Raw genomic sequence first — 57,671 nt, 5'->3', positions numbered from 1 at the left:
GGCCGCTTTGGAATCAGCAGTTGGGGATGGTGATGCATTGGTTGTATCGGGGGACGTTTAAGGCAATTTAGAATCAAGCTGTATGATCCAATTGAAGTAATTGATAAGAAGTTCTTAGTTGCATTCGTGGGATAGTTTCCTGTTTCATCTTAATTGGTGGTTATCATATAATTAAGGTAGGAACACAACACATTCTAACGATTAATTAGTTTAGGGGGCGAATGAATGAGAGTAGGCACCAATGCTATCTCCATAGGTAGCAATTATCACTTATGGACGCGTACAACCGGCACCGGCCCAACAAAACTCCTCTGCCTCCACGGCGGCCCAGGCGGCACCCACGAAATATTCGAAAACTTCGCCGCCAAGCTAGCGCCGTACCACGTCCAAGTCACGATGTACGATCAGTTGGGTTCGTATTTTTCGGAATCCCCAGATTGGTCGGATCCGGCGAATCGTACCAAGTATTTAAACGTGGCCTATTACGTCGATGAAGTCGAACAAGTCCGCCAAGCGCTCGGTCTCGAGGACTTTTACTTACTAGGTCAGTCCTGGGGCGGGTTACTGGCAATGGAATACGCACTCAAATACGGTGACCACCTCAAAGGCCTCGTCGTCTCCAGCATGATTGATAACACGGCTGAATACACCGCCAATCTTGAAGCCATTCGGTCGCAGATGTTTTCCAAACGTGCGCTCATCTACATGCATGACGTGGAACAGCGGCGGGCGTATCACGAGCCGCGCTATCAAAAGTTATTAGCGGAATTTTGTGACCATCATTTACACCATGCGCGCGCTGCCCAACCCCAACATTTAGTGTCGGTTATGGCGCCGACGATTTATCATCATTTTTGCGGCGATAATGAGTTTGTGAGCGGCGGTACGCTGACCGGTTGGGATATTCGTGATCGTCTGGGCGACATTACTATTCCCACTTATTTGATGGTGGGGGAACACGATACGATGCCGTTAGCGGCCATCAAACGAATGGTGAAGACCATGCCGCAAGCGTGGTATCACGTGACGCCACATGCGGGCCATGGCCAAATGCTGGATAATCCGGCTGACTATTTTGAACATCTCGGTGCGTTTTTGACGCGCTAAATAAAAAACTGCGCCACCTCAATTTAGAGGTGACGCAGTTTTTGTAAATTAGCTTAAAACTTCATTTTTTTCAACGAAGCGAAACCGGATAAATTTCCCGATTTCGGTTACGATTAACACAACAATCCCACATAGGATTGGGATGCCCCAACCGTACCAGAAGTTAACGTTGGTCGTATTGAAGACGGATTGCATGAACGGCAAGTAGATGATACCTAATTGTAAGGCAATCAAGATACCAATGATGTAAAACGCCATCTTGTTTTGGAAGAAGTACTTGGAAATGACTGGGTGATCATTACGCAAGTTAAACAGATAAAAGATCTTCCCAAAAATAATAATGTTTAACGACATCGTACTGCCGACCACGTTTGGTAAACCCAGGTTCGTCAAGTAGTCGTAAGCGAAAATCCCCAGACCAGAAATGAGCAGTGACACGTAAATGATTTCAAACGAGTCGAGCTTACTTAACAGGCCGGCTTTCACATTTCGCGGCCCCCGGGACATAATGCCTGCTTCGGGTGGCTCGAAAATGAAGGCGAACTGGATGGTTAACGCGGAAACCATGTTAATCCAGAGCAACTGGGTCGGGTAGAGTGGCAAGTCGTGGCCCATTAAAATACTAATAATGACGACTAACCCTTCCGCAAAACTCGTTGGTAACAAGAAGCGAATCGTTTTACGAATGTTATCAAAGACGTGGCGGCCTTCGCGCACCGCGGCGACGATATCGGCGAAGTCATCATCGGCTAACACCATATCGGCGGATTCTTTGGCAACTTCGGTCCCTTTGATCCCCATGGCGACCCCGATATCAGCTTGCTTTAAGGCGGGGGCATCGTTGACCCCGTCACCAGTCATGGAAACGACGTGGTTATTAGCTTGTTGGGCGCGCACAATTCGTAACTTGTTCTCCGGTGTTGCGCGGGCGAAGACGTTATAGTCATCGATATGCGCTTTTAATTGGTCATCGTCCAACGCGTCGATTTCAGGACCCGTAATGGCCTTAACTTGCGGTGCCAAGTTCAACTTGTTGGCAATCGCCATCGCAGTATCCGGATGGTCACCAGTAATCATTTTAACTTGGACGCCGGCTTGGCGTAATTCCGCAATTGCCGTGGCCGCTTCTTCCCGGGGTGGGTCGATGATACCGACGAAACCGGCTAAATGTAAGTCGTGAATCTTGGCGGCGTCAATTTCAGTGACGTCATCATCAACGACTTGGGCGGCCAACGCTACGACGCGTAAGCCATCAGCCGTTAAGTCGTCCATGGCATCGTCCCAATATTTAGTGGCATTAGCTTCGGTCGTCAACTGCAAAATAGTAGCGGGGGAACCTTTGACCATCAAGACCCGTTGACCGTCTAAATCAGCTAATCGCGCTGAAAAACGAAACGCCGAGTCGAATGGTAAGGAGTCTACTTCTGCCACTTCGGGGTCGTGACCGGTCATCTTGCGATAAAGCGTGGTTAACGCGCCATCGGTTGGTTCCCCAGTCAGTTCCCAGCGATTGTTTTCAAAATGCAATTCGGCATCGGTCGTTTGACCGGCAATCTTAACGAGCCACGCCATATGGTCATCTTGTTGCCAGTCGACCGTTTGACCGTTGAGCTTCAAGGCCCCGTCAAAATTAATTCCACCATTATCATCATAGCCGACGCCGGTAACATCATAACGGGCGTCCGGCGTAACGACTTTGGTTACGGTCATTTCATTTTTCGTCAAAGTCCCAGTTTTATCGGTATTGACGATATCGACGGCCCCTAAAGTTTCCACGGCTGGCAAGGACTTCACGATGACGTTTTTCTTGGTCATCTGGCGCGTCCCCATCGCTAACACAACGGAGGTGCTGGCCGGTAACCCTTCCGGCATCGACCCGACGACCATCGTAATGACGGCAATCAGCAAGGTTGGCAAGCTGTACGTGTTCATGAACATCCCTAAGATGAATAAGAGCACGGCCGAGACGACGATGGCAATCGATAACCCAAACCCTAAGGAGTTCAAGTTTTGCATCAAGGGGGTTGGTTTGGATTTCACTTCACCCACGGATTGTTGAATGTGGCCAATCTCAGTCGCTTCGGCGGTCGCCGTCACGATTCCGAGACCGGAACCACTAGTGACGGCGGTCGAAGCGTAGACCATGTTGCGACGATCGGCTAAAGCGAGGTCACTAGCGGGCATCGGTTCTTCCTGTTTTTCAACCGCATTAGTTTCACCCGTTAAAACGGATTCTTGCACATTCAAGTTATCCGCGGAAATTAAGCGCATGTCCGCGGGAACCGCATCCCCGGCTTCCAAGTTTACTAAGTCACCAACGACTAAATCGCGGGCATCAATTTCTAACTTTTTCCCATCACGAATGACAAAGTTTTTTGAAATCAACATTTCACGGATCCGTTCCAAAGCGTTACCCGCTTGGCGCTCTTGCACATAACCAATAATGGCGTTGGCAATAATTACTAAGCCAATAACGATTGAATCGGAATAGCGGTGCATCACAAAGGTCATGACCGCCGCGGCCGCTAAAATGTAAATAATACTGTTATTAAACTGCTTGATGAACTGCACGAAGCGGGAGGTCCGTTTCGTCTCCAGCTCGTTGCGGCCGTCGTGTTGTAGACGGCGCTCAGCTTCAGCGGCACTCAAACCAGTCGTACTATCAGTCTGGTATTGGGTGGCTAAAGTTGGTTCATCAAGCTGCCACAAATGGTCCTCGGTATCGGGAGGCAATTTGTCAGTATCAGTTTCAGGTGTATCAGTCAAATTCTGGGAATTGTTGTCTATCATTAAATCCACTCCTGTATATAATTGTTTTTATCTGTTAGGTTCAGTAAAATCTCGACGTTTATTGCGAGTTAAGCAGGCCAATTTCGCCACATCCTTTCATGAGTTTATGTATTTGTTAATTATTATTATAAACGAATATTATTATGTACAGTTATAAAAATGTTTGACATTCTGATGACCAAATATTACTTTAGTTGCATTAGCATATCAGATTTGACGACAAAAGTCGCCAGTTACGTTTAAATATTAAAACATTATTTGACACTAATTATTAAGATAAGAAGGCATAAAATGACACCCATTAGTTATCGGTATTCAACGTCGGCTGATTTACCGGCATTATTGGCGATTGATCAGACGATTTGGAATGTAACCAATAGTCCGGGTCCCAGTCGAGTAACCACTTTAGCCGACTATCAACAAGCCAATCCGGTTGGCAGTCAGTTAGTGGCAGTGCGCGGTACCCAAGTTTTGGGAATGATTAGCTGGAATCCGCAACCGCCCTTTGAATCCATGCGTTACACATGGAATATCGGCATTGGCGTAGCGTTGACTGCGCAGCATCAAGGTGTGGGCAGCGGCTTAATGCAAGCATTAAAGTTGGCTGCCAAACAGCAGGGGATTCACCGCATTGAATTGCGCGTCTTGGCGACGAATACGACGGCCCGGCAGTTTTATGCGCAACAAGGTTTTGAGGTCGAGGGGGTCGCTCGCGATGCTTTTTATCTCAACGGTCGTTTCATTGATGATTATAGCTTGGCATATCTGATTTGAAAAGGTGGGGGTTCGATGACAACTGACTTGGAATTATTACATTATGATGCCAACCCGCAAGCGGTCTTGAGTCCGCGGGTAGACGGCGAATTTGCAGTTCCTAGTAAGGTATTATACTTATTAACGGATGATCCACATTTCCAACAATTTGTTCAACGCTATCATGGTGTCGAACTCGGCAACTTTGGCACGATTACCAAAGTCAGTCGGGTCTATCAGATTGACTATCATGGTGCTACGTTAGGCGTGGCCCAAGCTCCCTTAGGTGCACCAGCCGCGGTGATGTTATTAGAAGTGCTGATCCAATTTGGCGGACACGAGATTATGAGCATGGGTAGTTGTGGGGCGCTGACGGCCTTACCGGAAGGCCAGTTGCTATTACCAGTTGCGGCGCTACGCGATGAGGGAACTTCCTTTCATTATTTACCAGCCGCGGACTGGGTGACGCTCAATGCCAAGATGCAGGCGCAACTGGCGACGACGTTAACCGCCGCTGATTTGAAGTTTGAAGTCGTTAAAACTTGGACGACTGACGCGATGTTTCGTGAAACGGCCACTAAAATTGCCGCGGTCAAGCACCGTGGCTGCCAAGTCGTTGAAATGGAATGTGCGGCGTTAGCGGCTTGTGCCGAGTTTCGGCAAGTGGCATTCGGGCAACTCCTATTTACCGCGGACTCATTAGCTGAATTAAGTGCTTACGATCCGCGACATTGGGGGGCCGATGCGATTGAAACGGCGATTGAATTAACCGCCCAAAGTTTAATTTTATAAGTATTAGTCCAATTAATGGTCATAACGAGGTCATTGATTGGACTTATTTTAGTTTCCAAACTAAGCTCCCCGGGCCCTTAGTCCGGGGTCATCAGCCGTATACTAGCGTTAAACTGATATCTTCAGACAGGTGGGGGTGCGAGTATGCGGTGGCTGCGATGGAAATATTGGCCAAAAATTATCATGATAGTAGCACTGATCGGGCTAGCGGGGGTGTCGACTTGGCCGGCGTTTAGTGGTGGCTTTTTTGGCATGAATAATGACGGCGATATTCACTTGGCCCGACTAGCGTCAGTATATACTGCGTTGCGGGCGGGACACCTACCAAGCTTGGTGAACTTTATCGGGCTCGGTCACCGGGGCTTAGCGGTTAACGCGATGTATCCGTGGGTAACGCTACTGATTTTTGTCGTCCCCCATTTGTGGTGGTCGAATGCGTTAGGCGCCTTGGCAATTGGCTTTTTCCTATTGAACTTGATCACGATTATGAATAGCTATTGGTTGGCGAAAGCATTAACGAAGCAACGTTGGCTGCGCTGGTTTGGCGTCATGTTGTATCAATTCAATGCCTATCATTTTGTGGTGATGTATGGTCGGGTCGCTTTAGGTGAAGCGCTTGGCTACGCATTCTTACCGTTAGTCATGTTAGGGCTGTGGCAAATCTGGCAGCGACAATGGCGTGGCACGGGCTGGTTAGCACTAGGTATGGGGTTAACCGCCAATTCACATGTGTTGTCGCTGGTCATGTTCACGGGCGCGGTCGTCGGCTTGGAGCTAGTGCGGCTCGGGTTACGTCACGTGACCCGCGCTGAAGTCTTGGCCGTTTTAGCGGCGGGTGGCGGTGCAATTTTGATGAGCCTTTATTCATTGTTGAATGTGTTCGAGTGGGTGACGCATAATCAGATGGTGACACCGACACCGAGTCTAATTCCACTGAGCCCGGTCGTGGCATGGCAACAACTGATTCAAAATGACTTCAGTGAGTCGGCTAACGGTGCGGGAATCGGCCTGGTTGCTAGTGTTATCTTGTTGAGCCTAGTGCTACGCGTGTTTGATGCGACAACTGGCACGTGGCGCTATTGGTTAATCGGCACGCTACTAATTTGGCTAGTCGCTCAAAACTGGTGGCCGTGGGTCAAATTAGCCAATACGCCATTACAGTTAGTTCAATTTACGATGCGTTTTTTGGTGTTAGTTGCATTAGGCTTGATGGTCGCGACTATCTTGTATTTTGAACAAACCCACGCACCTAGTAAATTAATGGTAGTGAGTTTTAGTGGCCTGTTGATGGGGTTAGCTATTGCGGGCACGTGGCAACTGCACAGCCGGGTCGGCACCACTTATGTCCAAGCAATGCGGACCCACACGAGCCCAACCGCCACGGCGCGCTTGTGGCACATGACGAATCAAAACTATCAAGCCAACATTGATACTCGGACCATTCCGGACTATTCGCTGAAAAAATCCGGTCGTTCGCACTTACCTACGATTACAGCCAGTGACAAAATGAATTGGAATATCACCTCGCCGATGAATAGTTTACGCGCGGCGTTTAATACGACCACCGCTAAGCGTTTCACTTATCAACATGCGACTGATCAGCAGGTCACGTTTGTGGCACATTTACGCCGGTCAAAAGTTGAACTGTTGCCAGTAGTCGGCTATGCAAATGTCACTTATCGCGTGACGGTGAATGGCCGGATGCAAGCCGCTAAACGCGCTCAGGGGCAACTACAAACCCGGTTACCAGCAGGGCGTAGTCGGGTTACAATTTCAGTGGCGCAAAGCTCGCGACATGGTTGGTTACTGGCGCTTAGTGGGCTAGCCAGTTTGGCGATTGTCGGTGGGTTATGGCTGAGTTGGTATCGACCACGCCACTAAAAAATGCGTTACTCGTTGAGAGTAGCGCATTTTTTTAAACATGTTTCACGTGAAACATATTAGTTGTTAATCGGATCTTTCATTAATAACCATAAAATTAAGTAGACAATGATCCCTGGAAATGGCGTTAATGATAAGACAACGTACAAAATGCGGGCAACATTTGGATTCCAGTCGAAGTGTTCCGCAATTCCACCGATGACCCCCGCGATGACGGAATCGTTGGAACGATGCCAATCAATCTTCATAATGGTCGACCCCCTTTTTTAGTCACTCTTAATGTAGCAGGTTTTAAGCAAAACTGCTACTAATATGTGAAGGGGTGGTCGGTTAAAATTGTCGTGTAGTAGCCAATCTCGTGTAAGGCGGCCGTTAACCCTTTGGTGTAGCGGGCTTGCAAGGGGGCGTCTTTGATGAATGTGCCATCCGGTTGTAACGTTGCGGGCAGGTTGCCGATGGGTGTCGGCTTAGGCAAGACTAACATGCCTAAGCGTTGCAAAACGGGAACTAAGCTAGCCGCGCCAAATTGACCGCCGCGCATATTGTCGGCGTAAGAAATTAATTTGACCGGCTTACGTTGGCCTTCAAAAGCTAAAAAGTCGAGCGCGTTTTTTAAAACTGCGGGCATGGCATGATTATATTCAGGCGTTAAAATAACATAACCGTCTGCCTGCGCCATATCGGTCAACCATTGTTGTTGTGTCGCTGGTAACTGACGATGGTCATTAGCCATCGGTGGCAAGGCTTCAGCGAAGAAGGGCAATTGATAAGCCGCTAAGTCCAAAAAGGTAAAGTTGAGTTCTGGCTGCACTTGTGGGGCCAGTTGTTTTAGATGATTAAATAAAGCGCGTCCGGCACTTGTAGGACGGCTGCTGCCTAAAATGATAGCGATAGTTTTCATAAGTTTATAACCTCGTTTAAATTATTGATTCACATGAATACAAAATGGTATTATAGGCGCAAGCCGAATAATACGCAAGTATTTATTCATGTGAATTAAAAAGGAGAACCTAACCATGACTGCGACCTTAATTCAACAACTTATGACTGAATTGAATGGCTTTATTACCCAAGATGGCTTAGATGATGACGAAAAGCAGTGGGCGTTACGACAGACTAATGATCCGGCGTTACAAGCACAACTGCGCCAGCTGTCGACAACGGATATTAAAATTGTGGCGCAGTTAGCGCAACAGCCCGCCAGTTTGGCCAAACAATTGCCCGCCGCCACGCAATTATCGCAAGCAACGATTTCGCGTGGCCTGACAAAGTTAGCCAAGCTCGGTTTAGCTGAAAAATTTCGACGACTGCAAAACAACAAAGAAGTTTTAGTGCGACTGACAGCAGCGGGGACCCAAGTGGCCCAGTTACACGTGCAAATGGATGCGGCCATCGCGACACAAGCCCAAAATATCGCGCAGGACTACTCAGAAGCGGAACTGACGCGCTTTGTCGAGCTGATGCATCGGATTCGACAATTGAAAATTTAGCACTCGAATATAAAGAGTGCTAAATATTTGCATTCCGTTTCAAAGCTGGTAAGATATATTTCGAAGGTCAGGAAAGGTCAAACAATTAATTGGTACCACTGACCAAGTAATATTAGCCAAATACGTAGTTTTGAAAGGGGATTGTTAGGATGACTAACGAAATGATGAATCGGAATGACTTTGGGATGTTGGATCCGTTTGAACGGTTGGCGCAAAACTTTTGGGCGCCCTTTGAAGGTGCTAATCAGGCCTTGAAGACGGATATTAGTGAAACTGATACGCAATATCAAGTACATGTCGATGTCCCCGGAATCGATAAGCAAGATGTGAAATTGTCATACCGTGACAACATGTTATCGATTAAAGTTCAAAAGCACAGCTTCGTCGATCATAGCGACCAAGATCAAAATGTTGTGATGAACGAACGCCGTGAAGGCACCTTACAACGTGATTATATGTTGCCAAATGTGTCAGCCGAGGCGATTACGGCGCAACAAGCTGATGGCGTTTTGACCATCACGTTGCCCAAGCAAGCGGCAAGCGAAAATGACGGTAAAATTGAAATTAACTAGTAACTAGGTTAAAGACTAGGATGTTGAGACAATGGCATCCTAGTCTTTTTTTACTAAACTTTTAGTTCGAAGATTTAAACAAACGGTTGCACCACCGGTAAAAAATGGTTATCATTTAATGTAAGCGCATTCAGAGAGAATTACATTTTATACTTAGAAAAGGTGAATGGCATATGACAACAGCATTTCCAAAGGGGTTTCTTTGGGGCGGGGCCACCGCGGCCAACCAAATTGAAGGAGCCTGGAATGAAGACGGTAAGGGACCAAGCACTGCTGACATGGTCACTGGGGGCACATTTGAAACGCCGCGGCATTATACGGCGACGTTACAACCAAACACGTATTATCCGTCACATCAGGCCAGTGATTTTTATCATCATTGGCGTGAAGATCTCAAGCTATTGCACGAAATGGGGTATAACACGTATCGGATGTCGATTGCGTGGAGTCGAATTTTCCCCAATGGGGACGACGACGAACCGAATCAAGCGGGATTAGACTTTTATCGTCAAATTTTTGAACGATGCCAAGCCTATGGAATTGAACCAATTGTGACGATTTCGCACTACGAAACACCTTACCATTTAACGCAAAAGTATCACGGCTGGCTCGACCGGCGCGTCATCGACTTTTACGTAAAATACTGCAAGACGATTTTCTTGGAATATAAGGACTTAGTGCACTATTGGCTGACCTTTAACGAAATTAATATTTTAATTATGATGGGCGGCGGCTATGTTGGCGCCGGACTGCCTTTAAAAGATGGGCAACCGATGTTTGGTGGGCCCGTTACGGATCAAAGCCGGCAAGATTGTTTCCAAGCGTTGCACCATCAATTTGTGGCAAGTGCGCAAGCGGTCCAATTAGCGCATCGCATTAATCCCGATAACTGGGTTGGTTGTATGATTGCGGGTGGCATGAGTTATCCGTTAACGCCTAATCCGGCCGACGTTTTAAAGACGCAACAAGAGATGGCCATGAATAACTGGTTCTGTGGTGACGTGCAAGTTCGCGGTGCTTACCCGTACTTTGCTAAACGTTATTTTGAAGATCACAATATTCATTTGCATACGGAACCAGCCGATGCGGCGACTTTAAAAGCCGGCAAAGTCGACTTTTATTCGTTCAGTTACTATTCGTCGAATGCCCGGACGGTTGATCAGTCGAAAGCCGAATCAGCGGGTAATATGACTATGGGTGTGAAGAACCCGTACTTGAAATATAGTGAATGGGGCTGGAGCACCGATCCAACTGGCTTACGGATTTATTTGAATGATGTTTATGGCCGATATGGCGTGCCGGTGATGGTCGTGGAAAATGGCCTCGGTGCCCGGGATGAGTTGACAGCAGCTGGTCAAATCAATGATGATTATCGGATTGCTTATTTGAAAGAACATATCGAAGCCATGCATGCGGCGATTGATGACGGGGTGGACCTCATTGGCTATACACCCTGGGGCTGTATCGATCTGGTGTCGGCGGGGACTGGCCAAATGGAAAAGCGTTATGGCTTCATCTATGTCGACCGTAACGACCAACAACAAGGCGACTTTCGGCGGATTCCTAAAAAGAGTTTTTACTGGTATCAACAAGTCATTGCGTCGAACGGGGCCAATTTGAGTACGGACATCGCCACTAAAATTTAACAAATCTTAGCAATTAGCCTTGTTCAAATTGAATAAGGCTTTTTATCTGCTTAATAATCATTTCCCGGGAAATAAGGGTTAATATTTCTTTAGTTTGTGTTAAGCTAGTTGACATGACAACTACTTATTTTGAGTAAGTCACATTAGATTTGGAGATGACTTTCGTGGATGACGCAGAACGTGAGCGTGGACCATGGCATCGTAATTTAATCGTTTTATGGTTTTGTACGTTTGTGGCGGGGATGGCATTTAGTGAAATTATGCCGTTTCTGTCCTTATTTGTGAGTTCACTCGGTGATTTTACTAAGCAACAAGTGACGTTTTATAGTGGCCTGGCCTATGCGGCGGATTATGCCATCTCGGCGATTTCAGCGCCGTTATGGGGGATTATCGCGGACAAAAAAGGCCGGAAAATCATGCTACTACGGGCGTCCTTAGGGATGGCCGTCGCCATGGGGCTGATGGGCTTTGTTACTAACGTTTGGCAATTAGTCGCGTTACGGGCCCTTCAAGGGGTCTTCGCGGGCTTTATTTCCAATGCGCAAGCGTTGGTCGCCTCCCAAACACCGCGTAAGTATAGTGGCCACGCGCTCAGTACTTTGATTACGGGGGCGGTCAGCGGCCAATTATTTGGCCCCGTCATTGGTGGCTTTTTAGCCCAAGTGTTCTCGATTCGTAATACGTTCTTTATTACGGCCGGCCTATTGGTAGGGGCGTTTTTATTGAGCTTATTTTTCGTGCAAGAACATTTCAAACCGGTGGAACATCACCGGCAACCAGGGGACAGTCGCAATCCATTAGCGGCGTTCAAGAACCCTAAACTGATTATTATGATGTTATGTTCCACCATGATTGTGCAATTGGGGAATGCGTCGATTGCCCCAATTATTAGTTTATATGTGCGGGAATTAATGCATTATCGCGGGCCAATTACGGTCGTCGCGGGTATTATTGCGGCTTTGCCGGGGATTTCAAATATCTTGGCGGCGCCGCGCTTAGGCCGTTACGGTGACCACCATGGTTCCGGGCGGGTCTTAGTATTCGGCTATGTGTTTGCGGTGATTATGTACTTCCCACAAGGTATCGTGACGAGCGTCGTTTTGCTCGGGATTTTACGGTTCGCTATTGGGATTTCGGATGGGGCGTTGTTCCCAGAAATTCAGACAGTGTTAACCAAAAATACGCCGGTGCACTTAACCTCAACGATTTTTAGCTATAATCAATCATTTCAAGCGATTGGCAATATGCTCGGCGCCCTATTAGGGGGCGTGATTGCCGGGATCTTTGACTATAATTCGGTCTTTATTTTGACCGCAGTCATGTTGTTGATTAACTTGATCTTAATTTTATGGTTAGTACCAGACATTTGGAAAAAACAACCGGCAACGGTCTAATTCACATTAAAAAAAGCGTGTCATTCGGTCATTATGATGATAATGATGAATGACACGCTTTTTGGTTTGCGAACGGCAATCTAATGAGCGACTAAAATTCATCATCCAAAATTTCAGTAGTTATGAAGTCGTTATCAGTCATGATTAATGCATGTTTTCTAATGAAGTCCGGATCAGTAAATGGGTTTTGCGGGACCGGCAAGCTGGTACTAGCTTGATTTGAAAAGACCGCGTATTGGTCAAGGGCGGCGTGGATTCCCACTGGTACTGCTAGCATTGTTATCTGCCCCAGCTGGTATGGTTTGGCGATAGTCATTAGGTACCTCCGGTCTATGTTTAAGGGCAATATTAAATCAATAGTGGAACGTTAGTCGAATAAACGCAGCTGCTAAAATGGTTGCGCATTTTGTCTCATCCGCGTAGACTTAGTTTCATGGATATCGAACTACAACAACAAGCTGCTGATGATCAGCGGCGAATCGCAATTTTTAAAGCGTTAGCTGAAGAGAACCGGCTCCGAATTATTCGGGTGCTGTACCAAGCGCAACGGGAAATGACTTGTAGTGAAGTGGGGGCGCAATTAAATATCAGCAAGTCGACGGTGTCATACCATTTTAAAGCGTTGCGGTTGGTCGGGTTGACCAATACCCGGCAAGTGGCCCAAACGAAGTATTTATCGTTACGGTCGGCAACTTTTGAACAGTATTTGCCCGGTTTTTTAGCGACGTTATAATTTTTTTGATTTTTAGTTTGATGATTATCGAACTAAGTTACTTAGGAAAGAAGTGCACTTATTATGGAAACCACTCATCAACATAGTCGGTATTTGACGTTAGGCATGATGCTGGCAGCGACGAATATGCGGCTGCCAATTACGATGATGCCCGGATTAATTAGTAGTTTAAAAAAGACGCTCGGCTTGCCGAGTTCGATGGCCGGGTTATTGACGACCATCCCATTATTGACCTTTGCAGTAATGTCACCGATCATTGCACGCTGGGGGCGTCGGTTTGGGAACGAATGGACGATTTATGGCATGCTAATTATTTTAGCCCTTGGGAGTTACTTGCGCGTCATTCCCGCGATTCCGTTACTGTTTTTAGGCACCTTGTTAGTCGGAATTGGGGCCGATGGTGGCAATGTCTTGATTCCGGCAATTATTAAGGATAATTTCCCCGATAAGATTGAAGTCGCCACGAGTCAATATACGATTTCGATGCTTCTGATTGGGTCACTCGGCACCGGGATTTCCGGCGTATTGGCTGCCCATTGGTCGTTACCGTTAACGATGGCCGTTTTATCGGTGATTGGCCTGCTCAATCTCGTCGCATGGTTGCCGAATTTAAAATACAATCATCGCGCACCCGCCGTTATTGAAACGCCAACGGCTGCCGAAACTACTACGCATGGGAGTGTTTGGGGCCGCCCATTAGCGTGGGTCGTGACTGCCTTCTTTGGTTTACAGGCGTTAGTTTATTATTCCTTGTTAACGTGGTTACCGACGATTTTTACCGCCCACGGTTTTTCGATCATTGCTGCCGGCAATTTAGTGACCATTATGCAACTCAGTGGCTTACCGATGTCTTACTTAGTGCCAGCGACTTCGGGTAAAAAAGCTGGCGTCAAAGCGATGGTGGCTATTGTGGGTATCGGTTTTATCGGCGGGATTGCGGGCGTCTTGTTACCCGGAACAAACTTCGGGTTTGCGGCAGTCCTCTGTGTCTTATTAGGACTCGGTTCTGGGGCGGCTTTCAGCTTAGCCGTGGTATTTTTCACGCAAAAGACGACTAACGGTTTTGAAACGGCCGATTTATCGGGGATGGCACAGTCGGCGGGCTACTTACTAGCGGCGCTTGGACCAGTTTTGTTCGGGTGGCTAGGTGCTCAAATCGGCTGGTCGTTAGTGCTGTGGTTGGCTATCGTCTTTTCAGCCTTGCTAACGTTAGCAGGTACCGTCATTCAACACCGTGCAACCATTTATGATTAATCTAAAAATCAGTGATGCTAAGCATTGCTGATTTTTTTTGCAAAATTCAAACTTTATGATTGCCTTCTAGTAGGTCGAAGGGCCTAAACTGAATTTCGTTAACTGATAAGACCCATAGGAGGAGCGCATTTAAAATGGCAATCTTACAAATTTTAGCCGTCGTTTTAGTGGCGACGGGCTTATTGACTTTAATTGGGGATCCCACCCAACCAACAACTCGTATTTTCAAACCCCGGCGGACAACCGTCGCAACTAAAAATAAATAAACTAATTATATTGGAGGCTTTTTCATGACAGCTTTAACTGAAACGTATGCATTAAGTAACGGTGTTCAAATTCCCCAAGTGGCGTTTGGCACCTGGCAAATTCCCGCGGGCGATGCCGCTTATAATTCTGTTAAGCACGCCTTAGCAGCCGGTTATCGGCATATCGACACGGCATTGGCTTATCACAATGAACGCAGTGTGGGTCAAGCCATTAAAGATTCTGGGATTGCCCGGGATGAAATCTTTGTCACCACGAAGTTGCCCGCCGAAACGAAGACGTATCAAGGGGCATTAGATGCCTTTGATGAATCATTGACGAACTTAGGCTTAGACTATGTCGACCTCTATTTGATCCATGCGCCATGGCCATGGTCGCAAATGGGCACCAACCACGACGAAGAAAATATTGAAACGTGGCAAGCGATGGAAGCCATTTACAACAGTGGTCGTGCAAAAGCCATTGGGGTCTCAAACTTTGCTGTGCGTGATTTGAAGAATATTTTCAAACAAGCCACGGTTAAGCCAATGGTCAATCAAATTCAATATTATCTCGGCTTTACAGAACCTAAGATTACCAGCTTTTCAGAAGACAACGGCTTATTAGTAGAAGCTTATTCGCCACTCGCGACTGGTGGGGTGCTGAATAGTCCGGAAATTGAAAAATACGCCGATAAATATGGTGTCAGTGTCGCCCAATTAGCGTTACGCTTTGTCTTACAAAACGGAGTCTTACCGTTACCGAAGGCGGTTAATCCGGCGCATATCGACGCCAATGCTCAACTAGACTTCAGTATTAGTGCGGCTGACATGGCGGCCTTAAACGCCTTACCAGATACCGCCAATAGTTATATGCATAACCCGACGCAAGGTTAACGAGCGAAATGTTTGACCTGAACTGGGCTTGAGGGACTAAAATATAATTCGTAAACTGAACTAAAATGATGGAAGCGATTCAGATGGCAGAAATTAATGCTGCTAACGCCGGCACGTTTGCGTTCGACGATAAGTTTAAAGTAAATCGATTAGGTTATGGGACGATGCAATTGACTGGTCCCGGTACTTGGGGGCCTTACCGTGACCCTGAGAGCGGGATTAAGGTAATCAAGCAAGCCTTAGATTATGGCGTGAACTTCTTTGATACGGCGGATTCTTACGGGCCTTGGTTTGCGGACCGCTATTTGGCCGCGGGGCTCAAAGGCGCCGCAAACCGCGACCAAATCTTTATTTCTGATAAGGTCGGTCAAACGCGGCAAGGTCCGAATATTTGGACGCCACATGGTGAAGCTAACTACTTGCGGCAACAAGTCGAAGTTTCGATGATGACCCTAGGAATTGACCACGAAGATTTGGTCTTCTTACACCGTATTGATAGTCATTTTTCGATTGCGGAACAAGTCGGTGAATTGAAGAAGCTTCAAGATGAAGGCAAAATCAAGCATATCGGCTTGAGCCAAGTGACGGTCGCTGAAATCAAGGAAGCCCAAAAAGTTGCCAAAATTGATGCCATCGAAAACTTGTATAATGTGGCGGACCATCGTGACGATGACGTCTTAGATTATGCCGAAACGCAAAATATGGCCTTCTTACCATGGTTCCCATTAGCAACCGGTAAGTTAGCCCAACCAGGTAGTGAATTGAGCACGATGGCCGATAAGTACCAAGTCAGCCCCGCCCAAATCGCCTTGGCGTGGTTATTAAAACGTTCAAAGAATGTCTTACCAATTCCAGGGACTAGTTCAGTTGACCATCTAGCCGACAATGTCGCCGCTGCTAACGTTGAATTATCCGACACTGATTTCAAGACCTTAAGCGATTTAAGTAAATAGATCGTAGCGTGATATTTGAATAACGTACCAAAATGAGGGTCACTGTTGCAATATACGGTGACCCTCATTTAGTGCTTAGTCCAAGGCTAGGTCGTATTAAATCTATCATTTTGTCGGCGATTAAAAGCGTGATAGAATGAATAAATATTGAATTGAAAGAGGCTTGATGAGATGAGTAACCGAATTGCAAGTGACACCCCCGCAATTTATTTGGCGGGACCTTGGTTTACTGAAGGACAACCAGAACGCTTGGCGAAGATTGAACAATTGATGAACGACTTAGGGTTGACGTATTACAGCCCCCGTTTGGATGGCATCGACTTAACGCCTGATGCGACTGATGCTGACCGGAACGCCGTTTTTGCCGACAATGTTGATCATTTAAAACAAGCTAAGTTAGTCGTGGCGGTCGTCGATGGTTTCGATACCGGGACGATTTGGGAAACTGGGACCGCGTACGGTTTAGATATTCCGGTTGCTTACTACTTAGAAACCCTTGGTGACGGCACGTTTAACGTAATGTTAGCCAAGTCGGGTAAAGCCACGATTCAAAATATGACTGATTTAAAAGCCTTTTTACAAGATCCAACTTCTGATGATTTCCAATATCAAGGGGCCATTCGCTAAAGTTGAATGAACCGTCAAAATAAGATAATAAAAAAATCCGCCTGATGAAAATCATCGGCGGATTTTTTTGGCTGGTAAAACGGGCGTCTGGCATCAGTGCTTAAATTTGAAATTATGCACGAGCTTAGGAAAGACGAGCCGGTCGGCGGTCTCGATTAAGATACCATTCATGAAAAATGAATAAATCGTCCCGATATTGACGGCTAAGACTTGGTGCGTGAAGCCCCAAGTAATGCTCATGATGATAATCGGGGGCATGAAGTCGATTAACTGTGAGGCGGTGGCGTTGCCCTTCAAATACATAAACCGCAAAATGTTGGTCGTATCGTCGTTAGGATGCATGAAAATATTCGCCCGTTGATAAATTGAAATGGCGACACAAAAAGTTGAAACGCCTAGTATTGAAATCAACATGCGAATCAACCACGGTAATTTCGGAATCCCGATTAGCGTGAACGCCGCGGTGAAAATGTCTACGAAATAGCTGAAAAATAGCACGAAGATGATTTCGCCGACGAAACGCGGTACGTCGATGCGACGAATCAGGATTTGATTGGTCACAGCATTGATTAGGCCGACGATAAATAGTAATAAACCGACATCCAAGCCCAAGGCCGCGTGCATATTAACCGCGGCGGCCGTCCAGATGCCGCTGCCGACATTGGAAGTAATACATAATGAATTACCGCACGCGTTTAAGACGAGGCTAAAAATCAGTGCGCCGATACGGACGGGTAAAGTGTTAGAACTGGAACTAGCGGGTTGCAAAACGAATCATCAATTCCTCTCTAAAATGTTCTGGTTCATCTTAACGCGGATCGGCGGTGCCTGACAAATCCATAAAAAAAGTCAAAATTGTTTAAGGCTTGCTTAAACAATTTTGACCCGCACGTGAATCGTAGCAATTATGATGCTAAACGGTTACATTAAAGAAGTCTTGTAAGAACTTAGCGACACCATCTTCCGTATTCGGTAAGGTCACGTCAGTCGCAGCCTCTTTGACAATATTAGCGGCATTGCCCATCGCAACGCTGTGGCCGGCGACTTTGAACATTCCTAAGTCGTTGAGGCCGTCGCCAAAGACGATAGTATGGGCTTGGTCAATGCCACTGGCTTGTTGAATCGCCGTGATAGCTGTCGCTTTATCGACGCCTTGGGGAATGATTTCTAAGTTGTTGTCATTAGAACTGGATAAATTTAAAGTGGTTTGTTGCGCTAACGTGTTGCGAATTAAAGCTAAGTTGGCCGCATCGCCGTAAGCAATCGCATTGGTGACATGACCAGCTAGATTGGGTAAAAATTCAGGGCCAATCAATGGCATGGCGTTTAAATCGGGCATGTCAATGACATTCGCCTGCGCTGCGTCATCTTGATAAGGGGCTTGGTCGCCCGTGTAGTATAAGCGACAAGTTTCAAAGAAGAAAACTTTGCAGTTATTGCTAAGGACGGTTTCGTAAATTAAGTCTAATTGGTCGGCAGTTAAGTGGCTCGTGACCAATTTTGAACCTTGTTCAAAGGTGGCCCCGTTGGCTGCGATAATTTTTACCGGTCCCCCAATTTGTTGGGCGGCATACCGGGCTAACGGCAACATCCGCCCACTGGCAATGTAAAATTGATGTCCTTGTGCCATTACAGCTTGTAAAACTTGTTGGGTGGTTGGCGTTAAGGTCGTATGGTTGATCATTAACGTCCCATCGATATCAGAACAAATTAAATAAGGTGTCATCATGAATCACTCCTAATAGCCTTATTATACTAGAAGATTGGTCAGGTAACGGTTTTTTATTAAAATCTTTATCAGGGTAAAAGACCGTCGCTATCAAGGTTTTTATGAAAATAAATAAATTTTTTCAGTTCAAACTAGACAAGCGGTATCCAAGTTGTATAATGTACCTGTAAGCGTTATCAAATCCTAATTTTTGGGGGCGTTATTTATGGTTAAAAGTAAAGCAATTATGATTGGTGCTGGGCTATCAAACATGGCCGCAGCAGTGTATTTGATTCAAGATGGCCATTGGGACGGTAAGGATATTACCTTCTATGGCGTAGATATGCATGGGGCCAACGATGGTGGCTCAACAACCGATTTCACGAACGAATATTGGAACAAGAACCATCCAATGGAAAACACGACCGGGTATGTTGCTCGGGGTGGCCGGATGTTGAACTATCGGACCTATGTCGATTTAATGGAATTACTTGACCGGATCCCATCAACAACGGAACCTGGCATGACCGCGGCTGAAGATACCCGCGACTTCGACTCGAAGCATCGGACCTTTGACAAAGCGCGGTTATTGCAAGGTGGCAAAGGGATTATCAATGCCGGTAAGCTTGGTTTTAATAACAAGGACCGCGCTTTATTAACAAAATTAATTATGATGCCTGACAACGAAGAAGAAAAACTCGACAACGTAACGATTGCCGACTACTTCAAGGATGATCCACACATGTTCCAAACAAACTTCTGGTACATGTGGGAAACCACCTTCGCGTTCCGGGTTCAAAGCTCAGCGCAAGAACTCCGGCGTTACATGCATCAAATGATTTATGAATTCACCCAAATTGAACATTTAGTTGGGGTTAACCGGACCCGCTACAACCAATTTGAAAGTATGATTGAACCATTGATCAAGTACTTACAAGGCCAAAATGTCACTTTCATCGACAACAAGATCGTTGAAGACTGGAAGTTTAAAGACACCGCCATGCAAGACGAAATCACCGTTACTGGTTTAGTCGTTAAAGACGTTGAATCCGGCGAAACTCAAGAAGTTGAAGTCGATGAAGACACTGCTGTAATCTTTACTAACGGGTCAATTACCGACTCCGCAACAATGGGTGATTACAACACGCCAGCACCAGAAAACATGGAATATGGGATCAGTGCGGCGCTTTGGAAGAAAGCCACGGAACGTTTCTACAACTTAGGGACGCCGGACAAATTCTTCAACGATCGGAATGCGAGTGAATGGGTCAGCTTCACGTTGACGACTAAGGACCACTTGTTCTTAAACGAAATCGTGCGGATTACTACCCAAGAACCAGGGAACGCCTTGAACTCCTTCTTATCAACCACGCCAATCACGTCGTTGAATCAAAAGGATGTTAACATGTCGATCGTGGTTCACCATCAACCACATTTCACCACGCAAAATCCTAACGAAACCGTTCTTTGGGGCTACTTCTTATATCCACGGCGTCAAGGTGAGTTCGTTCACAAGCCATACATTAAGATGACTGGTAAGGAAATGGCGCAAGAATTAATTGGGCAATTATCCAAGGTTGATCCTGGTCCTGGTAATATCAAGGATAAGGAAAAGGAAATCTTAGATAGTATTATTAACAATATCCCAGTTTACATGCCATATGCTTCCGCCTTGTTCAACAACCGGGCGAAGACCGACCGGCCAGAAGTCTTACCAAAGCATTCAACTAACTTAGCCTTCACGGGTGAATTTGCAGAACAACCTTACCAAATGATCTTCACGGAACAAAGTGCGGTTCGTTCTGGTGAAATCGCTGCATATCACTTCGCTGGGGTACCAATGGATAACTTGGTTAAGACACCACGTTATGACAAGGATCCAAAGACCTTGTTGAAAGCAACCAAGAAAATGTTTGATTAGTCATTAATTGTGGGCACAAAAAAGAGTTTGGGATAAAATTCCAAACTCTTTTTTGTATCTCCGAATATTTATGGCCGAAATGTGGGACAAAAGCTATTTGGTTGCTTTGAGGTTGCCAGTAGCGGTCCAGCCATTGCCTTCAAGGTAAACGTAGTTGTGAGCGCTCGCCTTAGCGCTGGTCTTGGCATTCCAAGCACGAATCGCGGTGTAATGCCGACCAGTCTTCAACGTCCCAGTCTTAACGGCGGTTGCGGAACCTTGATCAGCGGAAAATGAAAGGTGATAAACGGTTCCTGCCTTTTTAGCAGTGTAGGCTTTCTTGATAGTCGTGGCTTTGCCAGCTGCTAAGAATTTCGTCGGTTTGTTGGCGGTCTTCTTAGTGCCTTTTTTAGTCGTTAATTTTTTAACTGCTTTTTTAGTGGTCCGCTTAGTTGTTTTCTTAGCGGTTGCTTTCTTAGCGGTCGCTTTCTTAGCAGTCGCTTTCTTAGCAGTCGCTTTCTTAGTAGCTGCTTTTTTGGCAGTCGCCTTCGTGACGGTTGCTTTTTTAGCAGTAGCCTTCTTGGCAGTATCGGCACCCTTAGCTAATTTGCTAGCGGGGGCCCAGCCGATGAAGTCGCCCTTAGTATTGGTCAATTCGTAGTAAGTGGTAGTCTTGTGATGACTGGTGAAAGCGACCGAATGGATGGCTTTGTAAGTCGTCTTCGGCACTAACTTAGTCGCACGTGCACTGACGGTGGCAGCGTTGCTATCTGCTCTGAAACTGATATTTTCGGTGGCAGTCTTCTTATCAACGTGCACATCAGTCTTCTTTAATGTTTTAGCTTTGGAGACCGTCCCAGTTAAAGTGGCGGCCTTTTTAGTCGTTGCGGCGTTAGCGAGCAAAGTTGCTGCTGGTGCTAATGGGGTGACCGCCATTGGTAATGCTAAAGCTAAAGTTGCTAAAACAGTATTAAATTTTTTCATATCAATAATCCCCCTTAGGTTGTTAAACCTTTCTTTGATACGAAGATAGTTTAGCACCTTTATTAGTGGTTGACGCAAAAATGGTGCATTTTTTAGCCAAAATAGTGCCGGTTGAATTGATGGCTAATTAACGATTTGATTACGAATTTTACATTTGACATGTTCCTGTTACCGTGGATTAACATGAACTATTAGATTGCTAATTTGTACATAAATATTAGTCAGCCGGTGACAAAAAATGTCGAAAATGCGAACATATGTGCTATGCTAGAAAGGTATTTTTTAAACGAAAGGGGCTGACAATTTGCCAGCAGCAACGACTTTAATTACGCCGGCTGAAAACCGGTTCTTTATTTTAAGTGAACGGGCGCGGCGGGCGACCTCACTGAATCAAATTAGTCGCTTATTACGCGAACACGTGACGATTAAGGCGGATAGCGATTTCTTGTTAGATACGGTGCGGAACTTGATTATGCACGATCATGCCGACTGGTTAACGACTTGCAGTCATGAATGGCAATTGTTAGCCACCTTACCATACGGCATCAATCCTAGTGATAGTCGGCAACAGTGGTCGCATTGTGAGTTATGCCATAAGCCGGTCCGCTATGAATATCACGTCCAAAATAAACATAACCATCAAGAAATCGTCGTGGGTTCCGAATGTGTGAAGAAGTTTATGAACGCGGAAACCCGCTATTTAATGGTGATTACGACCGAAGATAATTTCTATGCGGTGGCGCAATATCAAACGTTGACGGCTAAAGTTCCGACCGTCCCAACGATTATGTTCAAGCAACCATGGTTCCCAGAGCTACCCGGAGCGCAACAGCCACAAGCGCGCCAAGTTCGTCAACAGACGAGTCAGACGGTAACGACGTATTTGAAACGTAAAACGAAACAGTTACCCTTACACGAGTTACAGCCGAGCTTAACGACGTATCAAGCGTTAGTTCAGGTGGAAGCCGATGTGATTGCAGCTAAGCAGGCAGCTGAAATTAAGCAACAAACCGCCGTACAACATCACCGACAACAGACCGCGCAACAAGCTGTGCAATCAGCGGCCGATGAATTACGTACAAGTCCTGCTTATCGGCAGTATTTACGGCGGTTGGCGGATATTATTGTGACCCGGCCCGACCGTGCGGCAGCTAAGTCCGCCTTCAGTGCGTTAAAAGCCCCCCAGACAAGCCGGCCATTAGTGAACGCGTACCAATTTGGCTTAATGGTGACTGAATATACCCAAACCGGCCAAATTCAAGTGCGCCGGTTAGCGATGCTCAATCGTGATTTTGTGGCTGACCTAAATCAAGTCACAAAAGCACTTGACCAACGGCAAACGACCCGTTTTTACGACGATATTTTTAATAGTTGTTGGGGTTGGGACTATCATCAAGCGGCCACCCAGCGCACGGATTGGGAGCGGCTGTTATCCACGCGTTGGGGACATGCCTTGTCATTGGCCTGGTTTGAACAGCTTGCGCAACAAACGACGCCTGATACGATTACTGCCTGGTTACAACAACATGCGACGGCGACGATGCAACAAAAACTGGCCCGGCGATTAAAAGCTCAACCCGCTTTAAAACCTGTGCCCCGGCAACGACTGACCAAACGTGAGTTACGGACGTTCTGTGACCGCGAAGTGGCTGCTAGTGCTGATGCCACCGCATTGACGGCGCGTTTTGAAACGATGTATCAATTACCGGCCACCCAGCAAGCGGTGATGCTCGAAACATTGAACTATTACTACGTCGCGCAACACAGCGCAACGGATCATCAGGCCGCTTTGAAACAATTACAGTGGCTACTAAAATAATAAGAAGAAGGGCTGGCTGGGCGTTCCCAATATCGGTGAATGCTTAATTGTCGTTGTGAGTCCGTAGCAATTCCGGTCGCCACCGCGGCTGTATTACTGCTGACCGGAAGCGGCAACTAATCAGTAGTAACAAAAGGTCCGAGCAAGCTAACTGCGCTGGTTAGCTTGTTCGGACCTTTTTAAGTTAGGGCGGTTACTTATCGCCCATTAATTTTTCAGCGGTGGTGAGGACGTTTTCGCCGTTCATCATGCCGTAATCTTGCATGTTGATTGGTGCCATTGGAATTCCAGCGGCATCGGTCTTCTTTTTAATATCAGCAGCCATATAACCGATTTGGGGGCCGAGCAACAAAACATCGGGATGATTCTCGCTGTTTAATTGATGGTCGATATCGGAAGCGGCGGTGGCGAAGATATGATAATCGACACCATCGGCTTTAGCGGCCGCTTGCATTTTTGAAACTAGTAGCGACGTTGACATCCCTGCGGAGCAGGCTAACATAATTGTTTTTTCAGCCATGATACTTGGATCCTTTCAACTAAACCTAGTTCGTTGCCGTGTCGCCAGCTGCTTCAGCGGCTTCTTTTTCAGCTTCTTGCTTCGTTAGGACGGCATCGTACTTCTTAGCAAATGGGAAGTAAATCCCAACGGACATAATCAACGTAATTGTTTGCCAGATGGCCATCTTCCAACCACCAATTAGGAACCCGGAAATAATCGCCGGTGTCGTCCATGGTGCGGCGAACCCGTTGAGCGGTGGTACAATCCCAAAGTAAATGACCAAGTAAGTTGATAACGCTACGATAACGGGTGTTAAGAAGAATGGAATCGCTAAGAATGGGTTCATAACGATTGGTAACCCGAACAAGAATGGTTCGTTAATGTTAAAGAGCGCTGGAACTAATTCAATCTTCCCAATGGTCTTGAATTGTACTGATTTAGCGGCAAACAACGTAAAGATAACTAACCCGATCGTAATCCCGGAACCAGTTAAGTTAATGAAGTTGTTGTAAAATTCGTTCGTAACAATGTGGGCACCGTTAGCAACCGTCAATTTGCCGGCATGGTACAAAGCGGCGTTATCGAAAGTGTTAGGAATTAACAACCCACTGGTGATGGCTCCCATGATTAACCCACCATGGACCCCAAAGAACCAGAAGAATGGTACTAAGAAGGCGATGACTAAGGCGCCACCTAAAGAATCTGATAACCCTTGTAATGGGGTTTGTAAAACTTTATAGATAAATTGCAAAACATCGGTATTGCCTAAAGCGCTGAAAGCGGCGTAAATGAGCATTGAACCAGTCAAGATAACCCCGGCAGGAATCATCGCGGTAAATTGGTTAGCAACACTTGATGGCACTTGTTCTGGCAAGGTAATCTTCCAGCCGGCGCGAATCATTGAAGAGTAAGCCCAACCAACGAGAATCCCAACTAAGATCGCGGCAACCATCCCTTGACCACCTAGCCAAGTAATGTTGATAACCCCAGTGACTGGTGATTCAACAAAGGCCCGTAAAGCACTTGGTAATTTGTCGATATTTGATGAAACATCGGCACCCGACATGACCACTTTACCAGCGGCGTTCGTAATCCCAGTACCGGCTTTGCCCATCGTTGCCACGAGTGGGTTAGCGATGTTCAAAGTTTGTAAGAGTAAGAAGGTCGCCATGGAAGTTAATCCAGCAGGTAACGCTTCATAGCCTTCATTGCGGACATACACGTAGGCGATCCCAACGGCGGCCCACAATGACATGATCCCAAAAGTAACGGTATAAGCTTGGTTAAAGAATGCCGACCAGCCGGAAGCTTTTACAGCCGCGGCGACTGAGGCAATCGGAATGTTTGATAAGATTAAGAACACTGACCCGATAATGATGAAGGGGAGGGCGTAAACCATCCCATCTTGTAAAGCTTTCACCGGTTTCGTGTTAACGAATTTCATAATCGGTGGTAATACTTTGTTATTAATGAAGTTGCTAAAGGCATTCCCGCTATTAGTATTGTCCATTATAATTCATCTCCATTTTTTGATAAGACTGTTTGTAACCAGTAGAACGACTTCTTAGGCACCCGTTTTAAGTCCTTTAAGTCATGGTTACTGCGATTGACATAAACCATCCCGTAACGTTTTTCGATGTCGGCATGCGAGCTTGGAATATCGATTAATCCCCAGCCAAGGTAACCTAAGACCTTGGCGCCATCGATAAACATGGCATCCTTCATCGCTTTGATATGTTCGGCGTGGTATTGAATCCGTAAATCATCTTCGATTTGGTGTTCGCCGTCCCAGTGTTCGCGAATCCCAATCCCATTTTCAATTGGAAAGACGGGAACTTGGTAACGGTTATATAAGTCGGTAATCAACGTCCGGAAACCGGTGGGGTCAATGGCCCAACCCCATTCGTTGGTTGCCAGGAACCGGTTCGCTTCACCGCCGTAGTTCAAGTAGTAGTTCGGTGCCATTTCGTCTGCTGGGAGCTTGTCCGCATTGATCGTCGTTGTTTGATAATAGCTGAATGATAAGAAGTCGGCGTGCATCCCGGCGAGAATTTCGTCGTCACCGGCTTGGTGGTCGTAATCAATGTCGTGATCCTTAATATAAGTGAGCACTTGATGATCATAGTGACCTTGCACGAAAGCTTCGTTTAAATTTTGGTATAAGAACTGATCAATTTGTTGGGCTGCTAAGACGTCGTTAGGTTTAGACGTTGCTGGGTAAACCGGCGTCGCCGCGACCATGCCACCGAACTTAACATCGGCATACTTGCCATGAACGTAGGCGTCTAATTGGGCGTGCGCTAACATGGTATGGTGGAAAATCGTGTATAAATCATCAACGGTTTTGGCACCTTGGGTATAACCGGAAATATTAAAAACTTCGTCAGTGAAATATAAATTATGTTCGTTAAAGGTAATCCAGTATTTAACGCGATCCGCAAAATGGTCGATGACGATTTTGCCGAAACGAACAAATGCATCAACGGTGTGGCGAGACATGAACCCGTTTTCATTTTTAGCTAACGCTAGCGGCATATCAAAATGATATAAACAAATCATCGGGGTGATGCCGCGTTTTAACATGCCGTCGACTAAACGGTCGTAAAAGGCCAAGCCGGCTTCGTTAATTTCGCCGTCACCATCAGGAATGACCCGCGACCAAGACACTTGAATGCGGTACATATTCATATGCATCGCTTGCATCAAGTCTAAATCTTCGTCATAACGGTGATATTCGTCGATGGCGTCATGCCAATCAGAAGTCTGTTCAGTTGCGGGGCGCACATCGTAGACGGACAACCCCTTCCCATCAATATTCCAAGCCCCTTCAGTTTGCATACTGGAGACGGAATTACCCCAGAAAAAATCTTTTGGCATTTTGCGTGTCACTGTCATATGTTCCTCCTTACAAAAATAATGTATTGGGAAGCGCTTTCCTGTTAACGCTTACTAGTATAAACGCAATCGGTATTAAAAACAATCCTTTTATTATTATTTGTATAGTCTTTTATAAAAATGAGCATATAAAAATGGTGTAAGCGCTGCCGTTATCGACTGTAAAAATCGAACATCCTAATTGGTTGTAAACAAAAACACGCTAATTTTAGTGGATTAGCGTGTTTGTTTCGTGATTGGTCTATATTTTAAACGGATTCCAGAAGCGGCCGCCGTTAACTTTGAACAACGCAATGCCAATAATAATCAGCAGAGCGACTATCGCCAATGCTAAGTAGTCGTTGCGCTGGAATTTTTGGGCCATATACCAAGTGCGCTTTTTACCTTTACCAAAGCGTCGTAATTCCATCGCTTGGCTAATCACTTCGATGCGATCGAGACTAGAAAAGATTAGTGGTAGTAAAATTTGGACACCCCCGCGAATCCGGGTCATGAAGTTGGCCTTTTTGGACATTTCAAAGCCCCGCGCTTGTTGCGCTAAGCTAATGGTGCGGTAATCATTTTGAACATCGGGAATATAACGTAAGGCAATCGCCACCGAGTAGCTGACGCGATATGAAATCCCGATTTTGTTCAAACTGGCGGCAAATTCACTCGGGTTAGTCGTCATTAAGAAAATTAACGCTAGCGGTACCGCAAACGTATACTTTAATAGTAAATTGAATTCGTAAAAGAGTTGTTCCGTCGTCAAATTAAAGTAATGGTTAGCACTGCCGAGCAATAAATGTTCGGTCCCATAAATCGACACGCCATAGTGCGGCGCAAAGACGTAGACCATTACTAAGTTGAGGACGGAAAATCCAATAATCACGTTGACCACGAATTTGACATCGCGGTACTTAATTTTAGAAAAGTGGAAGACAATCAGTGAAAAGATCATGATACCGATCAAATAGCGCGTATCATAAGTCATCATCCCAATAATCGACAGGCCGACGAAGCACAATAGTTTGGTACTCCCACTCAAGCGGTTCAAAAAGGTGTGGCGGTCGTCGTAACCAATTAACAGTTGATTATTCATTAGCGGGCCTCCCGTTCTGCTTGAACGAACTTCGCCACGAATTCGGTCGGATTCAACTGATGTTGTTCTGCTAACGTGTATAGACTCGTTTTAGCTAAGGATGCTTGGTCAATAATCGTTTCGTTCGTTAAAACGTCGGCCGGGGCGGCATCCATGAGGATATTGCCACCGCCGAGGACAATGGTCCGGTCGGTATATTCCAACATTAAGTGCATATCGTGCGTGATGAGCATAATCGTAATGGCCTGGTCGCGGTTAAGCTGCGTTAAAAAGTTCATCATTTCGGTATAATGTTGTAAATCTTGGCCGGCCGTCGGTTCATCTAAAATAATCATTTCCGGGCGCAAGACTAGGATGGCGGCAATCGTCACGCGCTTCTTTTGACCGAAGCTGAGTGCTGAGATGGGCCAGTGCCGAAATTCATACAGGCCACAAACTTTCAATGTCGCTAAGACCCGTTCCTCAATCTCGTCAGCGGCCACGCCACGTAAGGTCAAGCCCGCGGCGACTTCATCATAAATCAAGGTCTTAGACAACATCTGATTTGGGTCTTGCAAAATATAGCCGATGTGGTCAGCCCGTTCTTTGACTGATTGGTCCGCTAATGATTTCCCGTTGAACGTTAAGGCCCCACTTTGCGGGGTCAAAAAGCCAGTAATCAAGTTACTCAAAGTTGATTTGCCCGTCCCATTTTGGCCAACGAGACTAATCATTTCACCGCGATTTAAGGTGACGGATAAGTCTTTAATGATTGGTTTATCCGGACTATAACCGAAATTTAAATCCGTAATTTGCAATAGCGGGTCGGCATGAACGGTGGGCGTGTTAAGCGTCACGCCGGCCGTCCATTGTTGTAAGGTCGTGGTCAGATTAGGTACCGTCAACGCGGCTAAGGAGTCGAGATGGGTACAATCATCTAAGTCGACGCCAGCTAATTTGAGCGCTGACAAGTATAACGGTTCGCGTAAGCCTAATTGGGCCATCAGCGACTGCCGCAAGATGGTTTCTGGCCGGTCGTTAGCCACGATGGCCCCGTCTTGCATGACAATCAAGCGGTCGATGGGTTGTTGTAACACATCTTCAATTCGATGTTCGATAATGACGACGGTCAAGTCTTCGGTATGCGTCAGTTGGTCGATGAGGGCCATCGACGCTTTACCGGAAGCAGGGTCCAGACTAGCTAGCGGTTCATCGAATAATAAAATCTTACTATTATCAATGAGCACACCGGCCATCGAGACGCGTTGCTTTTGCCCACCCGACAATTCTTGGGGGCGGTGTGTGAGTAGTTGATTTAAATCTAATGTTTGGGCCCATTTGGCCGTGGCTTGTTGCATGGCCGGCTGGGTCTGTTGATCATTCTCGAGTGAAAAGGCCATGTCTTCGACGACGGTTAAGCCGACGAACTGACTGTCGGGATCTTGTAAGACGGTCCCAACGTCCATGGATAGTTCAAAAATGGAGCTGTGACTAATATCGTGGCCGTTGATGACGGCTTGCCCGGTCAGTTTACCGGGATACGATTGGGGAATTAAGCCGTTTAAGCAGCGCCCCAAAGTAGACTTACCTGAACCAGATGGCCCGGCAATCAAAACTTTTTCACCGGGGTAGATGTCTAAGTTTAAATGCCGTAACGTTGGTTCAGTTTGACTATTATATTGAAATGAAAAATCTTTAAAGCTAATCAGCGGTGCAGTCATATCTTAACGTTCCTTTTTTAAGCTCCCACGTTGGGTCCGAGTCCGCGCGTATAACACTAATAAAATCGTCCCGATGATGGCGACGGAAGCAGAGTTAACGAGCCAAGTGACGATCCCTTGGAGGAAAACTTTGGTATTTGGTTCGTGATAAATAATGATATCACCCATTGGCGCTAAAAGCACCCAACCGATGAAGTTGACGACGATTTGGTATAAGTTGAACCAGACTAACTTACCGACACCGAGGACGCCGTCTTCAATTTTGAGCCGATTTTTGGCAAACCCAAAGGCAACGCCAATTAAACCATCGACAACGACCCATGTCCACCAAGGTGAACCATAAGTTACGAAGTCATTTAAGGCGTGACCGATGAAGACTGCTAAGCCAGCTGCCACGGGGCCAAAGATGGCGCCTAATAAAGCGAGAAACCCTTCGGCAACGTTGAACTGAGTATTTGGCACCCCCGTAGGAATCGCGACGAACTTCATTAGGACAAAGATAACTGCCGCCCCAATCCCGGTGGCGACAACGGTGCGAATAGACGATGATTGCTTGTTTTGCATGGTAAAAAACACTCCTTAAATAGATAATGGCTAGGGTCAGATGGGCGTTAGCTAACAAAAAAACGCGCCCGAAAGCAATTGCTTTCAAGGACGCGTTTTGCGTGTTACCACCTAGATTTTCCCCGTGAGGACTTCTCGTGATCGTAACGAATCGCTCCGACTAACGCCAATCAATATATGACGTCAGTAGCTTCTTCAAGACCATCTTCAACGGTAATCGTCATCGCTTTGCACCACGCGCGACTCTCTTTGGACGACCGTTCGCCTACTCATCTTGTCACAGCTTTTTCTCATCTGAATTTAACTTATTAAAGCATACGCCTATCATGGTAACGGCGCAAGTAAAACCGAACGTATGTAGCCGGTTACATGGGGATAATTTGCCTCTAACCTGATTTTTGTTGCTTGTGGGCCATGTAGTAAGCGCCCCATTCGGCTAATTGACCTTTAGAAATGGCTTTCGCATAACCTTGTTCGAGTAACGGCTCGAGGAGTTGCGCCAACTGGGCCGCCGTTTGTTGGGCGAGTACTTGGGCCTCCGCTTGATTTGACAGCTTGGAGAAATCAACGTCGATTTCCGGCTTGAATCCAGCGAGGGCTTTCATGGCAGCCGTATAAATCACGGCTTCTTGGTCGAGCTTGATTGAGTGGACTTCCATAAAATATCACCTCAGTTTTCTGAAAAGGTACTGTTATTATAGCGGGTATTGGCGGCGACGGGAAAAAATATGTCTTAATGCGGTTAAAATTACTTTTAATTTAAAAAGTATATACAAATCAATGAGGTTCGTTATAGAATGGGATAAACATCATAAATATATCGTTATTAAAGAAAGAATGTGAACAATTTGGTTTACAAGTACGAAGTGATCGCAGACAGTTTACGTCAAGCTATCAAATCGGGGAAATATGCCCCGGGAGAATTAATGCCCGATCAAAACAAACTCGCAACGACCTTTGATACGACCCGGATTACGATTCACAAAGCGATTCAGTTATTGATTATTGAAGGAATGGTCTATTCTAAACGCGGTGCCGGGACGTTTGTCCGCAAAGACTTTGGTTTGGCCAATCAGCAACAAGAAACGCAAGTTGACCGCCCGCTTGGGACGACCCGGACTAATCAAGGCAAAAAAGTAACGAGTAAAGTCTTAGAATTACAAGCCCGCTTACCCACCGCCGAAGAAGCTGAGCAACTCATGATTGACGCGATGGACCCGGTCTACGTCATTCGCCGAACCCGCTATGTTGAGGGAAAAGTTTGGGCGTATGAGCATACGATTATGCCGACGAGTATCGTGACGTTAACTAAACAAGTGCTTTTAGGGTCAATCTATGGCTATTTAGAAAAAGAACGGGGCATGTCGTTGGCTGGTTCCCATCGGATCATTTCGGCCGCTAAAGCGACTGCCGATGACGTGGAAGCGATGGGCGCGACTTTGAATGATCCCGTATTGGTCATTAATCAGGTAAGTTATATCGATGATGGCACGCCGTTTGAATTATCCGAATCTCATTTTCCGTTTGAAAGTAGTACGGTCGTCGCGGACGTCCAAGTTCATTAAGCAAGTGTTCGTTTACATGTGCAATGTAAACGAACGCTTGCTTGTTTTTTTACGGTCAGCGTCCTTAAAATTAAGTTCGAATAATAAAGGGGACGAGCAGATGACGGATTGGATGACGTTTGGTATTTTTGTGGGATTATTAATGGGGCAACAGTGGCTGGGCCACCATGGTTCCACACCCTGGGTACTCATCGGCCTACCACTAATTACTTTAGTTGGTGGCAGTTGGCTGGCTTGGGTGATCTATGCGAGTTGGTCAGGTTGGCTGATGGCCGTGGGGCTCGTTAATGGGTTAGCATTACTTATCTGGCTAATGGGCCAGATAAGCTGGCAGGCGGGGCCTCACGACCAGGCCTAGTTTGCATTTAATAACTAAGTGGGTCATAATCAAAGTCAAATAGGTAAACGCTTTCTTTACGGTTGCCAAAAGGGGGATTTAGGATGGCTGAGAATTTTTATCAACGACTAATTGATAAGTATGAACCGATGACTGAGGCGGCGTTTTTAACGCTAGTGGCAGTTCGTAAGCCCATTAAGAGTGAGGATATTCCGGCAAAAATTGCTGAATTAACGCACAATAAGCTCCAATTAGGGTTGGGGACGCTATTTACGAATTTGCATGCGATGACCAAGGACTACTTAATGACGGAACGGGTCGACGAAAATGACGTCCACACGTATGAAATCACAGGGAGTGGTGAGTCCGTTTTGGTGGCTGAACGGGATCGGCTGCGGCTATTGAGCGGCATCATTGAAGCGGAACAACTATAACGCGTTGGCCGGTGCGGGAACACCGGTTGATACTTTGGGGAAGTGATCGTATGCGGCGTTGGCATACTTTTATTAAAGGGTCTGAACAAGAATTAACGTGGCTCAATCAACAAGCAGCGCGGGGCTGGTTGTTGACTGGGGTCCGGGGCAGTTGCTATCAATTTAAGGCGACTGACCAAAAATACCGTATTTTTAGTGAATATGTGACGTTGGCCGTTGCGGCTGAAGTACCCGCGGCGAGTGCCCCATTTGAACAATTAGCGACGGCCGAATTAGCTAATCCGGCCATCAAAGTTATTTACACCGGGAGTACCCAACCCGCGCTACAACAAGTGCAGGTGCGGCGCCACGGTGATTTAATGATGGAATTAAATATTGCGACGGCGATGCGCGGTCACTTTTTGAATATGATGAACGTTGTCTTATTCAGTGGCCTGTTGTTAATTGTCGCCGCTACTTTTGTCAGCCAAGATAATTTACCCGAGTGGTTTACCGATACCTATCTAACGCTGTGGCTGATGTGGGGCGCGTATTTTTTGCTGAAGGCTACTAAAATTCATCATGTTGCTGATGATTTACGCGTCAAAACTCAGTATTACGACGATGCTTGGTTACCGACGCAGCACGTGTTTTTTGAACATTTGCCGGCTGATTTGAACTTAGAGGACCCGCAATTGAAGAGCATGGGACGCTGGCAACTAGTCGGGCATGACCAAAAAGGCACGTATTGGTATGACTTACAAACGCTATCTAGTTTGGACGAAATTAAGCAAACGCTACAAAGCGTAGTCGGCCCAGATGTTAAGGTGAATGTCTTGAGTTTCTTAGGCTTAGGGCCCATCGGTTATTTATAAGTTAGTTAATTAAGTTAATTGGGGAAGCGATATTATGATGCGTTATCGGTTTTTAATTAAAGGCTCGGCTCAAGAGCTGGCGTGGTTGAACCGCGAAGCGAGTCGGGGCTGGTTATTGAGTGCGATTAAAGGGAATTGGTATCACTTTAAGAAAGTGGATCAGACGTATCGCCTGTTTAGCGAATACGTTCCGACCGAAGTGGCGACGGCGATGACGGAAGGTCAGCAATTATTTCAAGTCTTGGCAACGGTGCAAGTGCAAAAGCCCGATATCCAAGTGGTTTACACGGGGACTGATGAGCCAGCGCTAATGAAAACGCCGATTACGCCAGGGGATCCGCAAATGCGCTTGCAGGTCGCTTTAAACTTGCGTGATAAAGCCTTAAATACCATCAATGTCATGATTTTTGTCGGCGTCGTGGGGTTAGGCGTGGCTGCGTATGCCATGGTTAATGACGATAGTGGCAATAGTGCGTTAGCATTCTTCTTATACTTGTTATTTATGATTTGGGCTGTATTACGGTTTGTCAAGGTTGCCAAAAATCTCCAGACGCAAATCGTCAAATTACGGCGGGATACCTTGGACTATGACGGGGCGTGGATGCCGACAATGCATGTCTTCTTAACGTCGATGTTAACGGATTTGGACACGGAAACGCCGACGTTAGCCAGTCTAGGTCGGTGGCATCTAGTTGGTCATAGCGACAAAGGCGAGTATTGGTATGATTTGCAAACGCTGGCGTCAGAAGCCGAAATTGCGCAATCGCTTAAGCCATGTATCCCTAAGACGGTGCAGATTAATGTCGTCAGTTGGCTGGGCTTAGCGCCACTCGGGTGGTTTATTTAATCTAAATAAGGGTTATTCTTAACAGCGGCTAGCTGACAATGATTGTCAGCTAGCCGTTTTGTGTATATTAATTAAATAATATTAAGTGACAATAAATAAAAATAGTAGTATTCTTTTAAATGACTAAAGCTGGTATGTGTGTTGTAATTTATGGTATTATTCGGTAAATTAAAATATCAATAAATTATGCTATGAATATTTTGGTATTCGTCACAGTATTTTCATAAAATCAGTTTAAATTATAAGTTAAGTTCAATTGGTACCGGGTACAGCCGCGTTGATTGGACCACAAAAAATTATCGAGGTGATTTTGATGCGACTAAAAGATTTAACAGGCGAGACCTTTAGCCGATTAACCGTAGTAGAACGGGCGGAAAGTGCGCCAAATGGTAACGCACGTTGGTTGTGTCAATGTTCGTGTGGACGACAAGTGGTGGTCGACAGTTACCGGCTCCGTAAAGGTATTACGAAGAGTTGTGGCTGTTTACGCGCTGATGTCAGTCGGAAGAACATTTTTGAAAATCCAAAAACGCGGAAAAATATGGGCCGCAGCGACAACTTGCCCTTATACCAAGGGACATCCGTTGATCGTTTGAAACCGAACAGTCGTAACCGTAGTGGTGTGATTGGCGTTTCATTTGATCGCTGCTCACAAAAATGGGTGGCGCGGTTGATGTATCGTGGCCGATTAGTCTTAAACCAACAATTTGCGGACATGGATGATGCAATTTTAGCTCGGAAGCAAGCGGAACAACGCTATGTGATGCCAGTGCTAGAAGAATATGCCAATCAAAGCGCGGAATAAAACGCGTACATATCATGGTAAATAGAGTGTGCCAAACTGCCTCTTGGTGCACGTTTCGACAAGAAAATGATAAAAAATAAAATTGGTGCCTGATGAAAGTTAACTTTCATCAGGCACCAATTTTCGAATTATGTCTCAATCTGCCTTTTGGGGTAACTATTTCCCGGGAAATATTGCTAGTCCTTTTACTTGAATTTCCCAAGCGAGGTCGCTAAGATAAAGCGACTAATTAACTTAACGGAGGCCATTATTATATGGAAATGAATGTGGAACACAAACGGGTGTTGGTGACGGGATCCACGAAAGGCATTGGGCGTGCGATTGCTGAATCATTTGCCCAAGAAGGCGCTGATGTGGTGATCAATGGTCGACAAGCGGCAACCGTTGACGCAGTCGTGGCTGAAATTGCGGCCGCTTATCCGGATACGACGCCAATCGCGGCGCCATTTGATATTAGTGATGCTGACCAAGCCGAAGTCTTATTTGAGCAAGTGCCAACCGTCGATGTGCTCGTTAATAACATGGGCATCTTTGGTCCAATGGCCTATGCGGATATTGATGACGCGACTTGGGAACACTTCTTTCAAGTGAATGTTTTAGCAGGGAATCGCCTAGCTAAACATTACTTGCCGGCGATGTTGGCGAATGATTTTGGGCGCATTATCTTCATTGCAAGCGAAGAAGCCATCATGCCATCCGGTGAAATGCCCCAATACTCGATGACTAAAACGATGAATTTATCACTCGCGAAAAGCTTATCGAAGCTAACGGTAGGGACGCACGTGACCGTGAATACGGTCATGCCTGGTTCCACGTTGACGGAAGGCGTCAAGGACATGATCACTGAGATGTATGCCGATTCAGATTTGCCACAAGACCAATGGGAACATGATTTTATGGTCAATCACCGCCCGTTATCACAAATTCAACGGTTAATCCGGCCTGAAGAAATCGGCCGGTTGGTGGTTTTTGTCGCCAGTCCGCTGGCTAGTAGTTTTTCAGGTGCGGCCATTCGAGCGGATGGCGGCCTAGTCCCAACGATTTATTAATAGTTAACGTAAAAGGCTGTGATGCTTACCTCGCAGCCTTTTTTTGCGGTGCTTTCTTGAAGTTGGTTATTGCCGCTGCTAGCAAGCGTATTTATTGGGATGATAATGGTGTCAGGCTAATTTAGTTTGATGGTTGGGGTCATTTCTTGGGCCTAACCGCCTTTTTTGTCGGTCGGTTTTTTAAGTTTGTTAATGGGGTACCAAGCCCGGTGTTAAGGCGATGTGAGTTATTTTGATTTAAATTGACTCGCTAGTCATTGACTTTCGAGTCAATGAGTCTTATGATTAGCCCGCAATTAAGAAAAGTTGAGACTAGTCGGCAACTAGGACCATACGAGGGGGAATCATCATGACGACAACGGCACCGTTATTGAAAATTAATCATTTACAAAAAAAGTTTGGCAAATTTGAAGCATTAAAGGATATTGATTTTGCGATTTATCCGGGTGAAGTATTTGGATTTATCGGCCCCAATGGTGCGGGTAAATCGACGACGATTCGAGTTTTACTCGGAATTTTAAAGGCGAGTGGTGGCAGTGCGACGATTTTTGGGCAGGATGTGTGGCAAGACAGTGTCGCCATCCATCAACGCTTGGCGTATGTGCCAGGGGACGTTTATTTGTGGCCAAATTTAAGCGGTGGCGAAATCATTGATCTCTTTTTAAAGATGAACGGTGAACGTCATTCGGCTAAAACTGACGCGCTAATCAAAAAATTTGAACTTGATCCTCGTAAAAAGGCCCGGACTTATTCGAAAGGCAACCGCCAAAAAGTGGCGTTGATTGCGGCTTTTTCAACAGATGCGGATTTTTATATTTTTGATGAACCCACTTCTGGGTTGGACCCATTGAATGAACAAACTTTCCAAGATGAAGTTTTAGTGCTTAAACAACAAGGCAAGAGCGTATTGCTCTCGAGTCATATCTTATCAGAAGTTGAAAAAATGTGTGACCGAATCGGGATTATTCGCGAAGGTACCTTGGTTGAGACGGGGACGTTAGCTGAAATGCGCCATTTGACGCGAACGACGATTGATGTGCAAACGCAGCAAGCTACCCCTGAGCTGGCGACCTTACCTGGAGTACACGGTTTAACCGCCAAGCATGGCGAAAATCACGTTAATTTAGCAGTTGACGCGGACCAATTGACGGCGGTGATGCAATATTTAACGGCTCATCAACTAGTGACGTTGACCAGCACGCCACCAACGTTGGAAGACTTATTCATGCGGTATTATGCGCAACCAAACGATGCGCGGACCGTTGATGGGAAGTGACGACGATGACGCAATTATTTAAACGCACCGGGCTATTAATTGGACTGAATTTAAAACGTGATCGTAAAAAATTACTCATCTGGATTTTAGTTTTAGCCGGCCTTTTTGCGTCGATTGCGGCCAAGTTTGATGGGATTTACGGCACCCAATCGGCCATTGATACAATTGTAAAGACGTTAAAGACCCCCGCAATGGTTTCGCTATTTGGGGCGTTTACCGCGAAAGCGCCGTATAACACGGCCAAAATATTTGCAACTGAAATGGTGGTCTTTATGGCCATCGTGATGGTCATCATGAATATTATGTTGGCCGTGGGAACAACCCGCGGGGACGAAGATGATGGGTTGTTGGAATTGGTTCGGGCACATGCGGTTGGGCGTTTAGCGCCGCTATTAGCTGGAATTGTGGAATTGACCGGGGTTAATTTGGTAATTGGTGTGCTATTTGGCTTGGGCTTGCAAGTGGCTAAAATGCCCGGTGCGGATACGACGGGGAATTGGTTGGTCGCAGTTGGGTTAGCGGCACTGGGCTGGTTTTTTGGCATGCTGACGCTCGCCTTAGCGCAACTTGCGGATAATGCGAGTGGGGCCACAATGCTCAGCTACGCCATTTTTGGCATCATGTATATTGCCCGGATGAGTACCGACGTTAGTAATCCCGATTTGACTTGGTGGGTACCATTCGGCTGGATTGAAAAAATGAGTGTTTATCAACGCAATGACTGGTTGCCGGTCGGGTGTTTCCTCTTACTAGGACTTGTTTTTCTAGGGTTAGCGGCAATCTTGAATAGTCGCCGTGATTTAGGAGCCGGCTGGTTAGCCACGCGACAAGGCCGTCAGCAGGCGTCACCATGGTTGCGGGGGCCGGGCAGCTTATTGTGGCGGCAGTCACGCGGAGTCTTATTAGCTTGGGTCATTGGTAACGTGGCCTTAGGAGCGTCGTACGGCTCAATTTTTAATACGATTGGTGATTTAGCCAAGAGTAACCCCATGATTAAAAAGTTATTGGGCGCTTCAGCTTTAGCGGCGGCTAATCGGGTCATCGTGAAAAACTTTATTGCTATTTTAGCGATTGTGATTGTGGTGGTCGCCTTAATTCCAGCTGTTCAACTCATGCTGAAATTGGTCAGTGATGAAAATAAAGGATATTTGCATCAAGTCTATGCGACTGCTACGTCACGTTGGGCCGTGTGGGCTAGCTATACGGGCTGGGCATTAGTCAGTGGTCTAGGCGTTTTCTTGGCAGGTTTAGTGGGCATGTACGTGACCGGGCGCACGATGATGACCCAGCCAATTCAATGGATCACTTACTGGCACGTTTTCTTGGCCTATGCGCCGGCCATGTTACTAATGATTGCGGTCACGAGTTGGTTGGCTAGTTGGGTACCAAAATGGCGTTATCTGGCGTGGGCCTGGGTCTGTTACGGCTTCTTTTCCTTATATTTGGGCAGTTTGATTGATTTGCCAAAATGGGCTAAGCAATTGACGCCCCTTGGCTGGGTCAATAAAGTACCGATGAAAGCTATCGACTGGCCAACAAACTGGTGGCTGCTCGGCCTAACTGTGCTAGTATTAGCGATAGCAAGTATTGGCTATCGGCGTCGGGATTTGGCGCAATAGCGGAAAGGAGTCGCGATGGCGACCAAAGAAGTACCACGAGACCCACAAAAAGTGGCGCGCATTATGCAGGCGGCTTGTCATGCGTTTGCGACTCACGGCTATGCCGGCACTAAAACCGAGACGATTGCGGCCGCAGCTCAGGTTTCTAAAGGACTGTTGTTTCACTACTATGGCAGTAAGCAGCAACTGTATTTAGCTACCGTGCAACAGGCGATGCAGACGATTATGACGACCGTTAATCCGCAGTTTGAAACACCGCAAGACTTAGTGACGTTAGTGGTTCAAGGGACGCGCTATAAAACGGAATTCGGGCGAACTCATCCGGATGAGATGAGTGTCATGATTGCGGCGTACGGTGAGATCAGTAAGTTGCCGGCGAGTTTGCAAGCTCAACTGAATGCCACCTACGCCAGTGCCATGGCAGTTAGCCGAAAATTAATTAGCGATGTGATTGATCAAATGCCGCTGCGCCCCGAGTTGGACCGTGAACAGATTATTGGTCTAATTATGGGCGTCTACAATCAAATCTTTGCGGAGTTTCAAGCGCATATGCGGCAACATCCGGATATCAAAACGATGGATGATGCGCAATGGATTGTTGAACGGGCCAAGGTTTATATGGGCATATTGGAAAATGGTTTTGTAATACCAAAGGATTAAGCGAAAAACGTGGTGATGCTGATGCATTATCGCGTTTTTTTAACGGCGTGGTGACAAAAAGTGTGGTAAGTTAGACCTATTAAGACGACGTAGGGGGAATCCGCATGGACTTGAACGTAACGGCTGAACAATTAGCCTTGTGGGACCGCTTGACGACTTTTTGTGACCAACAAATTGCGCCAGTGGCGACACAAATTGAACAAACAGGGGTCATCCCGCCAGAATTAGCGGATGCCCTCACGCAACAGCAAATTCCGGCCTTGGGGTTTAAGGAATTACCCGACCGCTATGTGCAACAAATTTTAACGATTATGGCCGTGGCGCAACGCTCAGCTAGTGTCGCAACCAGTTTAGTGGGCTTGTGGCAAGTAAGTGACCAATTACAAACTTATGCGACGGCGCCACAAAAACAACACTATTTATTAGGCGACCAACTGATGGCGTTGGCGGACCAAGACGGAGAAAAACCGGTGATTGCGCGGGCTACAGAACAAGGTTGGCAACTAACTGGTACTAAGACGCGGATAATCAATGGTGGCCAAGCGGTGCAATACTTAGTGCGTGCCCAGACTAGCCCAAAGACGACGAGCTTTTTCATGGTTGATACGAGCATGGCGGGGGTGCAAGTCGGCTCCCGCACGACCACCGTTGGGCTACACGGCCTTTCCGTTGCGGACTTACAATTAACGGACGTGACGGTCACGGCCGCCCAGCGAATTGGTGACGCGGAACAAGGGGCCCCGATTGCTGCCCGGGCCGCGGCAACCGGGCGCTTATTAATGGGAGCCGTGACGGTCGGTATTTTAACGCATGCGCAACAGGCCATTGCACAACTGTCACGACCAGCCACATCAACGTTAGCACAATTAGCCGAGTTAACGGCGTATCGTCGCGCTTTGGCGCTGATGGTCCTGGATGCGGCACAACAAGCCGATGCTCATCAGCCTTGGCAACCAGCCGCGACTTTAGCGAGCTTGTTGGCCAGCCAATATAGTCAGCGCCAATTATTACATGTCCAACGGTTGCTTGGTGAGTTGACCTACATGCCACAGTCACCTTTATTAACTTTACAAAACGATTTACAAACGATACCAATAATTACAAACGATACGGAAACGATACGTGAAGACTATGCGAACTTATTAGTGGTCAAACCCACCGCACCGGTTGCTCAACCAGTACCGATGTCACAACGCATCGCGGTGTCTGACTTGCATCGAGTCGTCAAGCAACGACATTTGACGGAAGAAGTGCCGGTGAATGTCGGCAGTATCGCAACGGCTAAACGGATTATTGCCCTCGGACGCGGGGCCATCGAACCGGCGATTATTTTACAAGCACGGCAGTTAGCAAAGTGGATTGGTGCGGCCATTGCGGTCACCAAACCATTAACTGATTTAGAACAATTTAGCGTGGAACAACAAGTCGGGGAAAATACACTGAGCGTGGCCCCCGAAGTATTGATTAATATTGGGATTGCTGGCGATGACGACTATTTGGCAGGTATCGCTGGCGCCAAATATGTCTTATCGGTAAATCCTGATGAATTAGCGCCAATCTTTAAAGTCTCACAGCAAGCCTTTGTCGGTACAGCTAACGACTTTTTGGACGGCATGGTGGCTGCGCTTAATTAATAATTGGTAGTATAAAAAAACACCACTCGCGAGTGGTGTTTTTTCGTATAGCGTTTGAATTAAGCTTGCGTGACTTTGGCTTTAGGTTCGCGCGGATGCGTTAAGCTGGCTGGTGAGAAGAGTTTTTCAACTAAATCAGCTGGTAATAATTCTTCTTGTAGCAATAACTTTTTAACGGATTCTTTGTCGGCTAAGGCGCGTTTGATCAGCTTAGTTGTCGCCATGTAACCCAAGTAAGGCGTCAAGACGGTGGCAGTGATAGCTGATTTTTCAACGTCCGTGGCACAGTCGTTTTGGTTAACCGTTAAGTCACGGAGGCAGTGCCGGACAAGCGTTTGCATCGCTTGTTGTAAGTAACGTTCACTCGCCAACAAGTCGCGGAACATAATTGGTTCGAAGGCGTTTAATTCCAATTGACCCGCTTCAGCGGCCATCGTGACGGTCGTATCATGACCGATGACTTCAAAAGCCACTTGGTTAACCACTTCGGGAATGACCGGGTTAACTTTACCGGGCATAATGGATGAACCGGCTTGACGTGCTGGTAAGTGCAATTCGGCTAAACCATCTTGGGGCCCACTACCGAGTAAGCGTAAGTCGTTACTGAATTTCGATAAATTAACGGCTAAAGCCTTCATGGCACCGGAAAATTCAACGAATGGATCACAATTTTGAGTGGCGTCGATTAAATCTTCGGCAGCGTGTAAGTCCAACTGGGAGTTGCGGTTCAATACGTCGAGGACGTGTTCTTGGTAATATGGGGTCGCGTTGACCCCCGTCCCGATGGCCGTCCCACCTAAGTTAACGGTTCGCAACGTTTCACCGGCTTGTTTAACTCGCCGTAAATCACGTTGGAACATGTGAGCATAAGCTTCAAAAGTACGGCCATAAGTCGTTGGGACAGCATCTTGTAATTGGGTTCGACCAACTTTTAGAGTGTGTTCATATTCTTCGCCCTTAGCTTGCAAGGTATCGATAACTTGCTCGATAGCACGAGTCAAGGCTGGTAATTGTTCTAAGAGTGCCATTTTACCGGCGGTTGGGAAAGTGTCGTTCGTCGATTGGGATTGGTTGACATCGTCGTTTGGGGAAATCTTTAAATCTGGGTGGTTACGTTCAGCTAAATGGGCCACCACTTCGTTGACGTTCATATTAGCTGAGGTACCAGCGCCACCTTGGATGGCGGGAACAATGAAGCTATCCGCATGTTCGCCATCTAATAAGGCATCACAAGCTTCAATAATGGCTTGACGCTTGTCACCGGCCAAGGTACCCGCGGCATGGTTGACTTCCGCCGCTGCTTTCTTGATTTGAACTAAACTTTGCACGATTAATGGATTGATGCGTTCCGGACTAATGGGGAAGTTACCCACCGCTCGTAACGTATGAATGCCGTATAATGCTTCGTCATCAACTGGTAATTTACCGATACAATCTTCTTCGATCCGCATGACTATTAACCCTCTCATTTTGATTGACGTATAAGTTCGCGCGCAACATGATTTTTAATAAACTGTTCCTATCAGAAACTACTATAAACTGTTCTCGTCAGAATACAACTGAAAACTCGCGAAAATGAAGAAAATTATGTCACGGTGGTCACTTATTTATTTTTATTAATTTCAAGTACATTTTATCACAATTTCGTGACGATAAACCGTCATAAAAAAACAACTTTCAGACGTGCTGAAAGCTGCTTTTTAGCGCTTTTTAAGCTTGTTGAACTTGGGTCCCGTTTTGGCGGGGTGCCAGTAAATGTGCGGGGGTAAACAAGTCGTTAATTAAGGCAGAGGGCAATAATTTTTCTTGTAATAACCGGGCCTTAACGGACTGATGATTAGCTAAAGCCCGCTGAATTAGTTTAGTAGTTGCCATGTAACCTAAATAAGGTGTTAAAACGGTAGCCGTGATAGCGGATTGTTCAACGGCAGTTGCGCAAGTGGCCGTATTAACTGTTAAATCGCGCAGACAGTGACGCACTAAAGTCATTAACGCTTGTTGCAAGTCATGTTCGCTAGCTAAGAGGTCGCGCAACATAATGGGTTCAAAGGCGTTTAGCTCCAGTTGGCCGGCTTCGGCTGCCATCGTGACCGTGGTATCGTGGCCCATAACTTCAAAGGCAACTTGGTTGACCACTTCAGGAATGACCGGATTGACTTTACCAGGCATGATCGATGAACCGGCTTGCCGGGCTGGTAAGTTTAGTTCAGCTAGTCCAGCTTGCGGGCCGCTGGCTAAGAGGCGTAGATCATTACTGAACTTGGATAAGTTGACGGCGAGGGTCTTCATCGCACTGGAAAATTCAACGAAAGCATCACAGTTTTGCGTGGCATCGATTAAATCGGGAGCGGTCTGCAAGGTTAGCCCAGTATTTTGATTTAAGACAGTGAGGATGTGTTGTTGATAATAAGGAGTCGCATTCACCCCGGTACCGATCGCCGTGCCACCTAAGTTAACGCTACGAAGCGCTTTGCCGGCCACTTGTAGCCGGGTTAAGTCACGTTTGAATAAGTGATGGTAAGCGCTGAAGCTGCGACCATAAGTGGTTGGCACCGCATCTTGTAATTGCGTTCGGCCCACTTTGATGGCATCTTGATAAGTCGTCGCTTTGACTTGTAACGTTTGTACCAGTTGCGCTACCGCTCGCAACAGCCCCGGAAGTTGAATTAATAAAGCCATTTTCCCGGCAGTTGGGAAGGTATCGTTAGTCGATTGTGATTGGTTAACATCGTCATTCGGCGATAATGCTAAGTGCGGTGTTTGGCGCATTGCCAAGTTGGCGATGACTTCGTTGACATTCATATTCGCGGAAGTCCCAGCGCCACCTTGAATTGCGGGGACAATAAAGCTGTCAGCGTGTTGACCTAACAGCAGATCGTTGCACGCCGCGACGATGGCCCGTTGTTTTTCGGTAGTCAAAGTCCCCGCCACATGATTGACCTGGGCCGCCGCCTTTTTAATTTGGATGAGACTTTGAATAATGAGTGGATTAAGTCGTTCAGCGCTGATTGGAAAGTTAGTCACTGCGCGTAACGTATGGATACCATATAAAGCGTCATCTTCAACTGATAATTTACCAATACAATCTTCTTCAATTCGCATGCCAAAACCCTCTTATTTAGATTTCATGTTAGAACATCTCACATGAATACCTAAATTTTAGACCATTTAAAGACAAATACAACCGGGTAGCGACTTTTATGAAGATAATTTAGTTAATACCTGACATAGCTTAATTTTAATAACGACCACGGCTTACTAGTAATGATAAAATCGGAAAATAAGTTAATTAATAACTAGACCAATTTTAAAAACCGCGCTAATTTTCGTGAAAACGGTTGGTTAACTGGTTGAGGATTGGAATTTTAAAGAGCATGACTAAGGCGACGGTGTAAATCACGAAAGTAATCACTTCTTGAATGAAACGAGTCGTGAGCAGTGCTGACCAGGGCGTCATGTACATCATATGTAACCACAAGCTGTTCAGGAATAGATTGAAGATAAACAACACAATAAAGTTAACGATGAGAATGCGTGGCAGAGAAGTCCGGTGTTGAAAGGCAATGCCGAATGCCCAGCCCGTTAAGAAGGCCGTTAAAATAAACCCCGGAAAAAACGTGAACTTAGGAAATAACAACATCCCTAAAAAGTAGGCCAAGGCGCTACTACCCGCCGTGACGAGTGGCGAAAAAAGGCGGGCAGTGATGGCAATGATAATAAAGGCAAACGCAATCTTGGTCGTTAGAAATTGGATTGACAAAAGACTGCCTAAAATGATTTGCATTGCGGTTAAGACCCCTAGTAAGGTGATCTTTTGGATGGATTTAGTGGTGGTCATGGTGGTTCCCCCTCGTCTAAGTGATGATTATTTGTATTGTAATGGAAAACGTGAGATCGCGCCATGATTTTTGAATGGTTAGATTACTTATTTTGGTAAACTATGAGTGCTGAGTGGCAATTATTGATGAAAGGCGGTGTGCAGATTGGCCTATTTACATGAAATGATAGAATCATCGAGTCAATTACCGGTAAAGATGTTCGCGTTTAGTTCCAACAATCCTAAACGGGTGATTCCTAAGCACTGGCATTTGAGCTCGGAATTACTATATTGCATATCTGGTTCGCTGATTATATGGGATGAGTCTGATAAATATGTGATGCACAGTGGCGATGTTATCTTAGTTAATCCTAATGAAATTCACTCTACGCAAAGTCCTGACCATAATCACATTTTAGTGATCCAATTTCCGATGGACTTTTTGCAAAAAGTAACAAGTGGTAAATACTATGAGTTGTTTGAATTTGATTTGAATACAGTTAAGTCTAGGAATTCGACCGATGACTTGTTAGTAATCCTGAATCGACTAGTGGCATTAGCGAATCAATATACGATTATTGATAATTTAACGGCAACTGCCAATATTTATGCATTACTAGCGCTATTGTGTCGGAATTACATTAGCCAGTTACCAATCGAAAAACGACATAATAATGCCGATTTAACATTATTGGGTAATATTACTGGCTACATTCAGTTACATTTTCGTGAGCGGTTAACATTGCCGATGGTGGCAGCACAATTTGGTTACTCAGTTAGCTATTTTTCCAAGTTTTTTGCTAAGCGGATGAATTTAACGCTTTCTGAATATTTACAACAATTACGTTTGAATACAGCGAATGAATTACTATTACATTCGGATGATACGTTGACGAATATTGCGTATAATTCAGGCTTTTCAAGTTATCGTAATTTTTACAATGCCTTTCTGGAAAACTATCAAGTGTCGCCGACGAAGTATCGGCAACAATATCAACATGACAAAATTTTACATGTTGAGCCGTAAATTATAGCAAGTATTGAAGCTCCTGATTAGGTATTCTTTAAGAGAAATGAAAGCGATAACAAGAGGGAGTGTCATTCATGAAAAAAATGCAATCATTCTTTGATCGACTATCACCAACACTAAATAAGATTGGTAGTAATCGATACTTACTTACTATTATGGAATCGATGATGGCAACGTTAGGTCCCATCATCTTAGGGTCGTTAGCAGTATTACTATTAGTTTTCCCAGTTAAAGCAGTTCCGAAAGCTTTAACTGCTTGGGGGTTCACGCCAATATTAACTGCGGTTAATACCTTTACGGTCGGCGCACTAGCCTTATACATCGTATTTTTGATGGCGCGTAATCTCGTTGGCAGCTTTATGCCGGAAGATAATGGCTCGGCTGCCGGGATCATCGCGTTAATGTCGTTCTTATTCGTCACGCCTATGGGTAATATTGTGACTAAAAAAGTAACTACGAGTGCGTTGCCATCTACTTGGTTAGGGTCACAAGGCGTCTTTTCAGCAATGATCATTGGCCTGGTAGTTGGTCGTTTATATGTATATATCCGACAACACAATTGGACGATTAAAATGCCAAATGGGGTACCACCAATGGTATCAAATGCATTTGCCGCCTTGATTCCCACAGTTGTGATTGGCTTCTTATTCATTCTGATTGCCCGCCTGTTTGCTTTTACACCTTACGGAAATATGCATCAATTTATTTATTCAGTTATTCAGATTCCGCTACGGGGTATTGGTGGTTCAATTTGGGCCATGATTTTGGTCAGTTTATTAATGCAATTATTATGGTTCTTTGGTATTCATGGAACGAATGTTATCTTACCGTTAGTCACGCCGATTTGGTTATCGATGGATATGGAAAATTTGAACGCTGTTTCGAACGGTCAAACACCACAAAATATTATCGGCTTAGCATTTTTTAATGTCGTGACTTGGAGTGGTTTAGCGTTAGGATTAGTATTATTGATGATGTTTGCGAAGAGTAAGCAATACAAGGAACTTGGACGGCTGTCTATTGTTCCGGCACTTTTCGGGATTACGGAACCAGTTATTTTTGGGACTCCGCTAGTTTTAAACTTTGATTTAGCGATTCCATTTATTTTCAACAATACTATTGCACTGATTATTGCTTATGTAGTAACCAAAATTGGACTAGTGGGAACATTTATTGGTGCACAAACGGTCTTTGGCTTGCCGTTAGGATTCTTTGCTGGAGTGGAAGGCAAAATTTCAATTATTGTCATGCAACTCGTTATTCAATTGATTGTTTCGCCACTGCTTTGGTACCCATGGTTTAAGCGTGCTGATATGAAAGCATATCGAGCTGAAAAGAGTAATGAGGGGTAAGCAAATGAATGATAAAAAATTACATGCATTATTAGATGATTTAAGCTTAAAAGAAAAAATTGGTCAATTAGTGCAGCTGCCTGGTGAGTTCTTTGCGGTGCATACAGCCACGACTGGACCAGAACAAAAATTAGGAATTACGCCCGAAGTGGTGGATATGTGTGGTTCAGTTTTGAATGTTGCCGGGGCTGAGAAGACACGCCAAGTTCAAGATAAACATTTGAAGAAGAGTCGCATTCCACTATTATTCATGTCTGATATTATTTATGGGTTTAAGACTATTTATCCAATTCCACTTGGCTTGGGCGCCACTTGGGATCCTGAATTGATTGAAAAAGATTATCAGAATACTGCCGATGAAGCCCAAGCTAGCGGTAATCAGGTAGCATTTGCGCCGATGGTTGATTTAGTACGCGATGCTCGGTGGGGACGTGTATTGGAGTCGACCGGTGAAGACCCGTATTTGAATTCACAGTTCGCTAGTGCAATGGTTCGTGGCTTTCAGCATGATTTTGACAAGCAACATGGCATTGCCGCCTGTGTGAAGCATTTTGCAGCTTATGGCGCGGTTGAGAGTGGTAAGGAGTACAATTCAGTCGAGATGTCTGAGCGCAAGTTACGGCAAGAGTATTTACCATCATATAAGGCGGCCGTGGACGCCGGAACTAAATTAGTAATGACGGCTTTTAATACTATGAATGGCGTGCCGGTTACTGGCAATAAATGGCTATTGAAAGATATTTTGCGAGAAGAATGGGGCTTTGATGGGATTATCATTAGCGACTATGCGGCTGTAGCTGAGTTGGTGAACCACGGCTTTGTCCCAGATAATCATGCGGCGACTCAGTGTGCTTTTAATGCCACAGTTGATATTGATATGAAGTCACCATGTTATGCTAATGAGCTGCAACCATTATTGGCGGAAGGGCGTATCGATTTACAAAAAGTTGACGAAGCTTGCTGGCGTGTCTTGAAGCTAAAAAATGATATGGGCCTGTTTGAAGACCCTTATCGTGGTGCCAGTGCGGCAGCTGAAGCTCAGCAATTAGTTACACCACAAAAACGAACGTTGGCGAGAAAAACAGCGGATGAAGCAAGTGTGTTGTTAAAAAATGATGGTATTTTACCGTTATCGACGGATAAAAAGATTGCGTTAATTGGGCCTTATAGCAGCAGTCAAGAACTGATTGGTCTGTGGGCGGTGCATGGTGACACGCGCGATGTAATCAGTATTGAGCAAGCCTTTAAAGAAAAAGTGGCATCGGAAAATTTGAAAGTAACCAGTGGGACAAGTCTATTAGCTGCTGACAGTAATTATCAAGAGATGGGCATGACAGCATTGCAATTTGAAAATAGTCAGTTGACTGATGCCGACCAACAACAAGCAGACCAGGATGTTGAAGTGCTCGGAAATTGGGCTGATGTAATTGTTATGCCGGTTGGTGAACATACGGTTCAAAGTGGCGAGGCCGGTAGTCGTACTGAAATTGGGCTGCCTGCGCACCAAGTTGCTTTAATTAAACGTGTTGCTAAATTTGGCAAGCCGATTGTACTTGTTACTATTAGTGGCCGACCACTAGTGTTAACTGACGTTGCCACTTCAGCCAATGCTATCCTACAAGCATGGTTCCCGGGAACTGAAGGTGGGCATGCGATTGCTGATATTATTTTTGGCGATGTCAATCCAAGTGGGCGTTTATCGATGGGCTTTCCACGAGCAGTTGGCCAATTGCCACAATACTATAGCCATCTGAGTACTGGGCGCTCACCAGAAACGTCGGGGCACAGTAGTAGATTCATGTCGAAATATATTGATGCCGCTGACGGGCCCCTATATCCGTTTGGTTATGGATTGTCGTATCATCATGCCAAGTATCATGACCTGACACTTAATCGAGCAACGATGATGGCTGATCAAACGCTACAAGCGACTGTAGCGCTTGAAAATGAAAGTGATGTTGCGGGTACTGAAACGGTTCAGCTCTATTTGCAAGACATGTTTGCTAGTGTGGTGCAACCAGTTAAGGCTCTAAAAGCATATCATCGAGTTACGTTAGCACCGCATGAACAAAAAAATGTGACATTCACGATTGACGTGGCAATGTTGAAATTTTATAACCAGCAGAATCAATTGATTGCAGAACCGGGGAAATTCAAGCTTTTCGTTGGCGCTAACAGTCAGGATAATTTGACGACTACTTTTGAATATATTTAACAATGTAAAGAAACGGCTGATGCAACAATCAGTCGTTTCTTTACATTATCTTGATAGTTAAACCAGCGATGAAACGTTATGCTCAATTCATCAATTGAAGGGGGCAGAATGCAGTGACAACCAATCAGATTGAAGTCGGCCGGTTACGACTGACCGTTTTAACGTCCAAGCTAATTCGAATTGAATATATTACGAGTGGAATGTTTGAAAATGGCACGACGCAAATTGTTCAGCATCGAGACTTTGAAGTGCCACCATACACCGTTTTACATGACCACGCGACACATGTGCTAGAAGTCATCACCACGGGTTTTCATCTCTATTATGATGGTGGTGATCCGCAAGCTGGTAACTTATATATCGATGCAGCCCATAATTACGGCACGTACGATAGTCGGTGGTATTGTGGCACCCCGGTCGGTAAAAATTTAGGCGGTACTGTGCGGACTTTGGATAAGGTCGATGGGACGGTCGAGTTACCCGCCGGTTTAATGTCTAAAAATGGCATCAGCGTTTTAGATGATTCGGCGAGTGCCCGGTTATTAGATGACGCGTTATTGCCGCGTCAAAATCAAGAGCTGGATTTGTACTATTTTGCCTATGGCCGTGATTATCGGGCAACGTTGCAAGCCTACTATCAATTAACCGGTTATCCGCCTTTGATTCCACGTTATGCACTGGGTAATTGGTGGAGTCGTTATTATCCGTATCGCCAAAATGAATATTTGGCCTTGATGCACCGCTTTGATGACGCCCGAGTGCCGATTGCGGTGGCGGTCCTCGATATGGACTGGCACCGAACTGAAATTCCGGCTAGATACGGTAGTGGCTGGACCGGCTATTCATGGAATGCGGAATATTTCCCGAATCCTGGCAAGCTGTTGCAACAGCTACACGACCAGGGACGGCATGTGACGTTGAACGTACACCCGGCCGCTGGTATTCGACCACATGAACAGTGTTATTTAGCAGTAGCTGCCGCGCTAAAACTCACTGATGACCAACCAGCCTTATTTAATTTGCAAAATGCCGCCTTTAAGCACGCGTATTTTAAATTAGTCCATCATCCCTTAGAAGCCCAAGGGGTCGATTTTTGGTGGCTGGATTGGCAACAGGGCCGCAGTCAAGGGAGTCAAGGTATTGACCCGTTGTGGCTATTAAATGTGGCCCATTATGAAGATAATGCGCAGGAACATCATGGTCAGGGATTGATCTTATCGCGGTATGCTGGTCCCGGGAGCCATCGTTACCCAGTCGGTTTTTCAGGTGATACGATTGCTTCGTGGGCATCTTTGCAATTTCAGCCTTATTTCACGGCGACCGCCACTAATATTGGTTATACGTGGTGGAGCCATGATATCGGCGGTCACATGCACGGCACCTATGATGGTGAATTGGCGTTACGGTGGCTCCAATTAGGGGTTTTTAGCCCGATTTTACGTTTGCATAGTTCCCGCAACCCCTTCATGAGTAAGGAACCATGGCGTTATGCGGCTGAATATGCGACGCCGATGATTAAATTTTTGCAATTACGGCATCAATTATTACCATACTTAGCCACGGCTAATGTGCAAACGCACGTGGCGGGACAGGCCCTAATTGAACCGATGTATTATGGTCACCCCGATGCGGATTGGGCGTATCGAGTGCCCCATGAATACCAATTCGGTCCGGCGATGATCGTTGCCGCAGCAACCACGCCGCGCGATGCGACCACGCAATTAACAACGGTACCGGTTTGGTTACCAGCAGGTGAGTGGTATGACTGGTCGACGGGATTGCGGTATCATGGCGATCGTTATTTCACAGCTTATCGGGACCTTAACCAATATCCGGTATTTGTCGCGGCGGGTAGCATTGTGCCCCTGAATCCGGATTATATGCAACCGGTAATGACCTTGCCGACGACCCTACATTTAAAAATATTTGTTGGTGCCACTGGTCATTATCAGCTGATTGAAACGAGCGGGACACGGCAAGCAACGACTGATTTTTGGTGGGATGATGCCGACTATCACCTGACCGTGACTGTTACGGATCCTCATCAGTTGTTACCGTCGAATCGGCAATATACTTGTGAGCTGGTCGGCGCAACTAGCGCTGCCCCCGTCTGGCAAGCGGGGCGGGCTAGCTTTGATGATTTAGTTTTAAATGATGTAGCGGCGCAAAATCGTGCTCAGTTGCAGCAGCGATTGCAATTTGCCAAATTACCATTTGATTTGAAACAAACGATTTGGCATGCGTATCAAGCCGCGGCCGATGAGTCGAGTTGGTTGGCTTATGTTACGACGCTCAAGGATTCAGCTGTACAAGGGATGCTAACGGAATTAGTTGTCCGTTAACTATGGTTAAAATATTTGAACAAAAACCCGCTGGCAACTTTACTAACGGGTTTTTATTGATAAAATTATATAAGATACTACGCAAATTTATGCAATCGCTTGCAAAAGTGTTGAAAACGTTTTATATTTAATGCGTAGCTTGAACTTAGATCGGGGGGAATGATATGGCAACAATTAAGGATGTTGCCCAACGCGCCGGCGTGTCACCATCCACGGCCTCGCGAGCAATGCACGGCAGTAAAATCATTAGTCAACCAACGCGAGAAAAGGTCGTTAAGGCCGCTCGTGAATTAAACTATGCGCCTGACTTTAACGCGCAAAATTTGGCCACTAAAGCTAGTAATACGATTGGGGTCGTCTTACCAGTCGACCATCATGAAATCTTTTCCAATCCATTTTTCTTGGAAATGATTCGTGGGATTAACTCGATTTGCAGTCAACACGGCTCGATGACCACGTTAGCCACCGGGATTTCCAGTGATGAACTCGTTCATAATATTGACGTCATGATTGCGCAAGGCCACATTCGCAATTTTATTTTGTTGTACTCTGAAAAAGATGATCCGGTCGTGGCCCGCTTACAACATTTTGACGTGCAGTATGTGGTTATCGGGAAACCATATGCTGATGTAAATAAGACGTCATATGTGGATAACGATAATATCCAAGCCGGAACTGATGCCACCCAATACTTGATTGAACAAGGGCATCGCCGAATTTGTTTCTTATATTCAGATATCTCCAAAATGGTTCAAGGGGATCGAATTTTGGGCTATCAACGGGCCATGATGCAACAAAACTTACCTAATATCATGTTAGAGCAACGCTTTGAAAACCACGCCGACGGGGTATCGGCACTGAAAAAATTCTTTGCGCAATACCCCGATGTGACTGGGTTTGTAGCTGTTGATGATATGTTAGCTTTAAAATTACAACAAGTGTTACATAATGATCCTGATTGGAAAGTAAAACAATTTTCACTGATTGGTTTTAATAACTCAATCTTTTCCGAACTGGCGCATCCGACATTAACATCAGTGGCAGTGTTCCCGCAACGTTTAGGGGAAGAAGCTGCTAAGATTGCAATGGCTAACCGGCCGACAGATGAATTGTCGACCGCGATTATTGTGCCCCATCAAATTGTGAAACGGCACTCGGTTCATCAGATTAGATCACTGGGGTAAGGTAAGTTATTAGGTAGACAAAAAGGTAGGGGGAGTTGTGAGCATGGTCACACTAAATGATGTTGCGGAACGGGCCAATGTATCAAAAATGACGGTTTCACGGGCGATTAATCATCCGGAACAAGTGCGCGACGAATTGCGGACGTCGATAATGCAAGTCATGCAAGAGTTGCACTATCAACCTAACGCGGCGGCTAGAGCATTAGTTAGTCGGAGTACGCGCGTCATTAAATTAACAATTTTTGAAGATATGGATACAACGGAGCCTTACTATATGATGTTATTGGCCGGCATCTCCAATGAATTAAACCGGCATCAGTACGCGCTACAATTAGCAACGAGCAATAGTTATCAAGTTGGGGAATGTGACGGTTATATTTTAACGGGGATTCGCCAAAAAGATTATGCATGGGTCGAGCAGTTACAACAGCCGGTCGTCTTTTTTGGGCGCAATCAGCAAGGCTATGATTATGTCGATACCGATAATTATCAAGCGTTATACGAAAGCACCCGTTATGCGATTTCACGTGGTTATGAGCATTTAGTGTTTGTCGGCATCGATGTCGATGAACCGTTTGAGTATGACCGTGAAACCGGCTTTCGTGATGCCGTAACTGAAAGCGGTGTCAGTGCTCAACTCGTCAAGTTAGCTAATCATTGTCACGTGGCTACCGATTATGTGCAGCAGCATTGGGCGGAATTTCCTAAAAATACCGCCTTCGTGTGTGCCAGTGATCGGTTAGGCATCGGGATTGAAGATGGCATTACCCTGAATGGGGGCAAGGTTCCTGATGATTACGGTGTTATAGGATTTGACGGGGTGTTGTTGAACCAAATTGCATCCAAGCGACTCACGACGATGCAACAACCGTTGGAAGTGATGGGCCGCGCGGCGGCTAAATTGCTGTTGAGCAATATTCAACATCCCCACGAGCGACAAGATCAAGAAAAAATTATTATTAAATCACGGTTATCGACGGCGGAATCGACCCGTTAACAAGGAGTGGCAACAAATATGAGCAAACATTGGTACGACCAACAAACGATTTATCAAATTTATCCGAAAAGCTTCAATGATAGTAATAACGATGGTATCGGTGATATTCCAGGGATTACTGAAAAAGTCCCTTATTTGAAAGAATTGGGGATTACGACGATTTGGTTGAATCCCATCTATCAATCGCCACAAGTTGATAATGGTTATGATGTTTCGGATTATTATCAAGTCGATCCGAGTTTAGGGACGATGGCTGAAGTCGAGGATTTGATTGCCACGGTCCATCAAAATGGCATGTACATCATCTTTGACTTTGTCTTGAACCACACTTCAGACCAACATCCGTGGTTCAAAAAAGCCGTTGCTGAACCAAACAGTCCGTATCGCGATTATTATTTGTGGCAAGATCCCGCTGCTGACGGTGGTCGGCCCAACAATTGGGGATCATTTTTCGGCGGCAGTGTCTGGGATAAAGATCCGGCTGGCGGGTCCCAATACTACTTCCATTTATTTGATAAACGGATGCCTGATTTGAACTGGAAAAATCCTGCAGTACGCCAAGCGATGCGTGATGTCGCGGAATTCTGGGTAGAAAAAGGGATTGATGGCTTGCGCTTGGATGCCTTTATTCATCTAGCGAAAGCCGATTTTCGGCAAACGTATCCGAGTGCCACGGGGGACCAAACGCCGATTATTTCGGACATGTTTTATGCCCATTTGCCAAAGGTGCATGAATATTTGCATGATTTTGTCGCGGCCATTAAAGCGAAACATCCCGATACTTACGTCGTCGGTGAAGCCTCTTCAGCGGATCCGCATTTGATGGTTGATTATACCAAACCTGGCACCGATGAATGTGATAATGTCATTACGTTCCGCACGTTTGCCGACGATAATTCCCATGATGATGCCAGCTTTTCGGATATGTTCCAACCACGCCCAATGGATGTGACAACTTATAAACAACATACAGTCGGCATTCAAGCGGCTTTGGCCGGTGTCAGTTTACCAACGCTTTATTGGAATAACCATGATATGGCGCGGGTTGCGACCCGGTATGGGGATGCGGACTATCCACTACAAAGTGCCAAGTCATTAGCGACCGCGTTGTACTTGCAACGTGGCGTACCAATTATTTATTACGGTGAAGAATTAGGCTTAACGAATATTCGCTACAATGATATCGCTGATTTTGAAGATCAAACGGTCCCTGGTTTTGTTGAAAGTGCCAAAGCAGCGGGCAAGTCGACGGCTGAAATCATGACGATGCTTAATAAGACGCATAAGATGGCGGGTCGCGGCCCAATGCAATGGAATGATGACCCTAATCATGGGTTCTCTGACCATTTACCATGGAAACATGGTGCCACGGATGATATGAATGCGGCCGCGGAAATGGCCGATGCCGACAGTGTCTGGAATTACTATCGGCAATTACTGCAATTGAAACAGCAGTCAGTATTTGTGAACGGTGAGTTTATCATGTTACCAAGTAACAAGCAATTGTTCACTTATGCAATTGATGATGGACACCAGCAAGCCGCAATCGTTTGCAATTTAACACCAGCGATGCGGACTTATACCTTACCATTTGAAGCTGACACGACCTGGCTAGTCCAAGGCGACGCAACGGTTAAGGATCGTGAAGTCACCTTACCAGCTTGGAGTAGTATCGTGTTGCAAGCTAAGTAATGCAATAATGTGCATACATTTACAGAATTGGTCTATTCATTAGAGCCTTAATGATATGATATTAATCTGAATATATTTATATGAATTGGGCTAAATCCCGGTTTCACAACGAATCCCAGTGATTTTCAGCACTGGGATTTATTTTTAGTAAAATTCTGTTAACGTTAACATTACGAAAACGCTTGCGAAAGCGTTTGCATGGATGCATAATAACTTATGGTAAATGAATTAAGATGCTTCGCAAGGAGGAAGAACTATGAGTACTTGGAAGAAGTTGGGGATGGGTGTTTTAGCCACTGGCTTGGCACTCACACTTGTAGGTTGTGGTAGTAAGTCATCGTCGAGTTCATCATCATCATCAAAGATGGACAAGACGTTGAAGGTTTCAGCGGACCCTTCATATAAATCATATATGAAGAAAATGGTTCCAAAGTTTGAAAAGAAGTACAACGTTAAAGTAACGGTTTCATACAAGGCCATGCTTGATGAAGACGATGCTTTGAAGTTAGACGGACCTTCAGGTAAGGGGCCAGATGTTTTGATGGCTGCTTACGACCGGGTTGGTCAAATGGCGTCACAAGGGCAATTATCAACGGTTAAGTTAGCTAGCGGCCGTTATAATGCAACTGGTAAGAAGTCCGTTACATACAAGAACAAGGTTTATGGGGCACCAGTTACCATTGAATCTGAAGTCTTGTACTATAACAAGAAGTTAATCAAGAATGCGCCAACTAACTTTACGCAACTTGAAAAACTCGCCAAACAATCGAAGTACCAATATGCTAACGATAAGACGAAGAGTGTGGCTTTCTTAACTCAATGGACAAACTTCTATAATTCATTCGGTGTTATTAAGGGTTATGGTGGCTACGTCTTCGGCGACAACAACACTAACTACAAGAAGTTAGGGTTGAACAACTCTGGTGCGGTTGATGGTTTGACTTACATGACTAAATGGTTCACTAAGTACTGGCCAACTGGGATGCAAAATGTGACCTCAAACGAAAACTTTGTAACGTCACAATTTACATCTGGCAAGACTGCTGCAGTTATCGATGGTCCTTGGATGGCAGCTACTTACAAGAAGTCAAAAGTTGATTTCGGGGTTGCTTCCTTACCTAAGTTAACTAACGGTAAGAATTATCAAGCCTTTGCTGGTGGTAAAGCTTGGGTTATCTCAAACTACTCTAAGCACAAGACCGCTGCACAAGCTTGGACTGACTTTATCTCAAACACTGCTAGCCAAAAGGAATACTACAAGACTTCAAACGAAATTCCTGCTAACACCGCTGCTCGTAAGTACGCTGTAAGCACTGGCGATGACATGGCGAAAGCCGTTTCTAAGCAATACGATGTTGATGTTCCTTTGATCAACTTACCTCAAATGGCTGAAGTTTGGACACCAGCTCAAACGATGATGACCAACGCTGCTGCTGGTAAGATGACGCCTAAACAAGCTGCTGATAAAGCTGTTAAGACGATCAAGACCAACATCTCTGAAAAATACAGTAATTAGTTAGTTGTTATTTAAATAGTTATTAAGGGGGCTGAAACAAAATTCGTTTTGTCTCAGCCTTTTTAAAAGAAATTTTGCCTTACATTTAGGAAAGGGGTACGGGCGACAGGTAGATTGTAAAATTAATCCGAACGCTGTTCGGACAAAAAAGATCAGCTTCCT

Annotated in this window: 53 protein-coding genes (1 of these 53 running past the window's edge); 36 read left to right on the top strand and 17 right to left on the bottom strand. The window is 45.7% G+C overall.

The genetic code is table 11. The annotated features are described in order from the left end of the window. Together DY78_RS02225 and DY78_RS02220 are read left to right on the top strand one after the other, a co-directional pair. Window positions 1–71: the 3' end of an alpha/beta hydrolase gene (locus tag DY78_RS02225; protein WP_024625887.1), read on the top strand. Its footprint begins 721 nt before the window's first position; only the last 71 of its 792 coding nucleotides appear in the window; the start codon falls outside the window, past its left edge; its stop codon occupies window positions 69–71. Window positions 72–225: 154 nt separating this feature from the next. Further along, window positions 226–1,107: a proline iminopeptidase-family hydrolase gene (locus DY78_RS02220; protein WP_029779122.1), complete on the top strand. Its 882-nt coding sequence runs from the start codon at window positions 226–228 to the stop codon at window positions 1,105–1,107. A gap of 48 nt (window positions 1,108–1,155) precedes the next feature. Here DY78_RS02220 and DY78_RS02215 read toward each other — a convergent pair whose 3' ends face one another. Then, entirely contained in the window at window positions 1,156–3,897 is a 2,742-nt protein-coding gene (locus DY78_RS02215) for a cation-transporting P-type ATPase (RefSeq protein WP_024625886.1), read from the bottom strand. 291 nt (window positions 3,898–4,188) lie between these two features. Between DY78_RS02215 and DY78_RS02210 the strand changes: the two genes are divergently transcribed. The 3 genes from DY78_RS02210 (at window position 4,189) to DY78_RS02200 (ending at window position 7,323) form a co-directional block, all read left to right on the top strand. Further along, window positions 4,189–4,671: a GNAT family N-acetyltransferase gene (locus DY78_RS02210; protein WP_024625885.1), complete on the top strand. Its 483-nt coding sequence runs from the start codon at window positions 4,189–4,191 to the stop codon at window positions 4,669–4,671. A gap of 15 nt (window positions 4,672–4,686) precedes the next feature. Beyond that, window positions 4,687–5,442, top strand: a complete 756-nt coding sequence (locus DY78_RS02205) for a nucleoside phosphorylase (protein ID WP_024625884.1) — start codon at window positions 4,687–4,689, stop codon at window positions 5,440–5,442. Between the two features lie 144 nt (window positions 5,443–5,586). Then, the gene (locus DY78_RS02200; protein ID WP_024625883.1) at window positions 5,587–7,323 is read left to right on the top strand and encodes a hypothetical protein; all 1,737 of its coding nucleotides are present in this window, start codon (window positions 5,587–5,589) and stop codon (window positions 7,321–7,323) included. Window positions 7,324–7,382: 59 nt separating this feature from the next. On the opposite strand, the gene DY78_RS02195 is transcribed toward DY78_RS02200, so the two are convergent. Both DY78_RS02195 and DY78_RS02190 read right to left on the bottom strand, forming a co-directional pair. Next, window positions 7,383–7,571, bottom strand: a complete 189-nt coding sequence (locus DY78_RS02195) for a PspC domain-containing protein (RefSeq protein ID WP_024625882.1) — start codon at window positions 7,569–7,571, stop codon at window positions 7,383–7,385. Between the two features lie 59 nt (window positions 7,572–7,630). Next, a complete protein-coding gene (locus DY78_RS02190) occupies window positions 7,631–8,224 on the bottom strand; it encodes an NADPH-dependent FMN reductase (RefSeq protein WP_024625881.1) in 594 nt (197 codons plus the stop codon). Between the two features lie 115 nt (window positions 8,225–8,339). On the opposite strand from DY78_RS02190, the gene DY78_RS02185 reads away from it, so the two are divergent. From DY78_RS02185 to DY78_RS02170, 4 genes are all read left to right on the top strand, one after another. Further along, window positions 8,340–8,813 carry a MarR family winged helix-turn-helix transcriptional regulator gene (locus DY78_RS02185; RefSeq protein ID WP_024625880.1) on the top strand — a complete coding sequence of 158 codons (474 nt, stop codon included), beginning with the start codon at window positions 8,340–8,342 and terminating at the stop codon, window positions 8,811–8,813. A gap of 149 nt (window positions 8,814–8,962) precedes the next feature. Beyond that, a complete protein-coding gene (locus tag DY78_RS02180; RefSeq protein ID WP_024625879.1) occupies window positions 8,963–9,385 on the top strand; it encodes an Hsp20/alpha crystallin family protein in 423 nt (140 codons plus the stop codon). A gap of 173 nt (window positions 9,386–9,558) precedes the next feature. Further along, window positions 9,559–11,031, top strand: coding sequence for a glycoside hydrolase family 1 protein (locus DY78_RS02175; protein ID WP_024625878.1), 1,473 nt, complete (start codon window positions 9,559–9,561; stop codon window positions 11,029–11,031). Between the two features lie 164 nt (window positions 11,032–11,195). Next, entirely contained in the window at window positions 11,196–12,425 is a 1,230-nt protein-coding gene (locus DY78_RS02170) for an MFS transporter (RefSeq protein WP_024625877.1), read from the top strand. 91 nt (window positions 12,426–12,516) lie between these two features. On the opposite strand, the gene DY78_RS02165 is transcribed toward DY78_RS02170, so the two are convergent. Further along, complete coding sequence (locus DY78_RS02165) at window positions 12,517–12,741, bottom strand: hypothetical protein (protein WP_024625876.1); 225 nt, start codon at window positions 12,739–12,741, stop codon at window positions 12,517–12,519. Between the two features lie 117 nt (window positions 12,742–12,858). On the opposite strand from DY78_RS02165, the gene DY78_RS02160 reads away from it, so the two are divergent. The 6 genes from DY78_RS02160 to DY78_RS02140 all read left to right on the top strand — a co-directional run bounded on the left by DY78_RS02160 (window position 12,859) and on the right by DY78_RS02140 (window position 17,131). Continuing rightward, a complete protein-coding gene (locus tag DY78_RS02160) occupies window positions 12,859–13,158 on the top strand; it encodes an ArsR/SmtB family transcription factor (protein WP_024625875.1) in 300 nt (99 codons plus the stop codon). A gap of 63 nt (window positions 13,159–13,221) precedes the next feature. After that, the gene (locus DY78_RS02155) at window positions 13,222–14,412 is read left to right on the top strand and encodes a CynX/NimT family MFS transporter (RefSeq protein WP_024625874.1); all 1,191 of its coding nucleotides are present in this window, start codon (window positions 13,222–13,224) and stop codon (window positions 14,410–14,412) included. A 134-nt stretch (window positions 14,413–14,546) separates the two neighbouring features. Continuing rightward, complete coding sequence (locus DY78_RS16720) at window positions 14,547–14,678, top strand: hypothetical protein (protein WP_268872487.1); 132 nt, start codon at window positions 14,547–14,549, stop codon at window positions 14,676–14,678. A 24-nt stretch (window positions 14,679–14,702) separates the two neighbouring features. After that, window positions 14,703–15,551: an aldo/keto reductase gene (locus tag DY78_RS02150; RefSeq protein ID WP_024625873.1), complete on the top strand. Its 849-nt coding sequence runs from the start codon at window positions 14,703–14,705 to the stop codon at window positions 15,549–15,551. 83 nt (window positions 15,552–15,634) lie between these two features. After that, window positions 15,635–16,504: an aldo/keto reductase gene (locus tag DY78_RS02145; protein WP_024625872.1), complete on the top strand. Its 870-nt coding sequence runs from the start codon at window positions 15,635–15,637 to the stop codon at window positions 16,502–16,504. Between the two features lie 171 nt (window positions 16,505–16,675). Next, the gene (locus tag DY78_RS02140) at window positions 16,676–17,131 is read left to right on the top strand and encodes a nucleoside 2-deoxyribosyltransferase (RefSeq protein WP_024625871.1); all 456 of its coding nucleotides are present in this window, start codon (window positions 16,676–16,678) and stop codon (window positions 17,129–17,131) included. 93 nt (window positions 17,132–17,224) lie between these two features. Here the strand turns inward: DY78_RS02140 and DY78_RS02135 are convergent, their stop codons facing one another. Beyond that, complete coding sequence (locus DY78_RS02135) at window positions 17,225–17,848, bottom strand: DUF6198 family protein (protein WP_024625870.1); 624 nt, start codon at window positions 17,846–17,848, stop codon at window positions 17,225–17,227. Window positions 17,849–18,044: 196 nt separating this feature from the next. Further along, window positions 18,045–18,860 (bottom strand): Cof-type HAD-IIB family hydrolase, encoded by an 816-nt coding sequence (locus DY78_RS02130; RefSeq protein WP_081754350.1) that lies wholly within the window; start codon window positions 18,858–18,860, stop codon window positions 18,045–18,047. A gap of 205 nt (window positions 18,861–19,065) precedes the next feature. Between DY78_RS02130 and DY78_RS02125 the strand changes: the two genes are divergently transcribed. Beyond that, window positions 19,066–20,760, top strand: a complete 1,695-nt coding sequence (locus tag DY78_RS02125; protein WP_024625868.1) for an oleate hydratase — start codon at window positions 19,066–19,068, stop codon at window positions 20,758–20,760. A 93-nt stretch (window positions 20,761–20,853) separates the two neighbouring features. Here DY78_RS02125 and DY78_RS16540 read toward each other — a convergent pair whose 3' ends face one another. After that, window positions 20,854–21,723, bottom strand: coding sequence for a hypothetical protein (locus DY78_RS16540; protein ID WP_056993488.1), 870 nt, complete (start codon window positions 21,721–21,723; stop codon window positions 20,854–20,856). Window positions 21,724–22,027: 304 nt separating this feature from the next. On the opposite strand from DY78_RS16540, the gene DY78_RS02115 reads away from it, so the two are divergent. Further along, window positions 22,028–23,542: a hypothetical protein gene (locus DY78_RS02115; RefSeq protein WP_024625865.1), complete on the top strand. Its 1,515-nt coding sequence runs from the start codon at window positions 22,028–22,030 to the stop codon at window positions 23,540–23,542. A gap of 193 nt (window positions 23,543–23,735) precedes the next feature. Here DY78_RS02115 and DY78_RS02110 read toward each other — a convergent pair whose 3' ends face one another. The 7 genes from DY78_RS02110 to DY78_RS02080 form a co-directional block, all read right to left on the bottom strand. Beyond that, entirely contained in the window at window positions 23,736–24,062 is a 327-nt protein-coding gene (locus tag DY78_RS02110) for a PTS sugar transporter subunit IIB (RefSeq protein ID WP_024625864.1), read from the bottom strand. A gap of 25 nt (window positions 24,063–24,087) precedes the next feature. Further along, window positions 24,088–25,554, bottom strand: coding sequence for a PTS sugar transporter subunit IIC (locus DY78_RS02105; RefSeq protein ID WP_024625863.1), 1,467 nt, complete (start codon window positions 25,552–25,554; stop codon window positions 24,088–24,090). Next, on the bottom strand, window positions 25,554–26,939 hold the full coding sequence (locus DY78_RS02100) for a glycoside hydrolase family 1 protein (RefSeq protein WP_024625862.1): 1,386 nt from the start codon (window positions 26,937–26,939) through the stop codon (window positions 25,554–25,556). The genes DY78_RS02105 and DY78_RS02100 overlap by 1 nt, the downstream gene beginning before the upstream one ends. 241 nt (window positions 26,940–27,180) lie before the next feature. Then, window positions 27,181–28,020, bottom strand: coding sequence for an energy-coupling factor transporter transmembrane component T family protein (locus tag DY78_RS02095; protein ID WP_024625861.1), 840 nt, complete (start codon window positions 28,018–28,020; stop codon window positions 27,181–27,183). Further along, entirely contained in the window at window positions 28,020–29,720 is a 1,701-nt protein-coding gene (locus DY78_RS02090; protein ID WP_024625860.1) for an ABC transporter ATP-binding protein, read from the bottom strand. The genes DY78_RS02095 and DY78_RS02090 overlap by 1 nt, the downstream gene beginning before the upstream one ends. A gap of 3 nt (window positions 29,721–29,723) precedes the next feature. Further along, window positions 29,724–30,284, bottom strand: a complete 561-nt coding sequence (locus tag DY78_RS02085) for an ECF-type riboflavin transporter substrate-binding protein (RefSeq protein WP_024625859.1) — start codon at window positions 30,282–30,284, stop codon at window positions 29,724–29,726. Window positions 30,285–30,670: 386 nt separating this feature from the next. Continuing rightward, window positions 30,671–30,943 carry a hypothetical protein gene (locus DY78_RS02080; RefSeq protein WP_024625858.1) on the bottom strand — a complete coding sequence of 91 codons (273 nt, stop codon included), beginning with the start codon at window positions 30,941–30,943 and terminating at the stop codon, window positions 30,671–30,673. Between the two features lie 189 nt (window positions 30,944–31,132). Here DY78_RS02080 and DY78_RS02075 point away from each other — a divergent pair, with 189 nt between their 5' ends. From DY78_RS02075 to DY78_RS02025, 11 genes are all read left to right on the top strand, one after another. After that, complete coding sequence (locus DY78_RS02075; RefSeq protein WP_024625857.1) at window positions 31,133–31,849, top strand: GntR family transcriptional regulator; 717 nt, start codon at window positions 31,133–31,135, stop codon at window positions 31,847–31,849. A 100-nt stretch (window positions 31,850–31,949) separates the two neighbouring features. Beyond that, a complete protein-coding gene (locus tag DY78_RS02070) occupies window positions 31,950–32,207 on the top strand; it encodes a hypothetical protein (protein ID WP_024625856.1) in 258 nt (85 codons plus the stop codon). 83 nt (window positions 32,208–32,290) lie between these two features. Beyond that, window positions 32,291–32,620: a helix-turn-helix transcriptional regulator gene (locus tag DY78_RS02065; RefSeq protein ID WP_024625855.1), complete on the top strand. Its 330-nt coding sequence runs from the start codon at window positions 32,291–32,293 to the stop codon at window positions 32,618–32,620. Between the two features lie 50 nt (window positions 32,621–32,670). Further along, window positions 32,671–33,474, top strand: coding sequence for a hypothetical protein (locus tag DY78_RS02060; RefSeq protein ID WP_024625854.1), 804 nt, complete (start codon window positions 32,671–32,673; stop codon window positions 33,472–33,474). Between the two features lie 34 nt (window positions 33,475–33,508). After that, on the top strand, window positions 33,509–34,321 hold the full coding sequence (locus tag DY78_RS02055; RefSeq protein ID WP_024625853.1) for a hypothetical protein: 813 nt from the start codon (window positions 33,509–33,511) through the stop codon (window positions 34,319–34,321). A gap of 313 nt (window positions 34,322–34,634) precedes the next feature. Then, window positions 34,635–35,126, top strand: coding sequence for a hypothetical protein (locus DY78_RS02050; RefSeq protein ID WP_024625852.1), 492 nt, complete (start codon window positions 34,635–34,637; stop codon window positions 35,124–35,126). A 254-nt stretch (window positions 35,127–35,380) separates the two neighbouring features. Then, entirely contained in the window at window positions 35,381–36,175 is a 795-nt protein-coding gene (locus DY78_RS02045) for an SDR family NAD(P)-dependent oxidoreductase (protein WP_024625851.1), read from the top strand. Window positions 36,176–36,524: 349 nt separating this feature from the next. Beyond that, entirely contained in the window at window positions 36,525–37,451 is a 927-nt protein-coding gene (locus DY78_RS02040) for an ABC transporter ATP-binding protein (protein ID WP_024625850.1), read from the top strand. Window positions 37,452–37,456: 5 nt separating this feature from the next. Further along, complete coding sequence (locus DY78_RS02035; protein WP_024625849.1) at window positions 37,457–39,070, top strand: ABC transporter permease; 1,614 nt, start codon at window positions 37,457–37,459, stop codon at window positions 39,068–39,070. A 15-nt stretch (window positions 39,071–39,085) separates the two neighbouring features. Next, window positions 39,086–39,730 (top strand): TetR/AcrR family transcriptional regulator, encoded by a 645-nt coding sequence (locus DY78_RS02030; protein WP_024625848.1) that lies wholly within the window; start codon window positions 39,086–39,088, stop codon window positions 39,728–39,730. A gap of 104 nt (window positions 39,731–39,834) precedes the next feature. After that, entirely contained in the window at window positions 39,835–41,364 is a 1,530-nt protein-coding gene (locus DY78_RS02025) for an FAD-binding protein (protein WP_024625847.1), read from the top strand. Between the two features lie 59 nt (window positions 41,365–41,423). On the opposite strand, the gene DY78_RS02020 is transcribed toward DY78_RS02025, so the two are convergent. The 3 genes from DY78_RS02020 to DY78_RS02010 form a co-directional block, all read right to left on the bottom strand. After that, the gene (locus DY78_RS02020) at window positions 41,424–42,815 is read right to left on the bottom strand and encodes an aspartate ammonia-lyase (RefSeq protein ID WP_033612867.1); all 1,392 of its coding nucleotides are present in this window, start codon (window positions 42,813–42,815) and stop codon (window positions 41,424–41,426) included. A 259-nt stretch (window positions 42,816–43,074) separates the two neighbouring features. After that, window positions 43,075–44,466, bottom strand: a complete 1,392-nt coding sequence (locus tag DY78_RS02015; RefSeq protein WP_024625845.1) for an aspartate ammonia-lyase — start codon at window positions 44,464–44,466, stop codon at window positions 43,075–43,077. A gap of 217 nt (window positions 44,467–44,683) precedes the next feature. Beyond that, complete coding sequence (locus DY78_RS02010) at window positions 44,684–45,202, bottom strand: folate family ECF transporter S component (RefSeq protein WP_024625844.1); 519 nt, start codon at window positions 45,200–45,202, stop codon at window positions 44,684–44,686. A 145-nt stretch (window positions 45,203–45,347) separates the two neighbouring features. On the opposite strand from DY78_RS02010, the gene DY78_RS02005 reads away from it, so the two are divergent. From DY78_RS02005 to DY78_RS01970, 8 genes are all read left to right on the top strand, one after another. Continuing rightward, complete coding sequence (locus DY78_RS02005) at window positions 45,348–46,208, top strand: helix-turn-helix transcriptional regulator (protein WP_082621208.1); 861 nt, start codon at window positions 45,348–45,350, stop codon at window positions 46,206–46,208. 77 nt (window positions 46,209–46,285) lie between these two features. After that, complete coding sequence (locus DY78_RS02000; RefSeq protein ID WP_024625842.1) at window positions 46,286–47,563, top strand: PTS sugar transporter subunit IIC; 1,278 nt, start codon at window positions 46,286–46,288, stop codon at window positions 47,561–47,563. Window positions 47,564–47,567: 4 nt separating this feature from the next. Further along, window positions 47,568–49,778 carry a beta-glucosidase BglX gene (gene bglX / locus DY78_RS01995; protein ID WP_024625841.1) on the top strand — a complete coding sequence of 737 codons (2,211 nt, stop codon included), beginning with the start codon at window positions 47,568–47,570 and terminating at the stop codon, window positions 49,776–49,778. Window positions 49,779–49,978: 200 nt separating this feature from the next. After that, entirely contained in the window at window positions 49,979–52,120 is a 2,142-nt protein-coding gene (locus tag DY78_RS01990) for a glycoside hydrolase family 31 protein (protein WP_081754352.1), read from the top strand. 164 nt (window positions 52,121–52,284) lie between these two features. Continuing rightward, complete coding sequence (locus DY78_RS01985) at window positions 52,285–53,304, top strand: LacI family DNA-binding transcriptional regulator (protein ID WP_024625839.1); 1,020 nt, start codon at window positions 52,285–52,287, stop codon at window positions 53,302–53,304. A 43-nt stretch (window positions 53,305–53,347) separates the two neighbouring features. Beyond that, complete coding sequence (locus DY78_RS01980) at window positions 53,348–54,301, top strand: LacI family DNA-binding transcriptional regulator (RefSeq protein ID WP_024625838.1); 954 nt, start codon at window positions 53,348–53,350, stop codon at window positions 54,299–54,301. Window positions 54,302–54,319: 18 nt separating this feature from the next. Continuing rightward, a complete protein-coding gene (locus DY78_RS01975; protein ID WP_024625837.1) occupies window positions 54,320–55,993 on the top strand; it encodes an alpha-glucosidase in 1,674 nt (557 codons plus the stop codon). Between the two features lie 256 nt (window positions 55,994–56,249). After that, window positions 56,250–57,509, top strand: a complete 1,260-nt coding sequence (locus DY78_RS01970; protein ID WP_024625836.1) for an extracellular solute-binding protein — start codon at window positions 56,250–56,252, stop codon at window positions 57,507–57,509. Window positions 57,510–57,671 lie beyond the last annotated feature (162 nt).

The sequence above is a fragment of the Lactiplantibacillus fabifermentans DSM 21115 genome (assembly GCF_000498955.2).
Lineage (GTDB): Bacteria > Bacillota > Bacilli > Lactobacillales > Lactobacillaceae > Lactiplantibacillus > Lactiplantibacillus fabifermentans.
The sequence above is the reverse complement of the archived record's forward strand: the minus strand, read 5'-3'. Positions and strand labels throughout refer to the sequence as shown.

Excerpts from the sequence above, each read along its gene's own strand:
- DY78_RS02220 (WP_029779122.1), top strand. The coding sequence starts at position 226 with ATGAGAGTAGGCACCAATGCTATCTCCATAGGTAGCAATTATCACTTA.
- DY78_RS02215 (WP_024625886.1), bottom strand. The coding sequence starts at position 3,897 with ATGATAGACAACAATTCCCAGAATTTGACTGATACACCTGAAACTGAT.
- DY78_RS02210 (WP_024625885.1), top strand. The coding sequence starts at position 4,189 with ATGACACCCATTAGTTATCGGTATTCAACGTCGGCTGATTTACCGGCA.
- DY78_RS02205 (WP_024625884.1), top strand. The coding sequence starts at position 4,687 with ATGACAACTGACTTGGAATTATTACATTATGATGCCAACCCGCAAGCG.
- DY78_RS02200 (WP_024625883.1), top strand. The coding sequence starts at position 5,587 with ATGCGGTGGCTGCGATGGAAATATTGGCCAAAAATTATCATGATAGTA.
- DY78_RS02195 (WP_024625882.1), bottom strand. The coding sequence starts at position 7,571 with ATGAAGATTGATTGGCATCGTTCCAACGATTCCGTCATCGCGGGGGTC.
- DY78_RS02190 (WP_024625881.1), bottom strand. The coding sequence starts at position 8,224 with ATGAAAACTATCGCTATCATTTTAGGCAGCAGCCGTCCTACAAGTGCC.
- DY78_RS02185 (WP_024625880.1), top strand. The coding sequence starts at position 8,340 with ATGACTGCGACCTTAATTCAACAACTTATGACTGAATTGAATGGCTTT.
- DY78_RS02180 (WP_024625879.1), top strand. The coding sequence starts at position 8,963 with ATGACTAACGAAATGATGAATCGGAATGACTTTGGGATGTTGGATCCG.
- DY78_RS02175 (WP_024625878.1), top strand. The coding sequence starts at position 9,559 with ATGACAACAGCATTTCCAAAGGGGTTTCTTTGGGGCGGGGCCACCGCG.
- DY78_RS02165 (WP_024625876.1), bottom strand. The coding sequence starts at position 12,741 with ATGACTATCGCCAAACCATACCAGCTGGGGCAGATAACAATGCTAGCA.
- DY78_RS02160 (WP_024625875.1), top strand. The coding sequence starts at position 12,859 with ATGGATATCGAACTACAACAACAAGCTGCTGATGATCAGCGGCGAATC.
- DY78_RS02155 (WP_024625874.1), top strand. The coding sequence starts at position 13,222 with ATGGAAACCACTCATCAACATAGTCGGTATTTGACGTTAGGCATGATG.
- DY78_RS16720 (WP_268872487.1), top strand. The coding sequence starts at position 14,547 with ATGGCAATCTTACAAATTTTAGCCGTCGTTTTAGTGGCGACGGGCTTA.
- DY78_RS02150 (WP_024625873.1), top strand. The coding sequence starts at position 14,703 with ATGACAGCTTTAACTGAAACGTATGCATTAAGTAACGGTGTTCAAATT.
- DY78_RS02145 (WP_024625872.1), top strand. The coding sequence starts at position 15,635 with ATGGCAGAAATTAATGCTGCTAACGCCGGCACGTTTGCGTTCGACGAT.
- DY78_RS02140 (WP_024625871.1), top strand. The coding sequence starts at position 16,676 with ATGAGTAACCGAATTGCAAGTGACACCCCCGCAATTTATTTGGCGGGA.
- DY78_RS02130 (WP_081754350.1), bottom strand. The coding sequence starts at position 18,860 with ATGATGACACCTTATTTAATTTGTTCTGATATCGATGGGACGTTAATG.
- DY78_RS02125 (WP_024625868.1), top strand. The coding sequence starts at position 19,066 with ATGGTTAAAAGTAAAGCAATTATGATTGGTGCTGGGCTATCAAACATG.
- DY78_RS16540 (WP_056993488.1), bottom strand. The coding sequence starts at position 21,723 with ATGAAAAAATTTAATACTGTTTTAGCAACTTTAGCTTTAGCATTACCA.
- DY78_RS02110 (WP_024625864.1), bottom strand. The coding sequence starts at position 24,062 with ATGGCTGAAAAAACAATTATGTTAGCCTGCTCCGCAGGGATGTCAACG.
- DY78_RS02105 (WP_024625863.1), bottom strand. The coding sequence starts at position 25,554 with ATGGACAATACTAATAGCGGGAATGCCTTTAGCAACTTCATTAATAAC.
- DY78_RS02100 (WP_024625862.1), bottom strand. The coding sequence starts at position 26,939 with ATGACAGTGACACGCAAAATGCCAAAAGATTTTTTCTGGGGTAATTCC.
- DY78_RS02095 (WP_024625861.1), bottom strand. The coding sequence starts at position 28,020 with ATGAATAATCAACTGTTAATTGGTTACGACGACCGCCACACCTTTTTG.
- DY78_RS02090 (WP_024625860.1), bottom strand. The coding sequence starts at position 29,720 with ATGACTGCACCGCTGATTAGCTTTAAAGATTTTTCATTTCAATATAAT.
- DY78_RS02085 (WP_024625859.1), bottom strand. The coding sequence starts at position 30,284 with ATGCAAAACAAGCAATCATCGTCTATTCGCACCGTTGTCGCCACCGGG.
- DY78_RS02080 (WP_024625858.1), bottom strand. The coding sequence starts at position 30,943 with ATGGAAGTCCACTCAATCAAGCTCGACCAAGAAGCCGTGATTTATACG.
- DY78_RS02070 (WP_024625856.1), top strand. The coding sequence starts at position 31,950 with ATGACGGATTGGATGACGTTTGGTATTTTTGTGGGATTATTAATGGGG.
- DY78_RS02065 (WP_024625855.1), top strand. The coding sequence starts at position 32,291 with ATGGCTGAGAATTTTTATCAACGACTAATTGATAAGTATGAACCGATG.
- DY78_RS02060 (WP_024625854.1), top strand. The coding sequence starts at position 32,671 with ATGCGGCGTTGGCATACTTTTATTAAAGGGTCTGAACAAGAATTAACG.
- DY78_RS02055 (WP_024625853.1), top strand. The coding sequence starts at position 33,509 with ATGATGCGTTATCGGTTTTTAATTAAAGGCTCGGCTCAAGAGCTGGCG.
- DY78_RS02050 (WP_024625852.1), top strand. The coding sequence starts at position 34,635 with ATGCGACTAAAAGATTTAACAGGCGAGACCTTTAGCCGATTAACCGTA.
- DY78_RS02045 (WP_024625851.1), top strand. The coding sequence starts at position 35,381 with ATGGAAATGAATGTGGAACACAAACGGGTGTTGGTGACGGGATCCACG.
- DY78_RS02040 (WP_024625850.1), top strand. The coding sequence starts at position 36,525 with ATGACGACAACGGCACCGTTATTGAAAATTAATCATTTACAAAAAAAG.
- DY78_RS02035 (WP_024625849.1), top strand. The coding sequence starts at position 37,457 with ATGACGCAATTATTTAAACGCACCGGGCTATTAATTGGACTGAATTTA.
- DY78_RS02030 (WP_024625848.1), top strand. The coding sequence starts at position 39,086 with ATGGCGACCAAAGAAGTACCACGAGACCCACAAAAAGTGGCGCGCATT.
- DY78_RS02025 (WP_024625847.1), top strand. The coding sequence starts at position 39,835 with ATGGACTTGAACGTAACGGCTGAACAATTAGCCTTGTGGGACCGCTTG.
- DY78_RS02020 (WP_033612867.1), bottom strand. The coding sequence starts at position 42,815 with ATGCGGATCGAAGAAGATTGTATCGGTAAATTACCAGTTGATGACGAA.
- DY78_RS02015 (WP_024625845.1), bottom strand. The coding sequence starts at position 44,466 with ATGCGAATTGAAGAAGATTGTATTGGTAAATTATCAGTTGAAGATGAC.
- DY78_RS02010 (WP_024625844.1), bottom strand. The coding sequence starts at position 45,202 with ATGACCACCACTAAATCCATCCAAAAGATCACCTTACTAGGGGTCTTA.
- DY78_RS02000 (WP_024625842.1), top strand. The coding sequence starts at position 46,286 with ATGAAAAAAATGCAATCATTCTTTGATCGACTATCACCAACACTAAAT.
- bglX (WP_024625841.1), top strand. The coding sequence starts at position 47,568 with ATGAATGATAAAAAATTACATGCATTATTAGATGATTTAAGCTTAAAA.
- DY78_RS01990 (WP_081754352.1), top strand. The coding sequence starts at position 49,979 with ATGTTTGAAAATGGCACGACGCAAATTGTTCAGCATCGAGACTTTGAA.
- DY78_RS01985 (WP_024625839.1), top strand. The coding sequence starts at position 52,285 with ATGGCAACAATTAAGGATGTTGCCCAACGCGCCGGCGTGTCACCATCC.
- DY78_RS01980 (WP_024625838.1), top strand. The coding sequence starts at position 53,348 with ATGGTCACACTAAATGATGTTGCGGAACGGGCCAATGTATCAAAAATG.
- DY78_RS01975 (WP_024625837.1), top strand. The coding sequence starts at position 54,320 with ATGAGCAAACATTGGTACGACCAACAAACGATTTATCAAATTTATCCG.
- DY78_RS01970 (WP_024625836.1), top strand. The coding sequence starts at position 56,250 with ATGAGTACTTGGAAGAAGTTGGGGATGGGTGTTTTAGCCACTGGCTTG.